This is a genomic window from Aeromicrobium sp. CnD17-E (assembly GCF_024124745.1).
Lineage (GTDB): Bacteria > Actinomycetota > Actinomycetes > Propionibacteriales > Nocardioidaceae > Aeromicrobium.
The window spans coordinates 56,992-112,037 of sequence record NZ_JAMXRU010000001.1; the positions used below are offsets into that span (position 1 = coordinate 56,992).

At 73.0% G+C, this 55,046-nt stretch carries 58 protein-coding genes (1 of these 58 running past the window's edge); 24 read left to right on the top strand and 34 right to left on the bottom strand.

Annotation, left to right across the window (positions count from 1 at the left end; all coding sequences use genetic code 11):
* The 4 genes from treY to NH339_RS00285 form a co-directional block, all read left to right on the top strand.
* Positions 1–1,715 carry the 3' portion of a malto-oligosyltrehalose synthase gene (gene treY, locus NH339_RS00270; RefSeq protein ID WP_253021384.1) on the top strand. It extends 577 nt beyond the left edge of the window, so only the last 1,715 of its 2,292 coding nucleotides appear in the window; the start codon falls outside the window, past its left edge; it ends in the stop codon at positions 1,713–1,715.
* 145 nt (positions 1,716–1,860) lie between these two features.
* Positions 1,861–2,865 carry an aldo/keto reductase family protein gene (locus NH339_RS00275; RefSeq protein ID WP_253021385.1) on the top strand — a complete coding sequence of 335 codons (1,005 nt, stop codon included), beginning with the start codon at positions 1,861–1,863 and terminating at the stop codon, positions 2,863–2,865.
* Positions 2,866–2,867: 2 nt separating this feature from the next.
* The gene (gene treZ, locus NH339_RS00280; protein ID WP_253021386.1) at positions 2,868–4,541 is read left to right on the top strand and encodes a malto-oligosyltrehalose trehalohydrolase; all 1,674 of its coding nucleotides are present in this window, start codon (positions 2,868–2,870) and stop codon (positions 4,539–4,541) included.
* Positions 4,542–4,566: 25 nt separating this feature from the next.
* The gene (locus NH339_RS00285; protein ID WP_158509223.1) at positions 4,567–4,707 is read left to right on the top strand and encodes a hypothetical protein; all 141 of its coding nucleotides are present in this window, start codon (positions 4,567–4,569) and stop codon (positions 4,705–4,707) included.
* Between the two features lie 165 nt (positions 4,708–4,872).
* Here NH339_RS00285 and NH339_RS00290 read toward each other — a convergent pair whose 3' ends face one another.
* Complete coding sequence (locus NH339_RS00290; RefSeq protein ID WP_253021387.1) at positions 4,873–5,301, bottom strand: Lrp/AsnC family transcriptional regulator; 429 nt, start codon at positions 5,299–5,301, stop codon at positions 4,873–4,875.
* A gap of 136 nt (positions 5,302–5,437) precedes the next feature.
* Between NH339_RS00290 and NH339_RS00295 the strand changes: the two genes are divergently transcribed.
* From NH339_RS00295 to NH339_RS00325, 7 genes are all read left to right on the top strand, one after another.
* Complete coding sequence (locus tag NH339_RS00295) at positions 5,438–6,292, top strand: arginase family protein (RefSeq protein ID WP_253021388.1); 855 nt, start codon at positions 5,438–5,440, stop codon at positions 6,290–6,292.
* 119 nt (positions 6,293–6,411) lie between these two features.
* A complete protein-coding gene (gene glgX, locus NH339_RS00300; RefSeq protein WP_253021389.1) occupies positions 6,412–8,538 on the top strand; it encodes a glycogen debranching protein GlgX in 2,127 nt (708 codons plus the stop codon).
* A 91-nt stretch (positions 8,539–8,629) separates the two neighbouring features.
* Positions 8,630–10,600: a maltotransferase domain-containing protein gene (locus NH339_RS00305; RefSeq protein WP_253021390.1), complete on the top strand. Its 1,971-nt coding sequence runs from the start codon at positions 8,630–8,632 to the stop codon at positions 10,598–10,600.
* Positions 10,601–10,629: 29 nt separating this feature from the next.
* Positions 10,630–12,462, top strand: coding sequence for a maltose alpha-D-glucosyltransferase (treS, locus tag NH339_RS00310; protein ID WP_253021391.1), 1,833 nt, complete (start codon positions 10,630–10,632; stop codon positions 12,460–12,462).
* Positions 12,459–13,844, top strand: coding sequence for an aminoglycoside phosphotransferase (locus tag NH339_RS00315; protein ID WP_253021392.1), 1,386 nt, complete (start codon positions 12,459–12,461; stop codon positions 13,842–13,844). Before treS ends, NH339_RS00315 begins: the two co-directional genes overlap by 4 nt.
* Position 13,845: 1 nt before the next feature.
* The gene (gene glgB / locus NH339_RS00320; RefSeq protein WP_253021393.1) at positions 13,846–15,789 is read left to right on the top strand and encodes a 1,4-alpha-glucan branching protein GlgB; all 1,944 of its coding nucleotides are present in this window, start codon (positions 13,846–13,848) and stop codon (positions 15,787–15,789) included.
* A 10-nt stretch (positions 15,790–15,799) separates the two neighbouring features.
* Complete coding sequence (locus NH339_RS00325) at positions 15,800–16,984, top strand: arginine deiminase (RefSeq protein WP_253021394.1); 1,185 nt, start codon at positions 15,800–15,802, stop codon at positions 16,982–16,984.
* A 126-nt stretch (positions 16,985–17,110) separates the two neighbouring features.
* Here NH339_RS00325 and NH339_RS00330 read toward each other — a convergent pair whose 3' ends face one another.
* From NH339_RS00330 to NH339_RS00345, 4 genes are all read right to left on the bottom strand, one after another.
* Complete coding sequence (locus NH339_RS00330; RefSeq protein ID WP_253021395.1) at positions 17,111–17,632, bottom strand: cysteine hydrolase family protein; 522 nt, start codon at positions 17,630–17,632, stop codon at positions 17,111–17,113.
* Positions 17,633–17,642: 10 nt separating this feature from the next.
* Positions 17,643–19,121, bottom strand: coding sequence for a cytosine permease (locus NH339_RS00335; protein ID WP_253021396.1), 1,479 nt, complete (start codon positions 19,119–19,121; stop codon positions 17,643–17,645).
* Between the two features lie 133 nt (positions 19,122–19,254).
* Complete coding sequence (locus NH339_RS00340) at positions 19,255–20,100, bottom strand: DUF5926 family protein (RefSeq protein ID WP_253021397.1); 846 nt, start codon at positions 20,098–20,100, stop codon at positions 19,255–19,257.
* 119 nt (positions 20,101–20,219) lie between these two features.
* Positions 20,220–20,663 (bottom strand): ATP-binding protein, encoded by a 444-nt coding sequence (locus tag NH339_RS00345; protein ID WP_253021398.1) that lies wholly within the window; start codon positions 20,661–20,663, stop codon positions 20,220–20,222.
* A gap of 115 nt (positions 20,664–20,778) precedes the next feature.
* On the opposite strand from NH339_RS00345, the gene NH339_RS00350 reads away from it, so the two are divergent.
* Complete coding sequence (locus NH339_RS00350) at positions 20,779–21,087, top strand: rhodanese-like domain-containing protein (protein WP_253021399.1); 309 nt, start codon at positions 20,779–20,781, stop codon at positions 21,085–21,087.
* A gap of 72 nt (positions 21,088–21,159) precedes the next feature.
* Here the strand turns inward: NH339_RS00350 and NH339_RS00355 are convergent, their stop codons facing one another.
* The 3 genes from NH339_RS00355 to NH339_RS00365 form a co-directional block, all read right to left on the bottom strand.
* Positions 21,160–21,432 (bottom strand): HU family DNA-binding protein, encoded by a 273-nt coding sequence (locus NH339_RS00355; RefSeq protein ID WP_202967795.1) that lies wholly within the window; start codon positions 21,430–21,432, stop codon positions 21,160–21,162.
* An 85-nt stretch (positions 21,433–21,517) separates the two neighbouring features.
* Positions 21,518–22,159, bottom strand: coding sequence for a leucyl/phenylalanyl-tRNA--protein transferase (gene aat, locus NH339_RS00360; RefSeq protein WP_256474774.1), 642 nt, complete (start codon positions 22,157–22,159; stop codon positions 21,518–21,520).
* Positions 22,160–22,208: 49 nt separating this feature from the next.
* Positions 22,209–23,168 carry a phosphotransferase gene (locus tag NH339_RS00365; protein WP_253021401.1) on the bottom strand — a complete coding sequence of 320 codons (960 nt, stop codon included), beginning with the start codon at positions 23,166–23,168 and terminating at the stop codon, positions 22,209–22,211.
* A 66-nt stretch (positions 23,169–23,234) separates the two neighbouring features.
* Here NH339_RS00365 and NH339_RS00370 point away from each other — a divergent pair, with 66 nt between their 5' ends.
* Entirely contained in the window at positions 23,235–23,930 is a 696-nt protein-coding gene (locus NH339_RS00370) for an EcsC family protein (RefSeq protein ID WP_253021402.1), read from the top strand.
* On the opposite strand, the gene NH339_RS00375 is transcribed toward NH339_RS00370, so the two are convergent.
* From NH339_RS00375 to NH339_RS00385, 3 genes are read right to left on the bottom strand one after another with little or no spacing between them, the layout of a single operon-like run.
* Positions 23,927–24,196 carry a hypothetical protein gene (locus NH339_RS00375; protein WP_253021403.1) on the bottom strand — a complete coding sequence of 90 codons (270 nt, stop codon included), beginning with the start codon at positions 24,194–24,196 and terminating at the stop codon, positions 23,927–23,929. The two genes, NH339_RS00370 and NH339_RS00375, sit on opposite strands and share 4 nt — an antisense overlap.
* Positions 24,197–24,242: 46 nt before the next feature.
* Positions 24,243–24,866 carry a GyrI-like domain-containing protein gene (locus NH339_RS00380; RefSeq protein WP_253021404.1) on the bottom strand — a complete coding sequence of 208 codons (624 nt, stop codon included), beginning with the start codon at positions 24,864–24,866 and terminating at the stop codon, positions 24,243–24,245.
* Entirely contained in the window at positions 24,863–25,408 is a 546-nt protein-coding gene (locus NH339_RS00385; protein ID WP_253021405.1) for a CGNR zinc finger domain-containing protein, read from the bottom strand. The genes NH339_RS00380 and NH339_RS00385 overlap by 4 nt, the downstream gene beginning before the upstream one ends.
* A 69-nt stretch (positions 25,409–25,477) precedes the next feature.
* Here NH339_RS00385 and NH339_RS00390 point away from each other — a divergent pair, with 69 nt between their 5' ends.
* On the top strand, positions 25,478–26,479 hold the full coding sequence (locus NH339_RS00390; protein ID WP_256474776.1) for a DMT family transporter: 1,002 nt from the start codon (positions 25,478–25,480) through the stop codon (positions 26,477–26,479).
* 133 nt (positions 26,480–26,612) lie between these two features.
* Here NH339_RS00390 and NH339_RS00395 read toward each other — a convergent pair whose 3' ends face one another.
* From NH339_RS00395 to NH339_RS00415, 5 genes are read right to left on the bottom strand one after another with little or no spacing between them, the layout of a single operon-like run.
* Entirely contained in the window at positions 26,613–27,185 is a 573-nt protein-coding gene (locus NH339_RS00395) for a helix-turn-helix domain-containing protein (RefSeq protein ID WP_253021407.1), read from the bottom strand.
* A complete protein-coding gene (locus NH339_RS00400; protein WP_253021408.1) occupies positions 27,182–27,931 on the bottom strand; it encodes a hypothetical protein in 750 nt (249 codons plus the stop codon). The genes NH339_RS00395 and NH339_RS00400 overlap by 4 nt, the downstream gene beginning before the upstream one ends.
* Positions 27,932–27,987: 56 nt before the next feature.
* Positions 27,988–29,151 (bottom strand): WXG100 family type VII secretion target, encoded by a 1,164-nt coding sequence (locus NH339_RS00405; RefSeq protein ID WP_253021409.1) that lies wholly within the window; start codon positions 29,149–29,151, stop codon positions 27,988–27,990.
* Complete coding sequence (locus NH339_RS00410; RefSeq protein ID WP_067860794.1) at positions 29,148–29,456, bottom strand: hypothetical protein; 309 nt, start codon at positions 29,454–29,456, stop codon at positions 29,148–29,150. Before NH339_RS00410 ends, NH339_RS00405 begins: the two co-directional genes overlap by 4 nt.
* A complete protein-coding gene (locus NH339_RS00415; RefSeq protein ID WP_067860796.1) occupies positions 29,453–29,749 on the bottom strand; it encodes an SAV_915 family protein in 297 nt (98 codons plus the stop codon). Before NH339_RS00415 ends, NH339_RS00410 begins: the two co-directional genes overlap by 4 nt.
* A gap of 136 nt (positions 29,750–29,885) precedes the next feature.
* Between NH339_RS00415 and NH339_RS18655 the strand changes: the two genes are divergently transcribed.
* Complete coding sequence (locus tag NH339_RS18655; RefSeq protein WP_305883259.1) at positions 29,886–31,466, top strand: bifunctional NAD(P)/FAD-dependent oxidoreductase/class I SAM-dependent methyltransferase; 1,581 nt, start codon at positions 29,886–29,888, stop codon at positions 31,464–31,466.
* Positions 31,467–31,582: 116 nt separating this feature from the next.
* Here the strand turns inward: NH339_RS18655 and NH339_RS00430 are convergent, their stop codons facing one another.
* The 4 genes from NH339_RS00430 to NH339_RS00445 are packed head-to-tail and all read right to left on the bottom strand — an operon-like array spanning position 31,583 to position 37,478.
* Positions 31,583–33,007 (bottom strand): NAD(P)/FAD-dependent oxidoreductase, encoded by a 1,425-nt coding sequence (locus NH339_RS00430; protein WP_253021410.1) that lies wholly within the window; start codon positions 33,005–33,007, stop codon positions 31,583–31,585.
* Between the two features lie 40 nt (positions 33,008–33,047).
* Positions 33,048–34,010 carry a hydroxymethylglutaryl-CoA lyase gene (locus NH339_RS00435; RefSeq protein ID WP_253021411.1) on the bottom strand — a complete coding sequence of 321 codons (963 nt, stop codon included), beginning with the start codon at positions 34,008–34,010 and terminating at the stop codon, positions 33,048–33,050.
* Complete coding sequence (locus NH339_RS00440; RefSeq protein WP_253021412.1) at positions 34,007–35,863, bottom strand: biotin carboxylase N-terminal domain-containing protein; 1,857 nt, start codon at positions 35,861–35,863, stop codon at positions 34,007–34,009. Before NH339_RS00440 ends, NH339_RS00435 begins: the two co-directional genes overlap by 4 nt.
* Before the next feature lie 7 nt (positions 35,864–35,870).
* Complete coding sequence (locus NH339_RS00445; RefSeq protein WP_253021413.1) at positions 35,871–37,478, bottom strand: carboxyl transferase domain-containing protein; 1,608 nt, start codon at positions 37,476–37,478, stop codon at positions 35,871–35,873.
* 45 nt (positions 37,479–37,523) lie between these two features.
* Here NH339_RS00445 and NH339_RS00450 point away from each other — a divergent pair, with 45 nt between their 5' ends.
* Positions 37,524–38,072 (top strand): TetR/AcrR family transcriptional regulator, encoded by a 549-nt coding sequence (locus NH339_RS00450; RefSeq protein ID WP_253021414.1) that lies wholly within the window; start codon positions 37,524–37,526, stop codon positions 38,070–38,072.
* Positions 38,073–38,094: 22 nt separating this feature from the next.
* Here NH339_RS00450 and NH339_RS00455 read toward each other — a convergent pair whose 3' ends face one another.
* Positions 38,095–38,985, bottom strand: coding sequence for an EamA family transporter (locus tag NH339_RS00455; RefSeq protein ID WP_253021415.1), 891 nt, complete (start codon positions 38,983–38,985; stop codon positions 38,095–38,097).
* Between the two features lie 72 nt (positions 38,986–39,057).
* Between NH339_RS00455 and NH339_RS00460 the strand changes: the two genes are divergently transcribed.
* The 4 genes from NH339_RS00460 to NH339_RS00475 all read left to right on the top strand — a co-directional run bounded on the left by NH339_RS00460 (position 39,058) and on the right by NH339_RS00475 (position 40,779).
* On the top strand, positions 39,058–39,951 hold the full coding sequence (locus NH339_RS00460) for a LysR family transcriptional regulator (RefSeq protein ID WP_253021416.1): 894 nt from the start codon (positions 39,058–39,060) through the stop codon (positions 39,949–39,951).
* Positions 39,952–40,091: 140 nt separating this feature from the next.
* Positions 40,092–40,325 (top strand): hypothetical protein, encoded by a 234-nt coding sequence (locus tag NH339_RS00465; RefSeq protein WP_253021417.1) that lies wholly within the window; start codon positions 40,092–40,094, stop codon positions 40,323–40,325.
* 10 nt (positions 40,326–40,335) lie between these two features.
* Entirely contained in the window at positions 40,336–40,554 is a 219-nt protein-coding gene (locus tag NH339_RS00470) for a hypothetical protein (RefSeq protein WP_253021418.1), read from the top strand.
* Positions 40,555–40,569: 15 nt separating this feature from the next.
* Entirely contained in the window at positions 40,570–40,779 is a 210-nt protein-coding gene (locus NH339_RS00475) for a hypothetical protein (protein ID WP_253021419.1), read from the top strand.
* An 18-nt stretch (positions 40,780–40,797) separates the two neighbouring features.
* Here NH339_RS00475 and NH339_RS00480 read toward each other — a convergent pair whose 3' ends face one another.
* Entirely contained in the window at positions 40,798–42,381 is a 1,584-nt protein-coding gene (locus tag NH339_RS00480) for an MFS transporter (RefSeq protein WP_253021420.1), read from the bottom strand.
* A gap of 148 nt (positions 42,382–42,529) precedes the next feature.
* Here NH339_RS00480 and NH339_RS00485 point away from each other — a divergent pair, with 148 nt between their 5' ends.
* Both NH339_RS00485 and NH339_RS00490 read left to right on the top strand, forming a co-directional pair.
* Positions 42,530–43,057, top strand: a complete 528-nt coding sequence (locus NH339_RS00485; RefSeq protein ID WP_253021421.1) for a TetR/AcrR family transcriptional regulator — start codon at positions 42,530–42,532, stop codon at positions 43,055–43,057.
* Positions 43,058–43,119: 62 nt separating this feature from the next.
* Entirely contained in the window at positions 43,120–44,247 is a 1,128-nt protein-coding gene (locus NH339_RS00490; RefSeq protein WP_253021422.1) for a glycerophosphodiester phosphodiesterase, read from the top strand.
* A 7-nt stretch (positions 44,248–44,254) separates the two neighbouring features.
* Here the strand turns inward: NH339_RS00490 and NH339_RS00495 are convergent, their stop codons facing one another.
* From NH339_RS00495 to NH339_RS00520, 6 genes are all read right to left on the bottom strand, one after another.
* Positions 44,255–44,806, bottom strand: a complete 552-nt coding sequence (locus NH339_RS00495; RefSeq protein ID WP_253021423.1) for a dihydrofolate reductase family protein — start codon at positions 44,804–44,806, stop codon at positions 44,255–44,257.
* A complete protein-coding gene (locus NH339_RS00500; protein ID WP_253021424.1) occupies positions 44,803–45,753 on the bottom strand; it encodes a helix-turn-helix transcriptional regulator in 951 nt (316 codons plus the stop codon). The genes NH339_RS00495 and NH339_RS00500 overlap by 4 nt, the downstream gene beginning before the upstream one ends.
* 52 nt (positions 45,754–45,805) lie before the next feature.
* Positions 45,806–46,405 (bottom strand): YigZ family protein, encoded by a 600-nt coding sequence (locus NH339_RS00505; protein WP_253021425.1) that lies wholly within the window; start codon positions 46,403–46,405, stop codon positions 45,806–45,808.
* 17 nt (positions 46,406–46,422) lie between these two features.
* On the bottom strand, positions 46,423–47,184 hold the full coding sequence (locus tag NH339_RS00510) for a class I SAM-dependent methyltransferase (protein WP_067860826.1): 762 nt from the start codon (positions 47,182–47,184) through the stop codon (positions 46,423–46,425).
* A gap of 711 nt (positions 47,185–47,895) precedes the next feature.
* Entirely contained in the window at positions 47,896–48,699 is an 804-nt protein-coding gene (locus NH339_RS00515) for a crotonase/enoyl-CoA hydratase family protein (RefSeq protein ID WP_253021426.1), read from the bottom strand.
* Positions 48,700–48,735: 36 nt separating this feature from the next.
* On the bottom strand, positions 48,736–49,716 hold the full coding sequence (locus NH339_RS00520) for a MerR family transcriptional regulator (protein WP_253021427.1): 981 nt from the start codon (positions 49,714–49,716) through the stop codon (positions 48,736–48,738).
* A gap of 178 nt (positions 49,717–49,894) precedes the next feature.
* Here NH339_RS00520 and NH339_RS00525 point away from each other — a divergent pair, with 178 nt between their 5' ends.
* Positions 49,895–50,191 (top strand): WhiB family transcriptional regulator, encoded by a 297-nt coding sequence (locus NH339_RS00525; protein ID WP_067860831.1) that lies wholly within the window; start codon positions 49,895–49,897, stop codon positions 50,189–50,191.
* Positions 50,192–50,212: 21 nt separating this feature from the next.
* Positions 50,213–50,773, top strand: coding sequence for a type 1 glutamine amidotransferase domain-containing protein (locus NH339_RS00530; RefSeq protein ID WP_253021428.1), 561 nt, complete (start codon positions 50,213–50,215; stop codon positions 50,771–50,773).
* 96 nt (positions 50,774–50,869) lie between these two features.
* On the opposite strand, the gene NH339_RS00535 is transcribed toward NH339_RS00530, so the two are convergent.
* The 6 genes from NH339_RS00535 to NH339_RS00560 all read right to left on the bottom strand — a co-directional run bounded on the left by NH339_RS00535 (position 50,870) and on the right by NH339_RS00560 (position 55,005).
* Positions 50,870–51,181: a DUF4235 domain-containing protein gene (locus NH339_RS00535; RefSeq protein ID WP_253021429.1), complete on the bottom strand. Its 312-nt coding sequence runs from the start codon at positions 51,179–51,181 to the stop codon at positions 50,870–50,872.
* Positions 51,182–51,228: 47 nt separating this feature from the next.
* A complete protein-coding gene (locus NH339_RS00540) occupies positions 51,229–51,369 on the bottom strand; it encodes a hypothetical protein (protein WP_253021430.1) in 141 nt (46 codons plus the stop codon).
* Between the two features lie 3 nt (positions 51,370–51,372).
* Entirely contained in the window at positions 51,373–52,731 is a 1,359-nt protein-coding gene (locus tag NH339_RS00545) for an FtsX-like permease family protein (protein WP_253021431.1), read from the bottom strand.
* Positions 52,728–53,420 carry an ABC transporter ATP-binding protein gene (locus NH339_RS00550; protein WP_253021432.1) on the bottom strand — a complete coding sequence of 231 codons (693 nt, stop codon included), beginning with the start codon at positions 53,418–53,420 and terminating at the stop codon, positions 52,728–52,730. The genes NH339_RS00545 and NH339_RS00550 overlap by 4 nt, the downstream gene beginning before the upstream one ends.
* Positions 53,417–53,971 carry a PadR family transcriptional regulator gene (locus NH339_RS00555; RefSeq protein ID WP_253021433.1) on the bottom strand — a complete coding sequence of 185 codons (555 nt, stop codon included), beginning with the start codon at positions 53,969–53,971 and terminating at the stop codon, positions 53,417–53,419. Before NH339_RS00555 ends, NH339_RS00550 begins: the two co-directional genes overlap by 4 nt.
* 113 nt (positions 53,972–54,084) lie before the next feature.
* Positions 54,085–55,005: an NADP-dependent oxidoreductase gene (locus NH339_RS00560; RefSeq protein WP_253021434.1), complete on the bottom strand. Its 921-nt coding sequence runs from the start codon at positions 55,003–55,005 to the stop codon at positions 54,085–54,087.
* Positions 55,006–55,046 lie beyond the last annotated feature (41 nt).

Here is a 55,046-nt window from a genome sequence, read left to right on the forward strand (position 1 = left end):
CGGAGCTGAACTACCGACGCTTCTTCGACATCACGACGCTCGCCGCCGTGCGGGTCGAGGACCCCGACGTCTTCGACGACACGCACCGCGAGGTGCTGCGCTGGGTCGAGGAAGGGCGGGTCACGGGTCTGCGCATCGACCACCCCGACGGGCTCTCCGACCCGGGCGGCTACCTGCGGCTGCTGCACGAGGCCGCCCCCGACGCGTGGCTGGTGGTCGAGAAGATCCTGCACCCCGGCGAGGAGCTGCCGACGACCTGGCCCGTCGACGGCACCACCGGCTACGACGCGATGCGCGAGGTCGCCGGCGTGCTGCTCGACCCGGCCGGCGAGGCACCCTGGCAGGCGCTCACCGAGCGGCTCGGCGCGCCCGCCGACTACGCGGCGGTCGAGGAGGACGCCCGACGCATGGTCACCCAGAAGGTGCTCGTGGCCGAGGTGCGTCGGATCGCGGCGCTGCTGCGCGACGTGCCCGAGGAGGCCGCGCGGACCGCCGTGGCCGAGACGATGGTCGCGTTCGGCGTGTACCGGTCCTACCTGCCCGAGGCGGGACGCGAGGCGTGGGACGCGGCGATCGAGCGGGCCCGCACGCGTCGACCCGACGTCGACCCGGCCATCCGCGCCCTCGACGTGCAGGTGACCGAGGAGCCCACCGGCGAGCTCGCGACACGCATCCAGCAGACGTCGGGGATGGTCGTCGCCAAGGGGACCGAGGACACGACCTTCTACCGCTTCACGCGGTTCGCGGCGCTCAACGAGGTCGGTGGGTCCCCGGACGTCTGGGGCGTAGACGTCGAGGGCTTCCACGCGCTGGCCGCGGCGCGCGAGGCCGACCACCCGACGGCCATGACCGCCCTGACGACGCACGACACGAAGCGGTCGGAGGACACCCGTGCGCGGATGCTGGTGCTCGCCGAGCTGGGCGAGGAGGTCACGTCGACGGTCGCGGACTGGTCAGCGCGCTGCGGCATCGACGAGCCCGCGCTCGACCTGCTCGCGTGGCAGACGCTGCTCGGCGCCTGGCCGATCAGCGACGAGCGGCTGTCGGACTACCTGCTGAAGGCCGCACGCGAGTCGAAGGTCCGGACCACGTGGACCGAGACCGACGAGGCGTTCGAGGAGTCCGTCGCGGCGTGGCCAGCGCGCGTGCGGGCCGAGCTCGGTCCGCAGGTGCAGGCGCTGGTGGGGCGGGTCCAGGCGTTCGGCTGGACGGTGTCGCTGTCGCAGAAGCTGCTGCAGCTGGCCGGCCCGGGCGTCCCCGACGTCTACCAGGGCACGGAGGGCTGGGACTTCTCTCTCGTCGACCCCGACAACCGTCGACCCGTCGACCACGAGGCGTTCCGCACCCTGCTGCGTCGCCTCGACGACGGCTGGCTGCCGCAGGTCGACGCGTCGGGCGCTGCGAAGACGTCGCTCGTGCGTCGGGTGCTGACCCTGCGTCGCGACGAGCCGGCGCTGTTCCGCGGGTACACCCCGCTGGCGGCCTCGGGCGAGGCCGCCGACCACGCCGTCGCGTTCGCTCGCAGCGCCGACCTCGTGGCCGTCGCGACCCGCCTCCCGGTCGGGCTCGAGCGCCGTGGCGGCTGGGGCGGGACCACCCTGTCCCTCGCCCCAGGGGCGTGGACCGACACCCTCACCGGCGAGGCGTTCGACGGCGGCGACGTCCGGCTCGCCGACCTCCTCGCCACGTACCCCGTCGCCCTCCTCACCCGCTGACGTCTCTCCGCCCCCGCGTTTTGTGGACTTCGCGACGGTTCCCGCGCGAGAAACCGTCGCGAAGTCCACAAAACGCGGGAAGACGGCGGGGAAGGGAGGGTGGCGGCCGGGTCGCGCGACGGCGCAGCGCGCCTAGGCTCAAGGCATGGAGTTCAGGTACCTCGGGAACAGCGGCCTCAAGGTCAGCGAGATCATCTACGGCAACTGGCTGACCCACGGGTCGCAGGTGGAGAACGACGCGGCCACCGCGTGCGTGCGGGCCGCGCTCGACGCCGGCATCACGACGTTCGACACCGCCGACGTGTACGCCAACGGCAAGGCCGAGAGCGTCCTCGGCGAGGCGCTGAAGGGCGAGCGGCGCGCGTCGCTGGAGATCCTCACCAAGGTCTACTGGCCCACCGGCCCCGGCGGACCCAACGACACCGGACTCTCCCGCAAGCACATCATGGAGTCGATCGACGGCTCGCTGCAGCGGCTGCAGACCGACTACGTCGACCTCTACCAGGCGCACCGCTACGACCACGAGACGCCGCTGGAGGAGACGATGCAGGCGTTCGCCGACGTCGTCCGTGCCGGCAAGGCGCACTACATCGGCGTCAGCGAGTGGACCGCCGACCAGATCCGCGCCGGGCAGGAGCTGGCCCGCGACCTCGGCTTCCGGCTCGTCTCGAACCAGCCGCAGTACTCGATGCTCTGGCGGGTCATCGAGGGCGAGGTCGTGCCCGCGAGCCGCGAGCTGGGGCTGTCGCAGATCGTGTGGTCGCCGATCGCGCAGGGCGTGCTCACCGGCAAGTACGAGCCCGGCGCCGCGCCTCCCGAGGGCAGCCGCGCGACCGACGAGAAGGGTGGCGCCGACATGATCAAGCGCTTCCTCGACGACGAGGTGCTCACCGCCGTGCAGGGGCTGCGTCCGGTCGCCGACGACCTCGGCATCACGATGGCCCAGCTCGCCATCGCCTGGGTGCTCGCGAACGACAACGTCGCCGGCGCGATCGTCGGCGCCTCGCGTCCGGAGCAGGTCGAGTCGAACGCCGCCGCGAGCGGGATCACCCTCGACGACGACGTGCTCGCGACGATCGACGAGGTGCTGGGCAGCATCCCGACGACCGACCCGAGCAAGACGGCGTCGCCGCCGACGCGGGTGGTCTGAGCGTGGCCGTCACCCTCTGGGCCCCCGACCACGACCGCGTCCGCGTGCGGATCGACGGCGTCGAGCACCGGATGCAGGCGTGGGAGCCGGGCGAGGCGCGCTCCGGGTGGTGGTGGCACGACGTCGACGTCGCGCCGGGCACCGACTACGCGTTCCTGCTGGGCGACGACGACACCCCGCTGCCCGACCCCCGTTCGGTCTGGCAGCCGCAGGGCGTGCACGCGGCGTCGCGCACCTACGACCACGACGCGTTCGCGTGGACCGACGACGCCTGGGAGGGCCGCGCCCTGCGCGGTGCCGTGGTCTACGAGCTGCACGTCGGCACGTTCACGCCCGGCCGGACCTTCGACGCCGCCGTCGAGCGGCTCGACCATCTCGTCGACCTCGGCGTCGACCTCGTGGAGGTGCTGCCGGTCAACAGCTTCGACGGCCCGTACGGCTGGGGCTACGACGGCGTCCTGTGGGGCGCGGTGCACGAGCCGTACGGCGGACCCGACGGGTTCAAGCGGTTCGTCGACGCCTGCCACGCGCGAGGCCTCGGCGTCGTGCTCGACGTCGTCTACAACCACCTCGGGCCCTCGGGCGCCTACCTCGACCGCTTCGGCCCGTACTTCGCCGGCGAGAACGACTGGGGCCCCGGCCTCAACCTCGACGGCGAGGGCTCCGACGAGGTGCGTCGCTACGTGCTCGACAACGCGATCTCGTGGTTCGAGGACTTCCACGTCGACGCCCTGCGCCTCGACGCGGTGCACGCGCTGTCCGACGCGCGGGCGCTGACCATCCTCGAGGAGCTGTCGCTCGAGACCGAGCGCGCGTCGCAGCGGCTCGGCCGTCGGTTGTCGCTCGTCGCGGAGTCCGACCGCAACGACCCCCGCACGGTCGTCCCGCGCGACGAGCACGGTCTCGGCATGGACGCGCAGTGGGCCGACGACGTGCACCACGCGCTGCACGTGGCGCTCACCGGCGAGACCGACGGCTACTACGCCGACTTCGCCGAGCCCGGCGCGCTCGCCAAGGTGCTGCGCGGCGCGTTCTTCCACGACGGCACGTGGTCGTCGTTCCGCGGCCGCACCCACGGTCGCCCGGTCGACGTCCACGCCGTGCCGGGCCACGCGTTCGTCACGTACCTGCAGGACCACGACCAGGTCGGCAACCGGGCCACCGGCGACCGCATCTCCGACACCGTCTCGCCGGACCTGCTGGCGTGCGGCGCCGCGCTGGTGCTCCTCGGACCGTTCACGCCGATGCTCTTCATGGGCGAGGAGTGGGCCGCGAGCACGCCGTGGCAGTTCTTCGCCTCCTTCCCCGACCCCGAGCTGGCCGAGGCCGTGCGCACCGGACGTCGGCGCGAGTTCGGCCGCCACGGCTGGGGCGAGTCCGAGGTGCCCGACCCGATGGACCCGGCGACGCTCGAGCGCTCGACGCTGCGGTGGGACGAGCTCGACGAGCCCCGGCACCGTGGTGTGCTGGAGGTCTACCGCTCGCTGGTCGCGCTGCGCCGGGCCCACCCCGAGCTGCGCGACCCGTCCCTCGTCGACACGAGGGTGGAGGTCGCCGACGACGACCGTCGCGTGGTCCTGCACCGCGGGCCGTTCGTCGTCGACGTCGACCTGCGCGCCGAGCGGGTGGAGGTCCGGCGCGGCGACGAGGTGGTCTGGTCCTCCGACGAGCGCTGACGTCGCGCCCGCCGCACACTGAGGCATGAGCGACATGCCGAGCGAGGACCCGCGCAAGCGCGAGGACTGGGACGACGACCAGAAGCACAAGAAGCAGGACCCGGGCGTCGAGGGCGACGTCGACGACCCGGACGCGCCCGCCCCGTTCTCGGGCCCCTACACCTGAGCTCCCCCTCCCCGCTGTTCGAGCAGACCCTCCTGCGACGAGCTCAGGGCGCGTCAGCGGGATCGTGCTCCGCGTCGACCGACGTGGTCCCCAGGCTGTGGCTCCGCCACAGGCCGCTCGCGGCCGGCGCATCGCTCGTGCCGACCTGGATCTGCGAGGCCTGGGTCAGTGGTTGGTGAGGGAGTTGAACAGCAGGCTCGTGCGGGTGTCGGTCACCCCCGCGACAGCGCGGATGCGCTCAAGCACGGTGTCGAACTCGGACAGGCTGGTCGAGCGTAGGTGCACCACCAGGTCCCACTCCCCGATGGTGGAGTGGAGCTGCTCGACCTCGGGGAACCCGCGGACCGCACGCACCACGTCCTTGCCCCGGTTCGGGGCGATCGAGACCATCGAGACGCCCCGGATCGCATCGCGGTCCACGTCGTTGCCCACCGTGACGGTGAACCCCTCGATCACGCCGTCGGTGACCATCCGTTCGATGCGGGCCGCCACCGTCGAGCGGTTCACCGCGACCTGGCGAGCCAGCTCGGCCACCGGCGTCCGGGCATCAGCTCGCAACAGGGACAGCAGCCTGTGATCCACGTCATCCAGCACGACACATAGCCTAGTCGACCTGCTCAGACTGTCCGAGAAGCCACCAGAATGTCCGCTTCTTGAGGATTGAGCAACCACAACGCCGTTCCCTAGCGTTGGTCACGACCGACGACCGACCGAGCACGAGGACCGTGACGTGACCACGCAGACCACCCCCCAGACCCCGCTGCAGAGCGATGGCACGCAGGCTCCCATCGCCGTGACCCACTTCGCCGGACGCGCCGGGGACCACAACGACCACGCCATGGCCGCCTCCCCGCGGCTCGCGGCCGCGTTCGCCGACCGCTACCAGGTCACCCCGACCGTCGTCGGCACTCCGCGGCCGGCCCTGTGCACCACCTGGGACGTCGAGCTCGAAGCCGCACGCGAGGAGCTCGCCGAGATGTCACAGCACTACCAGACCCTCTTCGCCGCTGGCGCCACCCCCGTGACCGCGCTGAGCCGGTGCGCCGTCGCGCTGTCCACTCTTCCCGTCGTCGCCCAGCACCGCCCCGATGCCGTCGTGGTGTGGTTCGACGCCCATGCCGACATCAACCTCCCCGAGAGCACCACGACGGGCTACCTCGGCGGCCTCGCACTGTCGGGCCCTCTGGGGCTGTGGGACTCGGGGCTCGGCGCCGGCCTCGGCCTGGGCAACGCCATCCTTGCGGGCGTCCGCGACATCGACCCGCCGGAGAACGGGCTCATCGAGACCACCGACCTCACCCTGGTCTCCCCGGGCCCGGGCTTCGGGGACCGGCTCGGCGAAGCCGTGGCCGGACGCCCCGTCTACGTCCACGTCGACTGCGACGTGATGGACCCCGGCATCGTCCCCACCGACTACCTCGTCGCCGACGGCCTGAGCCTGACCGAGCTTCACGACGCAGCCGCCGCCCTGGCCCGCAGCGAGATCGTCGGCATCGAGGTGGGGGAGCTCGAGACGGTCACCGGCGAGGAGGACCTGACAGCGATCCTGACCGCCCTCGCCCCGGTGCTCGACGCCCTGCGCTGAAGGGATGAGGACGCGTTCTCGCCTCGTTTCCGTGCGGGCAACCATCGGTCACACGGCGAACCTCGATACCTCGAGCGAACCAGCCTGCGCCGGACCCGGCGCCTGAGAGACTGGGGCGCATGACGTCGAGCCCCCAGGACCTGCCCGTGCTCGCCGGCCGCCCGTTCCCGCTGGGGGCCCACCCGGAGGCGGGCGGTGTCCGCTTCGCCGTCGCCAGCAGCGTGGCCGAGCGGGTCGAGCTGTGCCTGGTCGACGACGACGGCAGCGAGCGACGGATCGAGCTGACCGAGCGCACCTTCGGGGTGTGGCACGGCCTCGTGCAGGGCGTGCTGCCCGGGCAGACGTACGGGTACCGCGTGCACGGGCCGTACGAGCCGAAGACCGGCCTGCGGTGCAACCCGCACAAGATCCTCCTCGACCCGTACGCCCGCCGCGTCACCGGCGCGCTCACCGACATGGAGGCCGCCCGCGGGTGGGCCGACGACCCCGAGGGGGTCGAGATGTCGACCGTCGACTCCCTGGGCCACGTGCCGCTCGCCGTCGTCACCAGCCCCGGCGGACCCGACACCGGCACGAAGCCCGAGGTGCCGTTCGAGGAGACCGTCGTCCTCGAGCTGCACGTCAAGGGCTTCACGCAGCAGCACCCCGACGTCCCGGAGCAGCTGCGCGGCACCTACCTCGGCCTCGCCCACCCCGCCGTGGTCGAGCACCTGCTGCGGCTCGGCGTCACCACCGTCGAGCTGCTGCCCGTGCAGGCCTTCACCGACGAGCCGTCGCTCGTGGCCGCCGGTCGGCACAACTACTGGGGCTACTCCCCGCTCGGCTACTTCGCGCCGCACCCCGGGTACGCGAGCGAGCCCGGACGCGAGGTCGAGGAGTTCCGGACGATGGTCGCCGCGCTGCACGCCGCGGGCATCGAGGTGCTGGTCGACGTCGTCTACAACCACACCTGCGAGGGCGGCCCGGACGGCCCGACGCTCAGCCTCCGCGGGCTCGAGGCCCCGGCGTACTACCTGCACGACGACGACGGGCACATGGCCGACATCACGGGCTGCGGCAACACGCTGGAGGCCGGGTCGCCCGCGGTGGTCCGGCTCGTGACCGACTCGCTGCGCTACTGGACCACCGAGCTCGGCGTCGACGGGTTCCGCTTCGACCTCGCCTCGACGATGGGCCGCCCGCGCGGCGGCGCGTTCGACCGTGACAGCACCCTGCTGACCGCCATCACGACCGACCCGGTGCTCGCCCGCTGCAAGCTCGTCGCCGAGCCGTGGGACGCGACCGGCGAGGGCTACCGTGTCGGCGCGTTCGGGGCCCAGTGGGCCGAGTGGAACGGCATGTACCGCGACACGGTGCGCGACTTCTGGCGCGGCGCGTCGGGCGGGGTCGACCAGCTCGCGTACCGGCTGTCGGGCTCCTCCGACCTGTACGACCACACGCTGCGTCGACCCTGGCAGTCGATCAACTTCGTCACCGCCCACGACGGGTTCACCCTGCGCGACCTCGTCTCCTACGACCACAAGCACAACGAGGCCAACGGCGAGGACAACCGCGACGGGACCGACGACAACCGCTCCTGGAACCACGGTGTGGAGGGCGAGACCGACGACGCCGAGGTCGTGGCGCTACGGGCGCGTCAGGCGCGCAACCTGCTGGCCACGCTGCTGCTGTCGACCGGCACGCCGATGTTCGTCGCCGGCGACGAGCGCTGGCGCACCCAGGGCGGCAACAACAACGCCTACTGCCTCGACGACGCGACCTCGTGGGTCGACTGGACCTCGACGCCCGAGAGCGACGCGATGCTCGCCTTCGCGCGGCGCGTCGTGCACCTGCGCGCCAACAGCCCGGCCCTGCGCCAGGCGGAGTTCTTCGACGGCCGCACCACGCCCACCGGACGCCCCGACCTGATCTGGCTGCGGCCGGACGGCCAGGAGATGACCGAGCCCGACTGGCTCGACCCGGAGCGGCGCACCCTCGGCATGTGGATCGACGGCTCCCACAGCCAGTCCCGCACCCGTGAGGGCGAGCTGCTCACCGACCACTCCTGGCTGCTCCTCCTGCACGCCGGGGCGGACCCGCTCGACGTCGTCCTGCCCGGCCCGGAGTTCGGGGAGACGTTCGAGCCGACCCTCGACACGACGTCGCCGGACGGGTCGCCTGCCACGACCGACCCGCTCCCGGCCGGCGGGCGCGTGACGGTGCAGGGCCGATCGCTCCTGCTGCTGAAGGCACCGCGCCAGGATTGACGCCTCGGCGGATCGCGCAACCCCTCGATCCTGGGTACGTTCGAGACGACGGCGGACCAGTCGTCGGACCCGAGCGACGGGAGTGCACCGCATGACGGACCGGATCGGCATCGACGACGTCCGACCCTTGTCCGGCGACGGGACCTACCCGTCGAAGGCGGTCGTGGGCGAGCACGTCCCCGTGCGGGCCACGGTCTGGCGCGAGGGCCACGACGCCGTGGCGGCCACGGTCGCCTGGCGCGGTCCCGGGGAGCGGCGCGACCGCACCGTCCGGATGCACGAGCAGGGCACCGGCCTCGACCTCTTCGCCGCCACGATCGTCCCCGACGCCCCCGGGCTGTGGACCTTCCGCGTCGACGCGTGGAGCGACCCGTGGGCCACCGCGGTGCACGCCCTCGAGGCGAAGCTGGCGGCGGGCCAGACCCCCGCCGAGCTGGCCAACGACCTCGAGATCGCCGCCAGCCTGATCGACGAGGTCGCCGCCCGACGCGACCGGCGCGCCGAGGCCGGCACGCTCACCGGTGCCGCCGCTGCGCTGCGCGACGACACCCTGCCCCTCGGTGCCCGCGTCGGCCCCGCGCTCGACGCAGCAGTCCGCACGGTGATGCACGACCACCCCGTGCGCCAGCTCCTCACCCGCGGCCCCGTCCGTCGTGTGTGGGTCGACCGGCGGCGCGCCGCGTTCGGCTCCTGGTACGAGCTCTTCCCCCGGTCCACGGGCGGTGTCGACGCCGACGGACGCCCGGTGCACGGCACGCTGCGCACGGCCGCCGACGCGCTCGACCGGGTGGCGGCCATGCAGTTCGACGTCGTCTACCTGCCCCCCATCCACCCGATCGGGCGCGAGAACCGCAAGGGACCGAACAACACCCTCACCCCCGGCCCCCACGACGTCGGCTCGCCCTGGGCCATCGGCGCCGCCGAGGGCGGTCACGACGCGATCCACCCCGAGCTCGGCGACGAGGCCGACTTCGCCGCCTTCGTAGCACGGGCCGAGGAGCTCGGGCTCGAGGTCGCCCTCGACCTCGCCCTCCAGGCCGCGCCCGACCACCCCTGGGTGCGCGAGCACCCCGACTTCTTCACGACGCTGCCCGACGGCACCATCGCCTACGCCGAGAACCCGCCGAAGAAGTACCAGGACATCTACCCCCTGAACTTCGACCTCGACCCCGACGGCATCTACGCCGAGGTGCTGCGCGTGACGCTGCACTGGGTCGAGCGCGGCGTGCGCATCTTCCGCGTCGACAACCCGCACACGAAGCCGCCGAGCTTCTGGGCGTGGCTCATCGCCGAGGTCAAGGAGCGCCACCCCGACGTGCTGTTCCTGTCCGAGGCGTTCACGCGTCCCGCGCGGCTCTGGGGGCTCGCCCGCCTGGGCTTCACGCAGAGCTACACCTACTTCACGTGGCGCACCACGAAGGAGGAGATCGTCGAGTTCGGCGAGGACCTGCGCGACCACTGGGACGAGGGTCGCGGCAACCTCTTCGTCAACACGCCCGACATCCTCCCCGAGCACCTGCAGGTGGGTGGCCCCGGCATGTTCGCGCTGCGCGCGGCGCTCGCGGCCACGCTCGCCCCCACGTGGGGCGTCTACTCCGGGTACGAGCTGTTCGAGGCCGAGGCCCTCCGCCCGGGCGCCGAGGAGTACCTGCACTCGGAGAAGTTCGAGCTGCGTCCGCGCGACTACGCAGCAGCTCTGGCCGAGGGGCGCTCGCTGGAGCCGTGGATCACCCGTCTGAACGAGATCCGCCGCGCCCACCCCGCGCTGCAGCAGATGCGCACCCTGCACTTCCACCACGTCGACCACGACGCGCTGCTCGCCTGGTCGAAGCGGGACCCCGAGACCGGCGACCTCGTCGTCGTGGTCCTCTCGCTCGACCCGCACGAGGCCCGCGAGGGCACGGTCTTCCTCGACCTCGACGTGCTCGGCCTGTCGCCCGACACCGAGCTCGTCGCGCACGACGAGGTGACCGGCGAGACCTTCCCCTGGGGTCCGGCCACGTACGTGCGTCTCGACCCCGCCCGCGCGCCCGCGCACATCCTGCACGTGACCCCCCGATGACCCCGCGCCCCCTCCCAGGAGGAGACCAGATGGCCGACGCACCACCCGAGGCGACAGCACCCGACGCTGCGCTCGACGGGCTCGAGCAGACCCCGCACACCGGCGACGAGGTCGCCGCCGACGGGACGCTCTCCGAGCCGAGCGCCGACGACTTCGACCACGCCGAGCAGGCGCCCTCGGACCCGGAGTGGTTCAAGCGCGCCGTCTTCTACGAGGTGCTGGTCCGCGCGTTCAACGACTCCAACGGCGACGGCACGGGCGACCTGCGCGGCCTCGCCGACAAGCTCGACTACATCCAGTGGCTCGGTGTCGACTGCCTGTGGCTGCCCCCGTTCTACGCGTCGCCGCTGCGCGACGGCGGCTACGACATCAGCGACTTCCGCGCCGTCCTGCCCGAGTTCGGCACCGTCGAGGACTTCGTCCACCTGCTGGAGGAGGCGCACCGACGCGGCATCCGCGTGATCACCGACCTCGTGCTCAACCACACGTCCGACGCCCACCCCTGGTTCCAGGCGTCGCGCCAGGACCCCGACGGGCCGTACGGCGACTTCTACGTGTGGAGCGAGACCGGCACCGAGTACAGCGACGCGCGCATCATCTTCGTCGACACCGAGACGTCGAACTGGACGTACGACCCGGTGCGCGGGCAGTTCTTCTGGCACCGCTTCTTCAGCCACCAGCCCGACCTGAACTTCGAGAACCCGGCCGTGCGCGAGGCGATGCTCGACGTGCTGCGCTTCTGGCTCGACCTCGGCATCGACGGCTTCCGGCTCGACGCCGTGCCCTACCTGTTCGAGGAGGAGGGCACGAGCAGCGAGAACCTGCCGCGCACCCACGAGTACCTCAAGGAGGTGCGCGCGACGATCGACCGCGAGTACCCCGGCCGGGTGCTGCTCGCCGAGGCGAACCAGTGGCCGTCGGACGTGGTGGAGTACTTCGGCGACCCCGAGGTCGGCGGCGACGAGTGCCACATGGCCTTCCACTTCCCGCTCATGCCGCGCATCTTCATGGCGGTGCGCCGCGAGTCGCGCTTCCCGATCTCGGAGATCCTGGCGCAGACGCCGCCCATCCCGGCGGGCACGCAGTGGGGCATCTTCCTGCGCAACCACGACGAGCTGACCCTCGAGATGGTCACTGACGACGAGCGCGACTACATGTACCGCGAGTACGCCCGCGACCCGCGGATGAAGGCCAACATCGGCATCCGCCGCCGGCTCGCGCCCCTGCTCGAGAACGACCGCAACCAGCTCGAGCTGTTCACCGCGCTCCTGCTGAGCCTGCCGGGCTCCCCGGTGCTCTACTACGGCGACGAGATCGGCATGGGCGACAACATCTGGCTGGGCGACCGCGACGCGGTGCGCACGCCGATGCAGTGGTCGCCGGACCGCAACGCCGGCTTCTCGCGCTCCGACCCCGGTCGTGTCTACCTGCCGCCGATCATGGACCCGACGTACGGCTACGAGGCGGTCAACGTCGAGGCGCAGATGGGGAACTCGGCGTCGCTGCTGTCGTGGACGCGGCGCATGATCGAGGTCCGCAAGCAGCACCTGGCCTTCGCCGAGGGCGACTTCGTCGACCTGGGCGGCTCGAACCCGAGCGTCCTGGCCTACCAGCGCGTCTGGACCCGTCCGGACGGCGAGCGCGACGTCGTGCTGTGCGTCAACAACCTGTCCCGCTTCCCCCAGCCCGTCGAGCTCGAGCTCGGCGAGCACGAGGGGTGCACCCCCGTCGAGCTGACCGGCAGCGTGCGCTTCCCGCGCGTCGGGGAGCTGCCCTACCTGCTGACCCTCCCGGGTCACGGCTTCTACTGGTTCCAGCTGGTCGAGCTCGGCGACGAGGGCGAACGAAGGAGCATGCTGTGAGCCAGCCCGTGACCCAGCACGACGTCGACCAGGTCGCGGCCGCCCTGCCCGGGTGGCTGCCCTCCCAGCGGTGGTTCGGCGGCAAGGACCGTGCGGTGACCTCCGTGCGCCCCCTGGACTGGACGGTCGTCGAGGACGGCGACCCCGCCCTCGTGCACCTCGTCGTCGAGGTCGGGCAGGACGACCGCACCGAGCCCTACCAGCTCCTGCTGGGCCGGCGCAGCGACGGCCTGCCGGACGTCCCGGCGACGGCCGCGATCGGCGTCGAGGACGGTCCCGTCTGGTACGAGGCCAGCGGCGACGCCGACCTCACCGGGGTGCTGCTCGACCACGTGGCCGCGGGCGACGTCGTCGGCGACCTGCGGTTCGAGCCGGAGCCGGGTGCCGAGCTGGTGACCGGCCTGCGCGCCCACCCGATCACGTCGGAGCAGAGCAACACGTCGCTGGTGTACGGCGGGCAGTACATCCTCAAGCTCTTCCGCCGGCTCACGCCCGGCACCAACAAGGACCTCGTGCTGCACCGCGCGCTGCGCGAGGTCGGGTCGTCGCACGTCGCCGAGCCGCTCGGCGCGATCAGCGGCACGCTCGGCGACGACGAGGTCACCTTCGCGATGCTGCAGCGCTTCCTGCCCGACGCCGCCGACGGTTGGGTCATGGCCACCACGAGCGTCCGCGACTACATGGCCGACGACGCGGGGCTGCCGCCCGGCGACCTCGGGGGCGACTTCGCCGGCGAGGCGTACCGGCTCGGTCGCGCCGTGGCCGACGTCCACACCGACCTCGCCCGCGCGCTCGGCACCGAGAGGGCGGGCGGCGACGACCTCGCCCGCACCGTCGAGGCGATGGAGCGCCGGCTCGACCGCGTGGCCGCGGCCGTGCCCGCCCTGCGCGAGCACACCGACGGGATCCGCGACGCCTTCCACGCCGTGGTCGACGTCGAGCTGACGCTCCCGCTGCAGCCCGTCCACGGCGACCTGCACCTGGGCCAGGTGCTGCGCACCGTCTCCGGCTGGCTCGTCCTCGACTTCGAGGGGGAGCCCGCGGCCAGCCTCGCGGAGCGCTCCGCACTGCGGTCGCCGCTGCGCGACGTCGCCGGCATGCTGCGCTCCTTCGACTACGCCGCCCACCAGCTGCTCGTGGGCCAGCCCCACGACGAGGTCCGCCGCGAGCGCGCCGACGCGTGGGCCGTCCACAACCGGACGGCGTTCTGCGACGGCTACGCCAAGGCCGCCGGGCACGACCCGCGCGACGAGGCCGTGCTGCTGCGCGGGCTCGAGCTCGACAAGGCGGTCTACGAGGTGGGCTACGAGCACGCGAACCGGCCCGACTGGACCGACGTGCCGCTCGGCTCCATCGCCCGCATCCTCACCGAGGAGGCCTGACATGACGTCCGAGGACACCCCCACCCCCAGCGAATCGACCAGCGGCGAGCCGGCGGACGGCTGGCCCGTCGCGGTCGGCGAGCTCGACCTGCACCTCATCGGCGAGGGTCGCCACGAGCGGCTCTGGGACGTGCTGGGCGCCCACGTCCGCACCCACGACGGCACCGACGGGCCCGTCGAGGGCACGTCGTTCGCGCTCTGGGCCCCGAACGCCCGCAGCGTGCAGGTCGTCGGCGACTTCAACGGCTGGGACGGCGGTGCGCACGCGATGCGACCGCTCGGCGGACCGGGCGTCTGGGACCTCTTCGTCCCCGGCGTCGGCGCGGGCGCGCGGTACAAGTTCCGGGTCGAGGGCGCCGACGGCGCCTGGCACGAGAAGATCGACCCGCTCGCCTTCGGCACCGAGGTGCCGCCCGCCACGGCGTCGGTCGTCGTCGAGCCGACGCACCGCTGGCGCGACGACGCCTGGGTCGAGCAGCGTGACGCCACCCGGTGGACCGAGGCGCCGGTGAGCATCTACGAGGTGCACCTCGGGTCGTGGCGTCCCGGGCTGACGTACCGCGAGCTCGCCGAGGAGCTGGGCGACTACCTCCTCGAGATGGGCTTCACCCACGTCGAGCTGCTGCCCGTCGCCGAGCACCCCTTCGGCGGCTCGTGGGGCTACCAGGTCACGTCGTACTACGCGCCGACGTCGCGGTTCGGCTCCCCCGACGACTTCCGCTGGTTCGTCGACGAGCTGCACCAGCGCGGCCTCGGCGTCATCGTCGACTGGGTGCCCGCGCACTTCCCGAAGGACGAGTGGGCACTCGCCCGCTTCGACGGCACCGCGCTCTACGAGCACCCCGACCCGCGCCGCGGCGAGCAGCCCGACTGGGGCACCTACGTGTTCGACTTCGGCCGTCCGGAGGTGCGCAACTTCCTCGTCGCCAACGCGCTGTTCTGGCTCGAGGAGTTCCACCTCGACGGTCTGCGCGTCGACGCCGTCGCCTCGATGCTCTACCTCGACTACTCGCGCAACGACGGCGAGTGGGTGCCCAACAAGCACGGCGGCCGCGAGAACCTCGAGGCCGTCCAGCTGCTGCAGGAGCTGAACGCCACGGTCTACAAGCACCACCCCGGCGTGATGATGGTGGCCGAGGAGTCGACGGCCTGGCCCGGGGTCAGCGCCCCCACCGACGCGGGCGGCCTCGGCTTCGGCTTCAAGTGGAACATGGGCTGGATGCACGACACGCTCTCCTACCTGGGCCACGACCCCGTGCACCGCTCGTACCACCACGGGGAGATGACTTTCGCGATCGACTACGCCTGGACCGAGAACTTCGTGCTGCCGCTGTCGCACGACGAGGTCGTGCACGGCAAGGGCTCGCTGTGGGGCCGGATGCCGGGCGACGCCTGGAACAAGGCGGCGGGCGTGCGCGCGCTGCTGGCGTTCATGTGGGCCCATCCCGGCAAGCAGATGCTGTTCATGGGTGGCGAGTTCGGGCAGGAGGGCGAGTGGGCGGAGTCCCGCGGGCTCGACTGGGACGAGCTGCGCGACCCGTTGCACGCGGGCGTCCTCGAGCTGGTCGCCGACCTGAACCAGACGTACCGCTCGACCCCGGCGCTCCACACCGCTGACACCACCCCCGACGGGTTCCGCTGGATCGACGCGTCCGACGTCGCGGGCAACGTCGTGTGCTTCCTGCGGATCGGCACCGACGGGTCGCAGCTGGCGTGCCTGGCGAACTTCTCCGGCGCACCGCACCACGACTACCGGGTCGGACTGCCGGCCCTGGGCCGGTGGCGCGAGGTGCTGAACACCGACGCGCAGGCGTACGGCGGCTCGGGCGTCGGCAACCTGGGATTGGTCGAGGCCGAGGGGATCCCGCACCACGGGTTCGCGGCGTCGGCCCTCGTCCAGCTGCCCCCGGCCGGGGTGCTCTGGCTGGAGCCCGACGCCATCTAGGGTGAGCCCCATGACGACGTGGGGTGCCTCGAGCGAGGTCGGCCGCCTGCGGACGGTGCTGCTGCACCGGCCGGGCCAGGAGCTCGCGCGGCTGACGCCGCGCAACAACGACTCGCTGCTCTTCGACGGCATCCCCTGGCTGGGGCGCGCCCAGGACGAGCACGACGCGTTCGCGCAGGCGCTGCGCGACCACGACGTCGAGGTGCTGTACCTCGTCGAGCTGCTCACCGAGACGCTGGAGCAGGCCGACGCCCGGGCCGAGATCGTCGAGAGCACGACGTCGACGCTGCACCTCGGCGACAGCCTGCGTCGCTACCTGGTGGCCGCGCTGTCCGACCTCGCACCCGCGGACCTCGCCGCGGTCGTGACGGCGGGCCTGCGCAACGACGAGGTCGCGCACCGCAGCATCGTCACGAGCCTCCTGCGTCCCGACGACTTCCTCGTCGACCCGCTGCCCAACCTGCTCTTCACGCGTGACTCCTCCGTCTGGCTGCCCGACCGGGTGGCCGTCACGAGCCTGGCGATGCCGGCGCGCGTCCGCGAGACGCAGCTGACCGGCCTCGTGTACGCCCACCACCCGCGCTTCGCGGGCGTCGAGCGCGTCCACGGTCCGCACCTGGAGCACCTCGAGGGCGGCGACGTGCTGCTGCTCGCGCCCGGTGTCGTCGCGGTGGGCGTCGGGGAGCGGACGACTCCCGCCGGCTTCGAGCGGTTCGCGGCCACCGCGCTGCGTGCCGGTCTTGCCGAGTCGGTGCTGGCGGTGCCCATCGCCCAGGAACGCGCCACGATGCACCTCGACACGATCGTCACGATGGTCGACGTCGACACCGTCGTCATCTACCCGAACATGGCCGACGAGCTGCGGGCGCTGGCGGTCACGCTCGACGCGGACGGCTCGCTGTCGGTGGCGCCGGAGCGGTCGTTCTTCGACGCCGCGGCCGACGCGATGGGCATCGAGCGCCTGCACCGCATCGACACCGGTCTCGACCCGGTGACCGCCGAGCGCGAGCAGTGGGACGACGGCAACAACACCCTCGCCATCGACGCCCGCCTCGCCGTCGCCTACGAGCGCAACGAGCAGACCAACGCCCGCCTGGAGGAGCACGGCATCGAGGTCGTGGCCATCAGCGGCTCCGAGCTCGGCTCCGGCCGCGGCGGCCCCCGCTGCATGTCCTGCCCCGTCCTCCGCGACTGACCCGCCCTCCCCCTCCCCCTCGCCGCCCGTGCGCGTTTACGTGGGGCCCCACCCAAACGCGCACTTCCGGCGCATGTTTGCGTGGGGCGGAGCCGGTTTACGTGGGGCCCCACGTCAACCGGCGGGTCAGGCGAGGGTGACCTGGGGCGCGTAGAGGGCCATGGCGTCGAGGGCGCGACGGTGGTTCGCAGGCGTCGAGCCGGCGCACGCGTCGACGGCCACGCGCACGGTCGCTGCCGCGTCGGCGGCGGCGAGCACGGTCGACAGGACGCAGCAGTCGGTCGAGACGCCAGCGACGACGAGGTCGGGCGCCTCGCCCGTCACCGTCCGCACGACGTCCCACTTGCCGAACGTCGGCGCGTCGACCACCGTCGACGCCGCCGCGACGTCGGCCAGCTCGGGGACGACGTCGAACATCGGGTCGTCGGCCGGTCGGTCGGCGAACGGCCACGCGTCGAAGTACGCGCGCCACGACCCGACCCGCTCGGCGTCGGGCGCGGGCACCCAGCGCGTGACGATCGTCGGCAGCGTCGCCGCCAGCGCGCGCACCGGCTCGAGGGTCGCCGCGAACATCGGCGATCCCCAGGGAGAGCCGGCGTCGGCGAAGACCCGCTGCGGGTCGACGACGACCAGCCAGGTCCGGGTCATGCCCCGACCCTCACGCGGCACCGGCCTCCTGGCGACGCACGGCCGACCGTCGCGCGACGAGCGTGACGACCAGCCCGATCGCGAAGGCGGCCAGCACGCCGAGGTTCGCGTACGGCCAGGCTCCGTCCCAGCCGGCGCCGTCGGGCAGCCGGGTGCCGAGCCCGAACGGCTCGATCAGGTAGCCCTGCCAGTCGTTCCACGCGGTCCCGGAGATCTGGTTGACGACGAGGCCCCAGCCCACGACGGACGCGACGACCATCGTCACCACCGACGTCCACGCGACGGCGCCGTAGCGTCCCGAGGCGTCGAACAGCGCCGCCTCGTCGTAGTCGCGACGTCGCAGGGCGATGTCGCCGATCATGATGCCGGTCCACGCGGCCACCGGGACGCCCAGCGTGATGAGGAAGCTCTGGAACGGCCCGAGGAACGTCTGCGCGACGAACACGACGTACACCGTCCCGGCCGTCAGGATGACGCCGTCGACGAGCGCGGCCGCCGGGCGCGGGATGCGCACGCCCAGGCTGAGGAGCGTGAGCCCGGAGGAGTAGATGCCGAGCACGGCGCCCGACACGAGCGCCAGCACGGACGCGACGAGGAACGGCACGAGGAACCAGGTGGGCAGGACCGACGCGAGCGTGCCGACGGGGTCGTTCACGATCCCCGCGCTGAGCGTGTCCGACGAGCCCGCGAGCAGGATGCCGTAGACCACGAGCACGACGGGTGCGAGCGCGCCGGCCAGGGTGTTCCACGCGACGATCTGCGCGCCCGACGTGTCGCGCCGCTGGTACCGCGACCAGTCCGCGGCGATGTTGATCCAGCCGAACCCGAACCCGGTCATGACCATGACGAACGCCCCGACCATGGCCTGCCCGGAGCCGCCAGGCAGCGACGTCACGCGGTCGAGGTCGATCTGGTCGAACGTGAGCAGGATGTAGCCGACGGTGGCAGCGCCGGTGAGCCACGTCAGCACCGACTGCATCCGCATGATCACGTGGTAGCCCGCGACCGACGCAGCGACGATCAGGGCCGCGATCACGGCACAGGCGACGACCTTCGTGGCCGTGCCGCCGCCCCAGCCGAGCTCGCGCAGGACGGTCGCGGTGGCCAGGGTCGCGGTGATGGCCAGGAACGTCTCCCAGCCGATGGAGATCAGCCAGCTGAAGACGCCGGGCAGCTTCTGGCCGACGACGCCGAACGGCGCGCGGCTGAGGATCATCGTCGGTGCCGATCCGCGCTTGCCGGCGATCGCGACGAGTCCGCAGGCCGCGAACGACACCACGACGCCGAGGACGGTCACCAGCACCGCCTGCGTCAGCGAGAGCCCGAAGCCGAGCACGAAGCTGCCGTAGGAGATGCCGAAGACCGACACGTTCGCGGCGAACCACGGCCAGAACAGGTCGGACGGCTTCGCGGTGCGCTCCGCCTCGTCGACGATCTCGATGCCCGTGACCTCGATGCCGGCCCGTCGGACCGCGTCCAGCTCGCTCATGACGTCAGGGTCCCACGATGCGGCGTCACGCGTCTCCCCACCTCAGGGGATGCGTCCCACCCCAGCGCTGCGGTGGGGAGTCACCCTTGGGGCGGGGCCCCACCCCAAGGGTGAGCGGGTCGTCGGGCTGGGGTCAGCGGATGGTGAGCTGACGGCTCGTGAGGTTGGCGCGGGCGTTGCGCTGCTCCTGGGTGAGGGGCGCGTCGTCGGCGATCGCACCCTCCAGCCGCTGCGCGAGGGCCGCGACGGGCTCCTCCAGGGCGGCCGCGCCGTCGTCGACGACGGCCGGGTCCATCTCCCACACCGGCACGAGCAGGCCGTGCGCGCGGAACATGCCGATGAGCTTCGTGCCGTCACCGAGGGTCTCCTCGCCGGCCGCCGCGAGGCGGGCGAAGCCGTCGAGCACCGTGGACTCGCTCTGCGTGACCACCCAGCGCAGGTAGCGCTTCTCGCCCATGCGCACCCAGTAGGCCGCCTCGACCGACGTCAGGCGCTCGGTGGGGGCGATCGACTCGTTGGCGGCGGCCAGCGCGTCGGAGCCCTCGGCGTCGGTGCCCTCGACCCAGAAGTCGAAGCCGTCGTGCACCTCGACGTCGAACGACGACGCGGGGTCCACGATCTGCTGCAGCCGGTCGCCCACGCCCGGGTCGGTCAGCCGCACCGGGTTGCCGGGCTCGGTCTCGCGGGCGGCCTCGATGGCGCCGGCGAGGTCGCGACTCACGTCGCCGTAGTTGTGCAGCACCTGCAGGCCGAGCCAGATCTCCCCGTCGGGGCGACGGATGCCGGCACCGCCACCGGGCAGCAGCGAGCACACGCGCACCTGCTCGCCGTCGGTGAGCGTGACCGTGGCGGTCGCGGACGGCACGAACTCGCGCAGCGCGATCCAGTCACCCTCGTGCGGCAGACCCTCGAACGTGCGGGCGACGAAGGGCATGCGGGCCGGCTTCGGCGCCTTGGTGCGGCGTGACTTCTTTCCCATGGGTCGCACCCTAGCCAGAGGCGCGGACGGCGGCAGGCCGCAGGGTCGCTCAGGACCGAGAGGGGGCGGCGGGCCCAGGGTCACCAGCTGGCCCAGGGTCATCAGCTGGCGCAGGGTGGTCAGCGGGCGAGCGGCAGCTCGGCACCGACGCGGGTGCCGGCCGACATGTCGACCCACCAGCGGTCGGCGACGCGGTTGATGATCGACAGCCCGCGGCCGCTGAGCGAGTCCTCGTCGAAGTCGATCGGCTTGAGCGAGCCGCCCTGGCCGTCGTCGTGGACGCTGATCTCGAGCAGCTGCCGGTCGGGGTCGATCGTCCACGCCAGCTCCATCGTGCCGTCGTCGGACGGCTGGCCGTGCGCGACGGCGTTGGCGACCATCTCGCTCAGCACGATGAGGGCGTCGTCGATGACGGTCGAGGACGCACGGTGCACGGTGAGGAACCCGGCGAGCTTGGTGCGGGCGATGCTCGGCGTCGAGGGCTCGAACGGCAGACGCACGGTCGCGGACGGACGGGTGGTCGCTGCGGCGTTGCCGTCGACCTGTTCTCCGCCCGGGTGCATATAGTCCAAAGTAACCAGTCAGCAGCCGATAATCCAGCCCGTGTGGCCCACCTCCCGCCGCGGACGCCGCGCGCGACCTGGTCTCCACGGGCGTCAGACCTTCCAGGAGCCCCCCGTGGACGTGCCCACGACGACCGTCGCCGACCTGCCCGACCCGCTGCCCGACGACCTCGTCGTGCTCGACGTCCGCGAGCCCCACGAGTGGGACGCGGGGCACGTCCCGGGCGCCGTGCACGTGCCGCTCGGCGACCTCCCGACGCGCGTCGGCGAGCTCGACCCGCAGGCGCGCACGCTCGTCGTCTGCCACCTCGGGGGTCGCTCGGCGCGGGCCACGGCGTGGCTCGGGCAGCAGGGGCACGACGTCGTCAACCTCGCAGGTGGCATGGACGCGTGGGAGGCCGCCGGCCGTCCCACCGTGAGCTGACCGTCCCCGGACGCGGAAAGGCCCCCTGGACCGTGTGGTCCGGGGGGCCTCTCCGTGGCTGAGGGGCCTAGCTTACTTGGCGGCAGCCTTGAGCTTCGAGCCGGCGCTCACCTTGACGCCGTAGCCGGCGGGGATGTCGATGGTCTCACCGGTCGCGGGGTTGCGACCCGTGCGAGCGGCGCGCGAGACGCGCTCGACCGAGAGGATGCCGGGGATGGCGACCTTCTCGCCCTTGCTGACGGCGTCGATGAGGACGTCGGCCAGCGCGCTGAGGACGTCGTCGGCGGTGGACTTGGTGGTGTCGGCCTTCTCGGCGAGGGCCGAGACGAGGTCGCTGCGGGAGATAGCCACGGGGACTCCTAGAGAGTTCGGATGTTGTGCGCTCAGCAGTCTAGGCAGGAAACCCCGACATTCCGGTGCACCCCGGCCCCTACGGCGTGCCTTCTGCCCGTGATATCGGGCCTCGGAGGGCGTCCCAGTCGGGGCCGGGAGCGTCGATGAGTCCGTGCAGGGCCGCCAGGTACCTCTCCCGGGGCCACCGCACGACCCCCAGCGACTCCAGGTGCGGGGTCGCCCACTGCACGTCGACGAGCCCCTCGGGCCCGACGGCGTCGACCAGCGCCACCAGGGCCACCTTCGACGCGTCGCGTGCGTGGTGGAACATCGACTCCCCCGCGAACAGGCGTCCGACCGAGAGCCCGTACAGGCCGCCGACGAGGGTCCCGTCGGCGTCGCGGGTCTCGACGGAGTGCGCCCAGCCCAGCTCGTGCAGGCGCACGTACGCGTCGCGGATGCCGCGGTCGATCCAGGCGCCGGGCCGGCTGGGGTCGGCGCACGCGTCGACCACCTCGGCGAACGCGGTGTCGATGGTGACCGTCAGCCGGCGCACGGCCTGGCGCAACGACCGCGAGACCCGCAGCGCCGACGGCTCCAGCACACCGCGCTCGACCGGCGACCACCACAGCAGGTCGCCCTCGTCCGGCATCGGGAAGGCACCGTGCCGGTAGGCCTCGACCACCGTCGACGGCTCGAGGTCGGCGCCGGCCGCGACGCAGTCGGACCGTGGCCACATGTCGGGGCGGAACTCCCACGGGGACGGGGGCAGCGGGACGGCGGGCACGTCAGGCCTCCAGCACGCGGCCCAGGTGGTGCGCGGGCATGTCGCCCCACTCGCGCCACTCCTCGTCGGTGGCACCCTCGAGGGAGTCCCACCAGGTCAGGGCACGGTTGACGGGCTGGGTGAAGGCCGTGGCGGCGCGCAGCTCGGCCAGGTCGCGCGGGTCGGCGACGTCGGACCACATCTCGGAGTAGGTGGCGAGCACGTCGTCCCAGGCCAGCTCGCTCCGCGTCGTGATCCAGCCGTAGGGCACGCTCAGGACCTCGAGCGCGTGCGCCCACTGCATGTCGCCGAAGTCGAACACGCGCAGGTCGGCGAAGGCGTTCCACGGGTGCACGTCACCATGCTGCACCGTGACCGGGACGCTCGACGACGCGAGGCGCGCGACCGCCTCGAGGAGCTGGTCCCGACGTCCGGCCAGCGCGGTGGCGCCGGCGTGGTCGAGCGCCGAGGGGTGCTCGGTCGGCAGCGACGCGAGGCGGTCGAGCAGGGCGTCGAAACGGGCTGGGACGGTCTCGGGCGAGCAGTCGGGGACGCCGGTGGCGAGCACGGCGTCGCGACGGTCGACGAGACGCCGTTGCAGGCGGGCGGTCGCGATCATGACGCCGCGCCAGTCGGCGAGGGTCGGCTCGCGGGAGTCGCCCAGTGTCACGCCGCGGTCGGCGGTGAGCATCCACCCCCGGGTGGGGTCGACCGCGAGCGGCGCGGCCACCTGGTCGGGCGCGACGTCGGCCAGCAGGGCGTGCAACGCCGGCTCGAACGCCATCGACCGGCAGTTCGCCTTGAACCAGAGGCGCCCGCGGTCGGTGGGCACCACCAGCTGGGTCGACCACGGCCGCACCCGACGTTGCTCGATCGGGCCGGCGAGCGCGTGCCCGGCCTCCTCGGCGCGGACATGGATCCAGGCGTGCGCCTCCTCGAGCCAGCCCGGCGACGTGACGTGCCGGCTGAACGCCTGGTCCATGCGCCGAGCGTAGGGCCCGCGGCTGTTCGGGGGGCGGACCTCGACCGCGTCCCTAGGATTGTGGGCATGGCTGGACTTCGAGGCAGGGCCGCAGTGGCGGCGACGAACAAGTTCGCTCCGCAGGTGGCCGGCGGGTTCGTCCGCCAGGTGCTGGACCGCGCGATCGACGGCGTCGGACCGCTCCCGTCGGCGCGCAAGGCCGCCGACGCCCACCTGGTCGACACCGACGGCGACGTCGAGGCGGCGATCACGCGTCTCGTGCGTCGCCACACCGCGCTGGCGGGGGCGCAGGGGTTCGTGACGAACCTGGGCGGCATCGCGGCGGTGGCCGTGTCGGTGCCGGCGAACGTCGTCGGCGTCACGCTGGTGCAGGCGCACATGGTCGCGGGCGTGGCCGCGCTGCGCGGCTACGACCTCACCGACCCACGGGTGCGCAACGCGATCCTCGTCTGCATGCTCGGCGAGGACGCGGTGAAGGACCTGCTGAAGTCGGGCAAGCTGCCGTCGCCGCCGATGACGCTCGCCACGTCGCCGGTGCACTCCCCCGAGCTCGACCGGATCATCTCCCACGAGGTCACCGCCGAGCTGGTCACCCGCACGGTGGGCCGCCGCGCCGTCACCCTGGTCGCGCGGCGCGTGCCGCTCATCGGCGGTGCCGTCGCGGGCGGGTCCGACGGCTGGTCGACCCGCCAGATCGGCCAGTACGCCGCGCGGGAGCTGAAGGACCGCAACATCCCCGGCCGACGCGCCTCGTCGACCTAGGGGCTGGACCGGCGCCGGGCGCGCCGGGTCCGGACCGTGTGGACGACCCACCACACGATCGCGACGACGACGGCAGCCTGGAGGGCAAGCCGCGCCCACGCGAGTGCACTGGTGTCGTCGCCGACGGACCAGATCGTCAGGTCGACCTGGTCGCCCGTGGCCCGGGCGATCCAGCGCAGGACGGTCTCGAGCCCGAGGAGCACCCAGAAGGTGCTCGCTGGGGTGGAGAGCGGGGGCGCCGGCGCGGGCTTGGGGCGGCGGGTCACGATCCTCATCGTCGCAGCGCGGACCGCGCCGCGCCTGTTGGTCGGGCTACCCGTCGTCGGACCGCTCCACCGGCTGCCGCAGGATCGTGCGCAGGCGCTCGGGTGCGGTCCGCCGGGGGTCTCCGAGGTAGACCTCGTGGTGGCGGCCGGTCAGGCGCAGCCCGGCCGACGGGATCTCGACGTCGTGCATCCGCGCCAGCACCGGGCCCTCGTCGTCGTAGGGGCCGACGTGCAGCGTCTGGATGCACAGACCCTCGTGCAGCACCCGCAGGTCGACGCGGGCGAGGCCGGTGAGCCCCGGCTTCCTGCGCGCGACGGTCGCGACGGCGTCGGCGAACGCGGCGTCGTCGACCCAGGTGGGCGCGAGGACCAGGGCGGTCCAGCTCCAGCGGCTCTTGTCGCGCGCGCTCGTGAAGGCGGCCATGTCGTCGGACCACCAGAGCGCCTCGAGCGGCATGACCGTCTCGTCGTGCCCGCGCTCCTTGCCGGCGAAGCGCAGGGCGTAGGCGACCGGGTAGAGCACGGCGAGCGCCTCGGCGTAGGAGGCCGACGTGTTGGGGTCGCCCTGGCCGTCGACCGCCAGGTACGTCATCAGGGGCACCTCGAGCACGTCGAAGACCCCTCGCCGCGCGCGGTACTGGGGAAGGGTGCGCTTGCGGTCGAGCGTCACGCCTGCTCCTGCTCGCGCTGGCGTGCGCGGTACTCCGCCGCGGCGTGGCGGTTGCCACAGGTGGTGCTGCAGAAGCGGCGGGAGCGGTTGCGGGAGAGGTCGAGGACGATGCCGTCGCAGCCGTCGTCGGCGCAGGTCGCGAAGCGGGACAGCTCGCCCGCGGTGACCACCTCGCTGAACGCGACGGCGGTCTCGAGGGCGATCCGCTCGTGCAGCGGCCGGTCGTCGTCGACCACGTGCAGGTGCCAGCCCAACGGACCGTGGTTCACGAGCCGCGGCTGCGCGGGGAACGCGGCGAGCAGGTCGTTGACGACGGCGACGGCCTCGTCGAGCTCGGCCGTCATCAGTCGACGCAGGGTGGCGCGCAGCGCGCGGACCTCCTCGAGCTCCGCGCGGTCGCGGTCGTGCCGGCCGGTGTAGCCGTGCCGTTCGTAGTAGCCGTCGAGCTCCGCCACGGAGGTGAGCGTGTCGGGCTGCTCGGCCGAGTTCGCCAGCTCGACGGCGGCCAGCAGGTTGGCCTCGGTGTCATGAGCGAAGACCATGTTGACACCTTATGACACCGAGCCCTATCGTCATGACCCATGACTGGGAACGCTCCTGACGCAACGTCGCTGACGAGTGCCTCGGCGACGCCGCGACGTTCCCCGAACGCCGGGAGCGGGCGCACCGCGTCGGGCCTCGCGTTCGCCCTGGTGTCGGCCTCCGCCTTCGGGCTCTCCGGGTCCCTGGCGCGCGGGCTGCTGGAGTCGGGCTGGAGCGCCGGTGCGGCCGCAGGGGTCCGCATGGGCGTGGCCGCGGCCGTCGTGGCCCTCCCGGCCGCCCTCGCGATGCGCGGCCGCTGGGGCCTGGTGCGCCGCGCCACGCCGATGGTGCTGCTCTACGGCCTGCTCGCCGTCGCCGGCGCGCAGCTCTGCTACTTCTACGCCGTGCAGACGTTGCAGGTCGGCGTGGCGCTGCTCATCGAGTACATGGCGCCCGTCGCCGTCGTGGTGTTCCTGTGGGTGGCCCGCGGGGAGCGCCCCGGACGGCTCACCGTCGCCGGCGCCGTCGTCGCGATGGCGGGTCTCGCGCTCGTGCTCGGCCTGCTGTCGGGTGTCTCGCTCGACGGGGTCGGGGTGCTGTGGGCCCTCGGCGCCACCATCGGTGCCGCGACCTACTTCCTGCTGTCGGCCGACGACCGGGTCGGGCTGCCGCCCGTCGCGCTCGCCGGCGGCGGGCTGCTCATCGGCAGCGCCGCCCTCGGTCTCGGTGGGCTGGTCGGCGTGCTGCCGATGACCGCGTCGACCGCCGACGCGACGCTGGGCGACGTCGCGCTCCCCTGGTGGCTGCTCGTCGGCCTGCTCGGCGTCGTGACCGCGGCGCTGGCCTACGTCACGGGCATCGCGGCGGGACGTCGGCTCGGGTCGCGCGTGGCGTCGTTCGTCGCCCTCTCGGAGGTGCTCATGGCCGTGCTGTTCGCGTGGCTGCTGCTCGACGAGCTGCCGACCACGGCCCAGCTCCTCGGCGGCCTCCTCGTCCTGGCGGGCGTCGTGCTGGTGAAGGTCGGCGAGCCCCGGCACGTCGAGGAGCACGGAGCGACGTCACCCACGGTCGAGCCGCTGCCGCCGACCTGAGCCGCCCGCCCCACCCTCGCCGACCGTGCAGGTTTGCGTGGGGCCCCACGCAAACCGGCTCGCCCCCACGCAAAGATGCGCTGCATCTGCGCGTTCGGGTGGGGCCCCACGCAAACGTTCACACGAGGCGGGGTCAGGTGCGGACGTGCATCCGCTCGCCCTGGGGGCCGAAGATGGCGAGCACCTCGGTGGGGTGGGGGCCGGGGTTGCTCACCCAGTGCGGGGTGCGGGTGTCGAACTCGACCACCTCGCCGGGCCCGATCGTCAGGTCGCGCGAGCCCAGGACCAGGCGCACCTGCCCCGAGAGGACGTACATCCACTCGTAGCCGTCGTGGGTGCGCAGGCTCGGCTCGGCGTCCGCCTCCACCGGCATGACGATCTTGTACGACTGCAGCCCGCCCGGACGTCGCGTCAGCGGCACGAACGTGCGACCGTGCCGCACCACCGGACGGGCCCGCACGCGGGGGTCGCCGGTCTCGGGCGCGTCGACGAGCTCGTCGAGTGCGACACCGTGCGCGGCAGCGAGCGGCAGCAGCAGCTCGAGGGTCGGCTTGCGCTGACCCGACTCCAGCCGCGACAGCGTGCTCACCGAGATGCCGGTCTGCTCCGCGACGTCGGCGAGGGTCGCGTCGCGCTCCAGGCGCAGCTGCCGCAGCCGGGGCCCGACGCCCGCCAGCACCTCGCCGAGGTCGGAGGGGGCGGTCATGCGCCGGGCTCCAGTCGACGCAGCGACGCCTCGGTGCCGAGCTCGGCGCGGTCCTTGCGCACCCGACGCCAGTGGTCGAGCGCGGCGATGAGGACGGCCGGGTCGCCGCTCAGGTGCGGGAACGAGATCGCCAGCGCCCTCTCGGCCTCCGGGATCGGTCGTGCCTGCTGCTCGCCGAACCCGGTCGGGGCGCGCAGCACCCGCACCTGGTCCGCCGTGCGTGCGTAGACGACGAGCGTACGACGCGGCTGCCGCAGCGCAACCACCTCGACGACGTCGTCCCACGCGATCTCGCGCTCGGAGCTCCAGGTGCGCAACCGGACGGTGTCGGGGGTGAGCACCAGGGCGCCCCGAGGGCGGCGACCTGCAAGCACGGCGACCACGGTCGGCACGGCGAGGACCAGCACGACCGCCGCACCGACGAGCCCGACCGACGGCCCCGTCGAGCCCGACCCCGCGACCGCCGAGAGGACCAGGAGGGCGCTGAAGAGCACGGCGGCCCCGGTGGTGCCCCACGCGAGGAACCGCGCCAGGCGCGACTCCGGGAGCACGGTGGCGGCGTCGACGAGCGTCGACGCGTGGGCGCCTCGCGGCGTGGCGAGGAAGCGCAGCAGGTATCCGACCGCGAGGACGGCGGTCGCCGCCATGGCGGCACCGGCCAGGGCGAGGAGCAGGTCGCCACGGGTGAGCAGCAGCACCGACGCCGCGAGGAGGGCCGGCCCGAGCAGCACAGCGGCCGCACCCATGCCGAGCACCTGGCCCACCGGCGGTCTCGGCGACGACGGCCGCGCCTCCGCGCCGCTCACCACGGGGTCACCGCGTCCCACACGTCGCTCGCCGTGTCCTTCACGCCCTCGCCGAAGTCGCGCAGACCCTCGTCGATCGCCTCGGTGACGTCCTCGGGGACCCAGTGGTCCCAGGCGTACTCCGCCAGCATGCCGACGCCGACGGCCGCGACGGTGCCGACCGCGGCGACGGCCAGGACGGGAGCACCTGCCGTGACCGCGATGGCCCCGGCGGCGATGCCGGCCCCCGTCGCGAGCACCTCGCTGGAGATGACCTGACCGGGCGAGTCGCCGTTGGCGATGTCGTTGCCCGCGAGGCCGACGGTGAGCAGCCCCCCGACGATGGGGAGTCGCCGGGCGATCCGCTCCGACCCCTCGGCGAGCGCGTCCAGGCCCCGCGCGGCCTGACGGTTGCCGCGGACGTCCACGGCGTCGCCCGCCGCGCGTCGGGCGGGGTTGCCGGAGCGCTGCGCACGGCGCGCCTCGGCCGCCTCGCGACGCAGGCGTGCCGCCTCGCTGCCGTGATGGTTCGCCAGCTCCTCGAGCCGACCCTTGCGCAGGTCGATCGTGAAGAGCATGGCCGTGGCGGGCAGCTTCTGCAGCTGCTTGACGAGGTAGGACAGCAGAGTCGGGTCGTCGGCCGTCGCGATGTGGGTGAGGTTCGCGTCGATCCACTCATCGAGGGTGGTGCGCTCCTGCTCGACCTCCCCCAGCAGCCGGTTGTAGAGCTCGACCTTGTCGTTCGCCTGCTCGAACCGGTCGTTCTCCGCGTCCCACGCGGTGCGCTCCGCCTCCGTCGACCCGGCGGGCAGGTCGGCGGGACGTTGCGGCTCCGGCGGGGTCTGGATGACGGTGCCGGCCACGGTGAGCCCGCCCTCCGTGGCCTCGGCACGGCGATCGGCCATGTGCTCTTGGGCGTGCGTCAGCTTGACGGCGTAGGTGCGGAACTTCTCCGCCACGCGACCGAGGTGCTCCTCCTGCTCGTCACCGGCGTCGATCACCTGGCTCGCGACGTCACGGTAGGCCTCGGCGGCGGCTCCTTCCCAGTCGCGACCGGCGCGCTGCCGGGCCGAGGTGCCCCGCTCGCCCGCCTCGCCGACCTTCGCGCGCAGGGTGTCCGAGACCCACGTGGCGGCGGCACGGACCGCCGCCGGGTCCCCCTCCAGCTTCGTCTCGATCATCGTCCGCCCTCGTCGGCAGGGAGCCCGCGCGTGACCTGGTCGAAGGCGTCGCGGATGGATTCGTCGGTGGCGTCGTACTGGTCGACGACCTGGCCCATCACGGTCGCGACGGCCCGGTGGACGGCCGCGAGGTCGCTCGCCTCGGACATGACGTTCGACAGGATCGCCGAGATCGCCGAGGACCCGGGACCGGCGTCGACGGTGCCGGGCGCCGACTCCCCCGTACCCTCGATCAGCTCGGCTCCCTCGAGGTGGAGGTCGCGGATCGCCTCGCCGGCACCGGGCTCGATCCGCAGGTCGCTCACAAGGAACCTCCGGTGTGCCGGACCTCGGCGGGCAGCTCCTGATCGAGCAGCACGACGTCGTAACGCGCTTGCTCACGCAGGGTGGAGAGGTGGCCGGTCTCCATCAGCGTCCAGGGCTGGTGGTCCCCGCAGCAGCGCGCCAAGCGGTCGAGCGCGGTGTATGCGAGGAGGGCGAGCCGACCGTCCTCGAGGGTGCGGAGCTCGACCTGCGGGGACTCGCCCGGGATGGTCGGACGGCAAGGCAGGTACAGCACCGGCGGAATCTGCCGGCGTCCATCTGGCTGGTCGGTCATGTCTTCCCCCCAGGGTGTGGCCGCTCACGCAGCACCGAAGTCGTGAACCCATCGTGCCAGACGCTGCAGCGCCCCGAGGTTGCCAGAACAGCAAAGTTCTTTGTCGTCTGAACGCCACGGAGCGCATGCTCGACCCATGAGCACGAACATCGAGGTTCCCCGTTCCTCCGGCACCCCCGTCGACGTCGTCGTGGTAGGAGGAGGCGCCGCCGGGCTGAGCACCGCGCTGGTGCTCGCCCGCTCCCGCCGGTCCGTCGTGGTGGTCGACGCCGGCGAGCAGCGCAACGCGCCCGCGGACCACATGCACAACTACCTCGGGCGCGAGGGCACGCCGCCGCTCGAGCTCGCGCGGCTCGGTCGCGAGGAGGTCGAGTCGTACGGCGCGACGGTCGTCGCCGGTCGGGTCGTCGCCGCGGAGGCGCTGCCCGGCGACGTGCCGACCTTCGCCGTGGCGCTCGACGACGGCAGCCGCTTCACCGCGCGTCGTGTCGTGCTCGCGACCGGCGTCGTCGACGAGCTGCCCGACGTGCCGGGTCTCGCCGCACGCTGGGGCAAGGACGTCCTGCACTGTCCCTACTGCCACGGGTGGGAGGTGCGCGACCAGCGGGTAGGCGTGCTGCTGACCAGCCCCATGGGCCTGCACCAGGCCGGCCTGTTCGGGCAGCTGACCGAACATCCCACGGTGCTCGCGCACGACATTGAGCTCGGGCACGGCGAGCGCGAGCCGCTGCGCGCACGCGGTCAGGCGATCGTGGACGGACGCGTCGCCGAGGTGCTGGTCGACGACGACCGGCTCGTGGGCGTGCGCCTGGCCGACGGCACCACCGTCGAGCTCGACGCCCTCGCCGTGCAGTCGTTCCCCCGCGCCCGCACCGAGGTCGCCGACCTGCTCGGCGTGCCGACCCGGCCGATGGAGATGCACGGCACCACCCTCGCCGTCGGGCTCGTGGCCGACGCGAACGGCGTGACGCCGGTGCCCGGCGTGCTGGCGGTCGGCAACGCGTCGGCGCCCATGGCCACGGTGGCGGCGGCGGCCGCCTCGGGGGTGCAGGCCGGGGCGCTCCTCAACGCGGGCCTGGTGGAGGAGGACACGCAGGCCGCGGTCGAGCGGGCGCGCGAGGCGATGCGCGAGCCGGAGGCCTGGGAGGAGCGCTACGGCTCCCCGTCGGCCGTCTGGAGCGGTCGGGTCAACCCGCAGGTGCCGGCGAAGGCGGAGGGGCTGGAGCCGGGTCGCGCGATCGACGTCGGCTGCGGCGAGGGCGGCGACGTCATCTGGCTCGCGCAGCACGGCTGGGAGGTCACCGGCATGGACTTCTCGCCCGCCGGACTGGAGCGCGCGCGGCAGCACGCGCACGACGCCGGGGTGGGCGAGCAGACGTCGTTCCGCGTCGGCGACGTCCGCACCTGGGAGCCGGGCGACGAGCGGTGGGACCTCGTCACGGCGCACTACCTGCACCTGCCGCCGGAGCCGATGCTCGACGTCGTGCGCCGGCTCGCGTCGGCCGTGGCACCCGGCGGCACGCTGCTCGTCGTCGGGCACCACCCGGGCGACGTCCCGGCGGGCGTCAGGGCACGCGACGACCTCTTCGAGCCCGAGGCGCTGCTGCCGGCGCTCGACGAGACGTGGGACGCACGCGCCGAGGTCGTCGAGCGCACCCACACCGGCATGGGCGCCCACGTCGTGCGCGACAGCATCCTCGTCGCCACCCGCCGCTGAGTCCTTCCCCTCCCGCTCCCCCACCTCCCCTGAGCGTGACGTTCGCGGGCCGGAAACCTCGTTCTCGGCCCGCAAACGTCACACTCAGCGGAAGGGTGCAGGCGGGGGGGGTGGGGTCAGAGGCGGCGGAGGGCGGTCTCGGCGGCGTTGAAGCCGCCCATGCCGTGCACGCCGCCGCCGGGCGGGGTGGCGGCGGAGCAGAGGTACACGCCCTCGACGCCGAGCGAGTAGGGATCGAGCGTCGGACGGGGGCGCAGCGGGATCTGACGCCACGTGTTCGCGCCGGTGCCGATGTCGCCGCCGACGTAGTTCGGGTTGTACGCCTCCAGCTGCGCCGTGCCCTTCGAGACCACCTGCACGATCCGGTCCTGGAAGCCGGGCGCGAAGCGCTCGACCTGGCCGATGATCTGCTCGGTCGCGTCCCCGGGCCACGCGTGCGGGACGTGAGCGTAGGCCCAGACCGGGTGCACGTCGCCCTGCGAACGGCTCGGGTCCGCGACGTACTGCTGGCCCAGCAGCACGAACGGACGCTCGGGCATCGTGCCGCGCGCCGTGCGACCCTCGGCCTCGACGACCTCCGACGCGTCGCCCGCGACGTGGACGGTGCCGGCACGACGCACGTCGTCGTTCGTCCACGGGATGCCGCCCTCGACCGCGAGGTCGATCTTGAACGCCGCCGGCCCGTACCGGTACGCACGCAGCGCACGCGCGACGATCGACGGCATCGCGTCGCCCACGATGCCGAGGGCACCGCGCGGCGAGGTGTCGAGCATGACGACGTCGGGACGCGCACCGGTGCGGTCGGCCAGCTGGTCGAGGCTCGTCACCTGCACGCCGGTGCGCACGGTGCCGCCGAGCTCCTCCAGCAGCGACACGAGGGCGTCCGCGATGGCCTGCGACCCGCCCTCGGCGACCGGCCAGCCGTACCGGTGGCCCGCGGCGGTCAGCATGAGACCGACGGAGGCGCTCAGCGGGGTGTCGAGGCGGCCGAACACGTGCGCGGCGACCCCCATGAACAGCGCCCGCGCCGGCTCGTCGTCGAAACGGCGGGCGAGCAACGTGGCGGGGAGGGCCGCGTTGAGCCCGAACCGACCGAGCGCCAGAGGGTGGGACGGCACGTGGACGACGGGGCGCAGGACGTCGGCGAGCAGGTCGTCGAACCCGTCGCTGAGCGGCTCGAACAGCCGACGCCACCTGCGCGCGTCGACGCCGAGCGACGCGGCCGTGCGGTCCATGTCGCGGCTGACGACCCCGGCACGGCCGTCGTCGAGCGGGTGGGCGAGGTCGATCTCGGGCCAGAGCCAGCGCAGCCCGTGCCGCTCGAGGTCGAGCGAGCCGAGGAACGGCGAGGCGACGCCCATCGGGTGGAAGGCGGAGCACTCGTCGTGCAGGAGGCCGGGCACCGTCAGCTCCGACGTGCGCGTGCCGCCTCCGACCCGGTCCGAGCGCTCCAGCACGGTGACGTCGAGACCCTCCTGCGCGAGTCGTACCGCCGCCGCCAGACCGTTCGGACCGCTGCCCACCACCACTGCCGACGTCATGGCCTCATCCTCGCACCGGGCGGACGATGCAGCGCGTCGCTCAGGTGCCCAGCGCCCGCACCACGGCGCTCGCGGGCGCCTTGCCGAGCTGCTCGGCCATCCACGTGCTGGTGGCGACGAGCGCGTCGAGGTCGACCCCGTGCTCGATCCCGAGCCCGGTGAGGAACCACACGAGGTCCTCCGTGGCCAGGTTGCCGGTCGCGCTCCTCGCGTACGGGCAGCCGCCGAGCCCGCCCGCCGACGCGTCGAACGTCGTGACCCCCGCCTGCAGCCCCGCGTGGACGTTGGCGAGGGCCTGTCCGTAGGTGTCGTGGAAGTGCAGCGCCAACCGCTCCGGACCGACGCCGGCCGCACCGAAGCGGCGCACGAGGTCGCCGACCTGGCCGGCGGTCCCGACGCCGATGGTGTCGCCGAGCGACAGCTGGGTCGCGCCGAGCTCGAGCAGCGCGCACCCGACCCGCACCACGGCGCCGGGGTCGACGGGACCCTCCCACGGGTCGCCGAAGCACATCGACACGTAGGCGCGGACGTCGGCGCCGGCGTCGAGCGCGCGTCGCACGACGGGCGCGAACATCGTCATCTGGTCGGCGACGGTGCTGTTGAGGTTCTTCTCGGCGAAGGTCTCGGTGGCGCTGGCGAAGACGGCCACGTGGGCGCAGCCGGCCTCGAGCGCACGGTCGAGGCCGCGCTCGTTGGGCACGAGGACGGGGTGCGGGAACGTGGGACCCTCGCGCAGCTCCTCGACGAGGTCGGCGGCGTCGGCCAGCTGCGGCACCCACCGCGGGTGCACGAAGCTCGTGGCCTCGACGACGGGCAGGCCTGCGGAGACCAGCCGGCGGACGAACGCGGCCTTCACCTCGAGCGGGACGACCGACGTCTCGTTCTGCAGGCCGTCGCGGGGGCCGACCTCGTAGATGGTCACGCGGGCCGGCAGCCCGGGCTCGGCCACACGCACGGGCAGGGCTCCGGGGCCCGCGGCGGTCGACGTCCCCGGGGCCGTCACGCGTCCTCCTCCACGTGCACCACGACGTGGCCCATGGCGACCTGGTCGCCGACCGCGGCGCCGACGTGGGTGACGGTGCCAGCGTGGGGGGCGACGAGCGCGAGCTCCATCTTCATCGCCTCGACGGCACCGAGCCGCTGGCCCTCGATCACGACGTCCCCGACCTCGACGTCGAGCGCGACGACCGACCCGGGCATGGGTGCCACGACGTCGGCGTCACCGACCGCCGCCGAGGAGGTGCGTCGCATGGCGTCGGCCTGCTCGAGGACCCGGGTCTGGCCCTGCCAGGTGGCCCAGACGCGACGCCCGCGCGCGGTGGCGTCGGCGTGCTCCTCCTGGGGGTCCACCGTGACGGCGTGGGTCGTGCCGTCGGGCTCGGCGACGTGCACGACGAGCGGCGTCGCGGGTCCGGCCGAGCGCCAGCCGTCCCCCCGGCCGAACGGCGAGGTGTCCTCGGGCTCGCCGAGCAGCAGCGCGGCCGCACGCAGTGCCTCGGGTGCGACGTCGGGCCGCTCGAGGAGCGGTCCGTCGTAGGCGTCGAGCCATCCCGTGTGCACCTCACCGGAGCGGAAGGGCCCGGAGTCGACGAGCCGCCGCACCCACCCGAGGTTGGTGGCGATGCCCTCGACGGCGGACCCGTCGACGACGTCCAGGAGCGCGTCGACCGCCGCGTCGCGGTCGGGGCCGTGGGCGACGAGCTTGGCGAGCATCGGGTCGTACGCCGACGACACGTGCGCCTCGCCCTCGATCGCGGCGTGGACCTCGTGCCCCTGCTGCCCGCCCCACCGTGCGTCGAGCACGTGGCCGGCCTGCGGCAGGAACCCCGTGTAGGGGTCCTCGGCGTACACGCGCACCTCGACGGCGTGCCCGGTGCAGGTGATGTCGTCCTGGGCGAGCGGCAGCGGCCGGCCGGCGGCGACGTCGAGCTGCCACTGGACGAGGTCGAGGCCGGTGACCTGCTCCGTGACGGGGTGCTCGACCTGCAGACGCGTGTTCATCTCCAGGAAGTAGGCGGTCTGCCCCTGCCCACCGTCGCCGACGGCACCGGCCACGAGGAACTCGACCGTCCCGGCGCCGACGTACCCGACCTCCTCGCACAGCGCCACCGACGAGCGGTGCAGCAGGTCGCGCAGCGCGGGGTCGAGGTCTGGCGCGGGCGCTTCCTCGACGACCTTCTGGTGGCGGCGCTGGGCGGAGCAGTCGCGCTCGAAGAGGTGCACGACGGTGCCGTGGGTGTCGCCGAAGACCTGCACCTCCACGTGCCGACCGCCCTCGACGTACGCCTCGACCAGGAGCGTGTCGTCGCCGAACGACGACGCCGCCTCGCGTCGGGCGGTAGCGACCGCGCCGGCGAGGTCCTCGGCGCGGCGGACGACGTGCATGCCCTTGCCGCCGCCACCGGCGGCCGCCTTCACGAGCACGGGGTACGCGTCGGGCGGCACGTCGTCGACCTCGTACCGCGGGGTCACGGGCACGCCGGCACGCTCGGCCACGTCGCGGGCACGGTCCTTGCGGCCCATCAGCTCGATCACCTCGGGCGACGGCCCGACGAACACGAGGCCGGCGTCCTGCACGGCCCGCGCGAAGCCGGCGTTCTCCGACAGGAAGCCGTACCCGGGGTGCACGGCGTCGGCGCCCGACGCGACGGCCGCGGCCACGACCTCCCCGACGTCGAGGTAGGAGCCGACGCGCACGGCGTCGTCGGCCTCCGCCACGTGCAACGACGAGGCGTCGAGGTCGGTGTGGACGGCGACGCTGCGCAGGCCCGCGGACCGGCAGGCGCGGACCACGCGACGCGCGATCTCGCCGCGGTTGGCGACCAGGACGGTACGGATCAGGCGGGTCTCGGTCATGGTCGGCTCACATCCGGAAGACGCCGAAGCCGGGCGCACCGGCGTCGGCAGCGGGTCGGTCGGCGAAGGACGGGACGGGCGCGTTCGCGCAGGCCTGCAGGGCGAGGCCGAGCACGCGCCGCGTCTCCCGCGGGTCGATGATGCCGTCGTCCCAGAGTCGGGCGGTGGCGTAGTACGGATTGCCCTGCTCCTCGTACTGGGCGCGGATCGGCGCCTTGAACGCCTCCTCCTCATCGGCCGACCACGCCTCGCCGCGCCCCTCGATGCCGTCCCGGCGGACGGTGGCGAGCACCGAGGCCGCCTGCTCGCCGCCCATCACGGAGATGCGCGCGTTGGGCCACGTCCAGAGGAACCGCGGGTCGAAGGCACGGCCGCACATGCCGTAGTTGCCGGCGCCGAACGAGCCGCCGATCACCACGGTCAGCTTCGGCACGACGCTCGACGCGACCGCGGTGACGAGCTTGGCGCCGTCCTTCGCGATCCCCCCGTTCTCGTACTCGCGCCCGACCATGAAGCCGGTGATGTTCTGCAGGAAGAGCAGCGGGATGCCGCGCTGGTTGGCCAGCTCGACGAAGTGCGCGCCCTTGAGCGCCGACTCGCTGAACAGGATGCCGTTGTTGGCGACGATCGCGACGGGGTAGCCCTCGACGTGCGCGAACCCGCAGACGAGGGTGTCGCCGTAGAGCGGCTTGAACTCGTGCAGACGGGAGTCGTCGACGACGCGCCGGACCACCTCGCGCACGTCGTAGGGGGTGCGGCCGTCGACGGGCACGACGTCGAGCAGCGTCTCGGGGTCCTCGCGCGGCGGCAGGGCGGGCTGCGGCTCGAGATGGGTACGCGCGGGGGCCAACGTGCCGACGATCGAGCGGACGATGTCGAGCGCGTGCGCGTCGTCGTCGGCCAGGTGGTCGACCACACCCGACGTGCGCGCGTGCACGTCGCCGCCGCCGAGGTCCTCGGCCGTGACGACCTCGCCGGTGGCGGCCTTCACGAGCGGCGGCCCGCCGAGGAAGATCGTGCCCTGCTCGCGGACGATGACCGTCTCGTCGCTCATCGCCGGCACGTACGCACCGCCGGCCGTGCACGAGCCCATCACCGCCGCGACCTGCGCGATGCCGCGCGCCGACAGCTGCGCCTGGTGGAAGAAGATGCGGCCGAAGTGCTCGCGGTCGGGGAACACCTCGTCCTGCATCGGCAGGAACGCGCCGCCGGAGTCGACGAGGTACACGCAGGGCAGGCGGTTCTGCAGCGCCACCGTCTGCGCGCGCAGGTGCTTCTTGACCGTGAGCGGGTAGTAGGTCCCGCCCTTCACGGTCGCGTCGTTGGCCACGACCATCACCTCGCGGCCCGCCACGCGCCCGATGCCGGTGACGATCGACGCGGACGGGACGGCGTGCTCCTGGTCGTCCTGCCCGTACATGCCGTACGCCGCCAGCGGCGCGATCTCCAGGAACGGCGAGCCGGGGTCGAGCAGGCGGTCCACGCGGTCACGGGGCAGCAGCTTCCCGCGGGCCACGTGCCGCTCCCGCGACGCCTCGCTGCCACCGCGACGCACCACCGCGAGCCGCTCGTGCAGCTGGTCGACCAGGTCGCGCATCGTCGAGGAGGACGTCATGCGGCGAGGTTAACACCCATTAACCTACTGCGGTATCGTGCTCCCATGACCACCCGACGACGCGAGATCGCCCGCAGCGCCGTGGAGCTCTTCGCCGACCGCGGGTTCCACGGCGTCAGCGTGGGCGACGTCGGCGCGGCGTCGGGCATCTCCGGCCCCGCGATCTACAAGCACTTCCGCGGCAAGGAGGAGGTGCTGGCACAGGCGCTGGTCGACATCAGCACCGAGCTGCTCGACACCGGACGCGCCAGGGTCGCGGCGCACGACGACGCGTCGGACCGGCTGGACGCGCTGGTGGACTGGCACATCGACTTCGCCGTCAGCCACCCCGCCTACATCGTCGTGCAGGAGCGGGAGTGGTCGCGGCTCGACGCCGACGCGCGTGCGGAGGTGCGGGCCCTGCAGCTGGCCTACGTCGACCTCTGGGTCGACGTCGTCCGCTCGTTGCGCGACGACCTGCAGCGCGCCGAGGCCCGGGCCGTCGTGCAGGCGGTCTTCGGGCTGCTGAACTCCACCCCGCACAGCGCGCGCATCGGCGAGGACGCCCTGCGCACCCTGCTCGCCCGCATGGCCCGCGCCGCCCTCCTCGCCTGACGACGGATCGGCACGGCGCCCCTCAGCCGGACGTCGGGGCGGCGACGAGGCGTACCGGCCGTCGCGCCGACGTCACCGCCACGGCGACCCCCACCAGCATGACCACCGCGCCGACCGCCTCGAGCAGGTTGGGCACCTCGTCGAGGACGAGCCACGCGGAGAGCATGCCGACCGGCGGCACGAGCAGGATGTACGGGACGACCGACGACGCCGGGTGGCGCGCGACGAGGCCGTTGAAGATCGTGTAGCCGACCAGCGAGGCGGCCACGACGGTGTAGAGCGTGCTGAGCAGAGCGGTCCAGCCGAACCCCGCAAGGGCCTCCCCGATGACGGCAGGACCGTCGACGACGAGCGAGACGGCCAGGCAGGGCAGGGGCACGACCAGCGCCGACCAGACGACGAGCGAGAGCCCCGACTCGACCTTCGCGGCACGGGCCACGACGTTGCCGACCGCCCAAGAGAGCGCTGCACCGACGGTGACGAGCAGCGGCACGATCGACGCGCCGGCACCGAAGCCGACGGCCACGGTGGCGAGACCGATCGTGCCGACGAGCGCCCCGCCGACCTGGCGACGCGTGGCCCGCTCGCCCAGCGCGAGCGACGCGATGACCATCGTCAGCACGACCTGCGCCTGGAGCACGAGCGACGCCAGCCCGGCCGGCATGCCGATCGCCAGCGCCAGGTAGAGCAGCCCGAACTGGCCCAGGCTCATGAAGACGCCGACCGCGACCACCGCCTGCCACGACGCCCTCGGCCGCGGCACCAGCAGCACGAGCGGGAACGCGACGAGCACGAACCGGATCGCGAGGAACAGGAACGGCGGCACGTCGCGCAGACCCAGGTGGATGGCGACGAAGTTGCACCCCCACAGCACGGCCACGAGCACGGCAAGGAGGCTGTCACGGCGGGTCACGGGCTCAGTCTCGTCGGGTCGACGATGTAGGTCCAGCGATGCTTTCTTCACGATTCGATGTACGTTTCGTGCATGATCGACCTGAGTGCGCTGCGTTCGCTGCTCGCCGTGCACCAGCACGGCAGCGTGGTCGCCGCGGCGCACGCGCTCGGCTACACGCCGTCGGCCGTGTCGCAGCAGGTGAAGCGGCTCGAGCGTCAGCAGGGCCGTCCTCTCCTCGAGCGTGTCGGCCGCGGCGTGGTGCTCACCGACGTCGGCCGGCTGCTTGCCGAGCGCGGCGCGGGGGTGCTCGACGAGCTCGAGACGCTCAGCCACCTCGGGCACGACGTCGACCAGCCCCAGGGCTCCTTCCACGTCGCGACGTTCACCACGGCGCACCGCGGTCTGCTGGCCCCCGCGCTCGCGGCGCTGGAGGTGTCGGCTCCGCAGCTGCGCGTGACCGTGACGGAGGCCGACCCGCGCGACGTCGTGCTGCAGGTGGCGCGCGGCGCTGCCGACGCCGGGATCGTCCACGACTGGGAGAGCGTGCACCTGGACGTCCCGCCCGGTGTCGAGCAGGAGCACCTCCTGCTCGACCGGGCCGACCTCGTCGTCCACCGCGAGCACGCCCTCGCCGACCGCGAGACCGTCACGCCGCGCGACCTCGTCCGGGAGCGCTGGGTGTGCACCCCCGCCGGGACCCTCTGCCACGACTGGTTGCTCGTCATGTTCGCCCGGCACGGCCTGCGACCCGACCTGCGCTTCACCGACAACGAGTACGCGTCGCACGTGGCGCTGGCCGCCGCGGGCGTGGCGGTCGCGCTCGTGCCGCGCCTGGGTCGCGGTCCGCTCCCCGACGAGGTGGTGTGCGTGCCGGTCGTCGACCCCGTCCCGGAGCGTCGCATCGGTCTCGTGTGGCGGCGGGCCACCACCGGCAACCCGGCGCGCCGGGCCCTCCGCGACGCCCTCGCCGCGGCTGTCTCCTGACCGGTCCCCCAGCGCCCCGGGACGTTGCCCACAGCCCGGACCTGCCGTTGTCAACCCCATCCACAGACATCGTGAAGAGGTCTGGTCGTCGACCTCGGAGGTCGAGAGGGTCGAGGCATCGACGATCCAGGGGGACCACGATGAGACACATCGCCACCGCGCTGGCCGGCGCGCTCGCCCTGAGTCTGCTGGCCTCACCCGCCCAGTCCGCACCCGCCCAATCCGCACCCGCCCAGTCCGCACCCGCCCAGTCCGCACCGCACCCCGACACCGGTCTCGACGGCGCGAGCGCCGTCCGGACGGTCGGCCTCGAGCTGCACACGGACGACGCGACGCTCGCGTACTACGCCGCCCGGAGCGGGTTCTTCGGATAGGGACGTCCTGATGCCATCCACCTCGCCAGTGCCGCGCGTCGTCCTGGGCTTCGTCGTCCAGGCGCTCACACTGGCCGTGCTCGCCCTCGTCTTCGTCGCCGCGCGCCGCGCACTCGACGTCGACGCCACCATGAACTGGGGCCTCTACGCCCAGCTCGTGCTGTTCACGACCTTCGCGTCCGTCCTCGGAGCGATCTACCGACGCCCCCACCGCGATCACCGCGACTGACCACCGGAGGTAGCCATGCACCACCCCAGCCGCAGCTGGACCACGATCCCCGGCATCCTCGTCCGCTGGACGGAGATGACCCTGCTCGCGCTCGCCTACGCGTACGCGCGGCACCTCGTCGGCGTCGACCCGACGCCGGACTGGGACCGTGCCGGGTCGATCGTGCTCCTGGGCACGCTCGTCCTCTTCCTGGTCTGGAACTACGGGCGGCCGCGTCCCCGATGAACGGGGACGCAGCCGTCCTCAGTGCGAGACGTTCTCCACCGACGGAGCGTGCTTGAGGGTGCGCCAGGAGACGAGGGCGGCCAGGAGGGCCACGCCGATCGCCAGGCCCGACGTCCGCTGCACGCCGAGGTCGAAGGCGGCGCGCGCCGACTCCGCGAGCGCGGCACCCATCTCGTTCGGGTACCGGTCGGCCATCCTCAGCGTGCTGCCGAGCGTCTCGAACGCGTGGTCGCGCTCGCCGTGCTGCAGCATGGCCGGCACGGTCAGCTCGGCCCGGTAGGTGGCCGTGAGGATGCTGCCCAGCACCGCCGTGCCCAGCACGGCACCGATCTCGTAGGCGGTCTCGGAGATGGCCGACGCCGACCCTGCCTTGTGCGGCGGGACGGCCGCGAGCACGAGGTCGTTCGTCAGGGTCTCCGCCAGACCGATGCCCACGCCCATCACCGCGAAGGCGACGGGGACGCTCACGACCGTCGGGTGCCCCGTGAACGCCGCCACGGCGTAGCCGAGCGACGACGCGACGAAGCTCAGGCTCACCAGCACGCGCACCGGGAAGCGGCGCACCAGCCGCACCGCGACGAAGCCGCACGCCATCGTGACCAGCAGACCGGGCAGCAGCACCATCGCCGACGTCATCGGTGACAGCCCCAGCACCAGCTGCAGCAGCTGGGCTGCGAAGAACAGGAAGCCGGTGAGGCCCATGAGGCTCAACAGGTTGGCGGCCAGCGCGCCGCTGAACACCGGGTTCCGGAACAGCGTGAGGTCGAGCATCGGCGACACGCTGCGCCGCTGACGGCGGACGAACAGCACACCGGCGGCGACCCCGAGACCGAACGACGCGAGCGTCACGTCGTCGAGGCCGGCCTTCGCGAGGTGCTTGATGCCGTAGACCACCGGCAGCATCGCCACCACCGCGAGCAGGATCGACGTCGGGTCGAGCGGGCCCGGGCTCGGGTCCTTCGACTCCGGCACGAGCCACAGCGCCAGCGGCACGAGCACGACGATGAGCGGCACGTTGATGAGGAACACCGAGCCCCACCAGAAGTGCTCGAGGAGGTAGCCGCCGAGCACCGGGCCGAGTGCTGCACCACCGGAGAACATGGCCGCCCACGCGGCGATCGCGAGCCGGCGGTCGTGGGCGTGGTGGAAGACGTTGCGCAGCAGCGAGAGCGTCGACGGCATGAGCGTGGCGCCGAAGAAGCCGAGCAACGCACGAGCCGCGAGCAGCATCTCGGCGCTGCTCGCGTAGGCGGCGACGAGCGACGCCGCGCCGAAGCCGATCGAGCCGATCACCAGCAGCCGGCGCCGACCGACGCGGTCGCCGATGCTGCCCATGGCGATGAGCAGACCCGCGAGCATGAGCGCGTAGACGTCGACGATCCACAGCAGCTGGGAGCCCGTGGGACGCAGCTCGGTGCTGATCGACGGCAGCGCGAAGCTGAGCACGGTGTTGTCGACCGAGACGAGCAGCACGGGGATCATCAGGACGGCGAGGGCGCACCACTCGCGCAGGCCCGCGCGCACGGGGGGCACCTCGGGCAGTGCCGATGCGTGGGGGCTCGACGGACGGGTGTCGTCGAAGCGGGGGTCGATGGTGGTCATGGCGGGGCCTCCTCTCGGCGGACGTGGAAGGGTCCGGGCGGCGCCCGGACCATGACCTCCACTATACCGTCCAGTCGGTACAGTTCCCAACTCGGGCGGACGCTCGCGTCGGTGATCCGTGTCGCAGCCGGCCGGGTAGGCTCGCGCCATGCCGCCGGCCGAGCGCTCCACCCGCGACCGTGTGCTCGACGCGTTCGAGACGCTTCTCGTCACCCAGGGCAGCCGCGCGGCCACTCTCGACGCCGTCGCCGCGCAGGCCGAGGTCTCCAAGGGTGGTCTGCTGTACCACTTCCACAGCAAGGACGAGCTGGTCGACGGCATGCTCGCCCGGCTGCGGGAGCAGGGCGCGCGCGACGCCGCCGCCATGCGCGAGGCGCCCCAGGGCCCGGTCGACTACTACCTCGAGACGTCCGTCGACTCCGGCTCCGACTTCGACCGCGCCCTCATCGCCGCCGCCCGCGTCTCCCAGGAGAACGACACGCGCGCCTCCGACGCGCTCGCCGACCTGCGCGAGGCCTGGTTCGTCGTGCTCCGCGAGCACCTCGGCGACGAGCCCCTGGCCCGCACCATCCAGCTCATCGGCGACGGCCTCTACTTCGACGACACCACCGGGCTGGCGGAGAAGAACGCCCTCCAGCACGTGCGCGACGTGCTGCAGCGCCTCGGCGCCCTCTGACCGTCATGTGATCGGCGACGCGATGTCGCCCGATGTTCACCCGCGGCGGCTGCCCTGGTGTCATGAAGCTGCTCGCTGTCAGTCTCGCTGCCGCCGGCGCGATCGCCACCCCCAGCGTCGCGGTCGCCACGCCGGTCGCACCCACGCACGACGAGCCGGTCGTCCAGCACGGCAAGAAGCCGACCCGCACCGTCACCGTCTTCGCGCACCGCGGCGCGTCGGGCCACCGGCCCGAGCACACGCTCGCCGCGTACGAGCTGGCCATCCGCCAGGGCGCCGACGTCATCGAGCCCGACCTCGTCAGCACGAAGGACGGCGTCCTCGTCGCGCGGCACGAGAACGAGATCAGCGGCACCACCGACGTCGCCTCGCACCCGGAGTTCGCGGACCGGCGCACCACCAAGGTGATCGACGGCGTCGACGTGACCGGCTGGTTCACCGAGGACTTCACGCTCGCCGAGCTGAAGACGCTGCGCGCGGTCGAGCGTCTCCCGCAGGTGCGGCCGGGCAACACCGTGTACGACGGGCGCTTCGAGATCCCGACCTTCGCGGAGGTCGTCGAGCTGGCGAAGCGCGAGAGCCGCGGCCGCCGCACCATCGCGGTCGCCCCCGAGACCAAGCACCCCACCTACTTCCGCTCGATCGGGCTCGACCTGAACCGTCCGCTCGTGCGCGCGATCCGCAAGGCCGGCTGGGACCGGCGCAACGCGCCGATCGTCGTCCAGTCCTTCGAGACCTCCAACCTCAAGGAGCTCGCCCGCTGGACCCGCGTGCCGCTCGTGCAGCTGACGTCGGCGTCGGGCGCACCGTACGACCTGGTCTCGCGCGGCGACGACACGACGTACGCCGACCTGACGACGCCGCAGGGTCTGCGCTCCGTCGCCCGCTACGCCCGCTGGATCGGGCCCGACAAGAGCCAGGTCATCCCCCGCGACGCGAAGGGCGCGCACACGACGCCCACGTCGCTCGTCGCCGACGCGCACCGCGCCGGGCTCAAGGTCGTGGTCTACACGATCCGCAACGAGAACCAGTTCCTGCCCACCGACCTGCGCATCGGGACCGACCCGAACGCGCAGGGCGACGTGCGCACCGAGCTGTTCCGCTACTTCGACGCCGGCGTCGACGGCGTCTTCGCCGACTACCCCGACTCCGCCGTCGCAGCCCGCGCCGCCTGGCAGAAGCGCCGCTGAGCCGCGCTCAGCCCGCGCGGCGGCCCAGCACGTCGTAGTGGGCGACGACGAAGGCCCGGTTGCGGTCGACGTCGCGCAGGCGCAGGTCAAGGCGCGCCGGCAGCAGCGGCCTGCCCGACCCGAGCGTGACGGGTGCGATCGAGACGACCAGCTCGTCGAGCAGTCCCTCCCCGGCGACGTCGGCGGCGAGCCCACCTCCCCCGACCACCCACACGTCCCGACCGTCGGCCGCCGCGACGACCTGCGGCCACCAGGCCGTCGGCGCGCCGTGGACGAGCCGCACGCTCGACGAGGCGAGGTCCGGCGTCCGATGGGTGACGACGAAGGTCGGCTGCGCGTAGGGCCAGTCCTCCCCCGAGCGCGCGACGTGGTCGACGATCCAGCGGTAGGTCGTCGCCCCCATCACGAGGGCACCGGCACCGTCCATGTGCTCGTGCCCGCCGGCGCCCTCAGGGTCGTGGTCCTGCTCCAGCAGCCAGTCCAACGAGTCGTTCTCGTCGGCGAGGAAGCCGTCGAGCGTGGTGGCGGTGACGTAGCGGACGCGGGGACGTTCGGTCATGGATGGAGGCCTCTCGGGTCGTCGTGCCCGGCACGGCGGTGCCAGAGGATCGGGTCGGGGTCGGGCAGGTCGGTGGCGCCGGCCTGCGCGAGCATCCACCGAGCCACGTGCCGACGCTGCATGGAGAACGTCAGCACATGCGACGCCACCTGACCGAGGCGGAAGGACTCCGGGGGTTCGCACAGCGCGTCGACCACGGCGTCGCCCCAGGCGGAGCGTCGCTGCACGTCGCGGACCCAGGCGAGCCAGGGCGGGGACAGCTCGTCGTGCCGTTCGACGAGGTCCGCAACGCTGACGACGCCGAGGTCGGACGGCGCCACGCCGCCCTCCACCACGGCCAGCCACGGCTCCACGCCGAGGGCGAGGTGGGTCAGCACGGCGCGCAGGGTCTCCTCGGGCCCGTGCCAGTCGGTGAGGCGGTGGCCCGGCATCCGCACGGCGTCCAGCACCTCCGCCTCGAGCGACCGCGCCGCCCGCAGCAGCGCCCCGACGTCGTCGACGTCGTGCCGAACGAGCATCTCCAGGACGTCGCCGGCGGGGTGCTCCCGCGCCTCCCCCGCATCGAGGTACAGGACCGACGGGCCGTGGAAGTGGATGCCGTTCGGCGCCGGGAGCCAGTGCCCTCGCTCCACGGCGGGCGGCAGCTGCGACGGCGGGTGTCCGAACGCGCGACCGAAGGCGCGAGCGAAGCCGTCGACCGAGTCGTAGCCCGCGGCGAGGGCCACGTCGGTGACGCGGGCGCCGCGCTGCAGCTGCCAGGCCGCCCGCTCCAGCAGCACCCGGCGGCGCAGGGCGACGGGCGGCTCGCCGGTGGCCGCGCTCAGCTGGCGCGAGAGGTGGAAGGCGGACAGGTGCGCGCCTGCGGCCATGTCCCCCAGTCGAGGACGCTCGTCAGCCAGCACCGCGTCGAGCAGGGCGACGAGACGGTCCGGCGGAGGAGCGGGCATGCGACCAGTCTGGACGCCACGACCCGGGCCACGCCCGACCGTTCTTGCTGACCTACCGCCAGGTCTCGCCGACCGTCGAGACGTCGCCGCGTCCCGACGTCAGCGAGGCGACGGTCGCGCCCAGCTCACCGTCGCGGCCTGGCTCGACGGCGAGCGTCAGCGCCACGCGCGTCCCGTAGACGACGTCGACGACGTCCCACCCGGAGCGCAGGCGGTTCTCGACCACGCCGACGAGGTCCACCGGCACGGTCACGTCGACGAGGAGTCGACGTCGACGCACCCGCGTGCCAGCGGCGTCGAGGGCGAGCGCGGTCGCGTCGCCGTAGGCCCGCACCAGGCCGCCGACGCCCAGCAGCGTCCCGCCGAACCACCGCGACACGACGGCGACCACGTCGCTCACGCCACGTCCCGTCAGCACCTCCAGCATCGGCCGACCCGCGGAGCCGGACGGCTCGCCGTCGTCGTTCGAGCGGCGCAGCCGGGCGTCCGGGCCGACGACGAAGGCCGTGCAGTGGTGCCCGGCCGTCGGGTGCCGTGCCCGCACGGCACCGACCACGGCGCGAGCCGCTTCCTCGTCGCCGACCGGGGCGACGTGCGCGACGAACCGCGAACGGCTGACCTCGAGCTCGGCGTCGGCCGAGCCCGCAGGCACCAGGTACTGGTCGGCGGTCAGCGGCGGCGCAGCTCGAGGAAGATGCTCGGGCCGAAGTCGCGCGACGCGAGCCGCTCCTGCAGGGCCTTCTCGACCGAGACGAGCAGACCGGTCGGGAGCGCCTTCTTCAGCTTCTCGCTGCGCAGGTTCGAGACCGACAGCTTGCGCTCCAGGTGCAGCCCGGCGGATGCGAGCTGCTCGACGACGGTGTCGACGTTGTGGTTGACGAACGCGATCGCGTCGGGCTCCTCGGCCGTGGCCGTGCGGATGCTGACGGGCTCCTTCGGCAGGGCCTTGCCCTCCTTCTTGAACCGGCGACGGTTCTTGAAGTGGCCGTAGTTCGCGACCTCGATGAGGGCGGTCGCGCCGGGCTTCAGCACCCGCGCGATCTCGGAGAACTCGGTGGTTGGCTCGGGGATGTGGTGCATGACGCGCACCATCGTCAGCAGGTCGAGCGAGGCGTCGTCGAACTGCAGGTCGTCGGCCTGCATCTGCACCTGCGCGATGTCGGTGCCGGCGAGCACGCGCTCGGCCGCCTCCAGCTGGGTGCGGCTCGGCTCGGCGAGCGTGACGTGGTCGGCGTACTCGCGCAGCAGCAGGCAGAGCCGGCCGAAGCCGCCGCCGACGTCGGCCGCCCGGCCGAAGTGACGGCCGTCCAGCAGACGGCGGATCGCCGCCTCCTCGGCAGCGTGCTCGTAGTCGCGGTTGTCCCAGTAGGCCGTGTAGTCGTAGCCGCGGTCGTACTGGTCGGCAACCTTCTTGCGCTTCTCGTCCGTCACGCGCGCCAGCCTAACAACGCACCCCGCCCCCAGCCCGTGCGGTGCGCCCCGCCCTCCGCCGGCCCGTGTCACGGAGTCGCGCCCACCGCTGGTCGAGTAGCAGGGACGAGCTTGCGAGGTCCCTGCGATGGAGCCGTCGCACGAGGGGCGTAGCCGCGACGGAGCGAGACCACCCGGCAACAGCTCAGCGCGAGCCAACCTCCAGCGACCGCTCGGAGTGGTCTCGATACGCCCGGACCACGCTCCTTCGTCGCAGCTCCGCGCTACTCGACCAACGGTTGTCTCGCTGGTCGAGTAGCGGCGACGGCGAGCGCCAGCGAGCTCGTCGCCGCGTATCGAGACCACCCGGCAGCAGCCCAGCGCGAACCAACCCCCAGCGAACGCTTGGAGTGGTCTCGATACACCCGGAGCACGCTCCTCCCTCACGGCTCCGCGCTACTGGACCAGCAACACTCACCGCTGGTCGAGTAGCGGCCACGCGCGACGAAGGAGCGCCGTGGCTGCGTATCGAGACCACCCGGCAGCGGCTCGGCGCGAACCGGCTCCCAGCGAAAACTTGGAATGGTCTCGATACGTCTCCGCCAGCTCCTCCGTCGCGGCGTCGACTACTCGACCAGCAACACTCACCGCTGGTCTCGATACGGCGGGACCGGCTTCGCCGGTGCACCACTCGACCTGGCTTCACCGTTCAGGCGCTGGGCGCCTTCAGGTTCAGCCAAACGTGCGGGGGCCGAACTCCGGCTGCTCGCGCTTCATCCCGGCCTTGCGGGCGATCACGGTGTTCGGGGAGCGGAACATGGCGAGCTGGTAGAGGCGCTCGCGGCGGAACGCGGAGCGCAGCCCGCCGAGGCGCACCTGGTTGAGCAGCTTCTTGCTGGCTGCGACGGAGTCGGGCGACCGGGCGACGATCGCGTCGACCAGCTCCAGCGCCGGCTTCAGCGGGTCGTCGGCGACGCCGGACGCCAGACCGATCTCCGCAGCCTCGGCGCCCGAGACGGTCTCACCGGTCATCGCGAGCCGCTTGGCGACGTCGGCGCCCACCAGCTCCACGAGGGGCACGGTGCCGCTCATGTCGGGCACGAGGCCCCACTTGGCCTCCAGGAGCGACCACTGCGCGTCGGGCGCGGTGAAGCGGAAGTCGGCGGCGAGCGCGAGCTGGATGCCCGCACCGAACACGTGGCCGTGCGTCACGGCGATCACGGGCACCGGCAACTCGCGCCAGGCCCAGAGCGCCTGCTGGAAGCCGTTCGTCGCCCGCCAGGGCAGGGTGAGGAAGAACCGGGCGACCTTTGCCCGCTGGGGTTGCACCGACGCGAAGTCGAGGCCGGCGCAGAAGGAGTCGCCCTCGCCCTGGAGCACGACGGCGCGAACGCCGCGGTCGCGGCGCACCTCGGCGGCGGCGTCGAGCAGACCCTGCAGGACGTCGAAGTCGACGCCGTTGAGCTTGTCGGGCCGGTTGAGGCTCACGTAGGCGACGGGCCCGTCGATGCGGGTGAGGACGGCAGACGTGGTCATGGACCCAGGCTAGACCTCGCCCCGACGCGGTCGCGGTCAGCGCACGCGGTCGAGGACCTTGCGCACGGCGGTGCCGACGTCGGCGGCGACCTCGGGGGCCTCGGTGCCGTAGCGGATCCGCAGCTCGTCGGGCCAGCCGGGAGTGGCCCGGATAAAGGCGGCGCGTCCACCGTTCTCGACGTGGTGACGCACGATCCCCGCCGAGTCGCCCGGAGCGTTCCAGAGCACGACGACCGACGGAGACAGCCTCCAGGCGAGGTCGAGCACCTCCCGCGGGCCGATGTCGGGACCGATGACGCGCAGCACGACGTCGGCCTGCGCGAGCGCGGCCGCCCAGGCGACGAACGGGAGCGCCTGCGACTCCTCCGTGAACGTCGCGAGCAGCACCTGCGGCTTGAGCCCACCCTGGGCGGGCGGGGCGCTGGGTCCGCGCACCTCGAGCAGCGCGTCGAGCACCGCCCGCAGCGCCAGGGTCAGCGCGTCGCGCTCGAGGTTCCCGCGGGTGGCCTCCTGCGTGAGGCGGCTCAGGGTGGGAGACAGCACGTCGCGCCACGCCTCGAGCACGGACGACGACTCCAGCACGCCGGTGACGAGCTGCTTCATACGTGTCTCGTCGCTGGCGGTCGCTGCGGCGAGCAGGGAGTCGAGGAGGTCGTCGGTCTCCACCTGAGCCGTGTGACCGGTCTCGCCCCGCAGGGCCGCAGCGAGGTCGTCGCGATCGAGGTGCCGGGCGACGCGGGCGGCGTCCTGCGCGGAGACCCCGCGCGAGACCATGCGGCGGACCAGCTCGACGCGGGTGATGTCGCGCTCGGTGTACCGGCGGTGGCCGCCGTGCGTGCGGTGGCTCGGACCGATGCCGTAGCGACGCTCCCAGGTGCGCAGGGTCGACGCAGCGACACCGAGTCGCGAGGAGACTGCTCCCACGCCCCACGTCAGGTCAGTGCCGGCGTCGGCGACGTCGCTCCACTGTCCCGCGGGCTGACGGGGTTCCTCGGGACGTCCTGGTGTTTCCTTCACCCACGCCACCTCCCAGCCTTCCTGGGTAGGTTGCTCATGTTACGGAGGATCCAGGATCTTGCCATTCTGCTTCAAGGTGCATAGATTGTGAGCAAGTTGTGTTTCTGGTCGGAGCCTCTCCGTCCCGGAGCCCATCAAGGTCGCCGGAGACTCCGACGCGACCGAGAGGGGGCACGAAATGGTCAACATCAGACGCCTGCCGATGCCGCTGCAGGAGACGTACGACTGGCAGTACGACGGTCTCTGCCGTGAGGTCGATCCGGAGAGCTTCTTCTCGCCGGAGGCCGAGCGCGGAGCGCCGAAGGCCCGCCGAGAACAGGCCGCGAAGGCGCTCTGCCTGCGCTGCCCGGTGATCGAGCAGTGCCGTGAACACGCGCTTTCGGTGCAGGAACCGTACGGTGTGTGGGGAGGGCTCAGCGAGGCCGAGCGGCGCGACATCCTCAGCCGCAGCCCGCACCCTCACCGCGCTGCCTGACCCCTACCGAGAGGACTCCCCGTGTCCGACGCATCCCTGTCCGGCAAGACGATCGCCTTCCTCACCGCCGAGATCGGCGTGGAGAAGCCCGAGCTCGAGGAGCCGTGGAAGGCGGTGGTCGAGGCCGGTGGCACACCCGTGCACATCGCACCCGAGGCCGGCACCGTCCAGTCGATGGTCAACGACACCGACAAGGACGCCACGTTCGAGGCGACCGTCGCCGTGGCTGACGCCTCGGCGTCCGACTACGACGCCCTGGTGCTGCCCGGCGGCACCGTGAACGCCGACAAGGTGCGCTCCGACGAGACGTCGGTCGCCCTGGTGAAGGCGTTCGTCGACGCCGGCAAGCCGGTGGCCGCGATCTGCCACGCACCGTGGACGCTGGTCGAGGCCGGCGTGCTCCCCGGCAAGACGCTCACCTCGTTCCCGTCGCTGGCGACCGACGTGAAGAACGCCGGCGGCACCTGGCAGGACGCCGAGGTGTTCCACTGCCCCGCCAACGGCTGGGACCTCATCACCTCCCGCAACCCCGACGACATCCCGGCGTTCAACGCCAAGCTCGTGGAGGTCTTCGCGGGCTGAACCCCGCGACCCCCGAACGACGACGAAGGCGCTGTCACCCGACCGGGGTGACAGCGCCTTCGTCGACCGAGGGGCCTTCGTCGTGCGCGAGGCGCGTCAGGAGCCGGGCCACTCCCCGGTGACCTTCTCGAACGTCCGGGCGCCCTGGCGGTTGATGACCGCCTTGACGACGGCGTAGATCGCGCCCTGCAGCGCCGCTGCGACGAGGATCTCCTTGATCGGGTACTCGCTCTCGAGCGGGCCGGGTGCGTCGGAGCGCTCGTCGCTGCTGGGGCTGACCCGCTTCCAGATCTGCTTGAAGATCAGGCTCGACAGCAGCCCGCCGAGGATCGAGCTCACGATCCCCACGGGACGGTAGAGGAGCTTGGCCGAGGTGCTGGGCTGCTTCGAGGGTGCGCGACTGGGCATGGGACCGACGGTAGCCATCCGCACGGGCGCGCGCACCCCGGCGACGATCAGGCGTCGTCCCGACGGCGGACCACGTCGGGACGGGTGAACGCCGACCCGAGCAGCGCCGTGGCCACGACCTGCTGCATGCGACGTCGGCGTCGACCGAGCGCAGCGCGACGTCGGGTCGCCGTGGTGAATCGGTCCACGGCCTACTCCGTCCGCAGGTGCACTGGGCGGGCCGCGTCGACCGCCACCGGCCTGACGAGTCGGGCGGCCGCCCAGGCTGCGAGGCTGACGCACGCCCAGGTGCCGAGGATCCCCACGACGGCCGCGACCAGCCGGGGTCCGGCGAGCGACTCCCCGACGAGCAGGAGACCGGAGTAGCCGAGGGCGCCGATGGTCGCGCCGGTCACGCCGAGCGGGACGGCGACGAGCCGCACCTGGCGCAGGAGCGCCTGGTCGAGGTCGGCCTGGGTCGTGCCCGTCGCCGCGAGGAACGCTGTCTCCCGCCGCGACTCCCAGATCGACTCGACGGCGTGCACGGCCAGGGAACCCGCGACCACGGCGAGCGCGACGAGGGCCGCCACGGCGGTCGCGACCGCACCGACGTCATAGGTGTCACCGCCGCCCCACTGGCCCATCGCCATGACGTCCCCCGAGAAGACGGCCGTGGTCCCGAGCGTGAGTCCGATCGCGCCGACACCAGCCGCCGCCCTGCCGGCGGCACCAGGAGCCACGAGCACGCGCTGCGCCGCCAGGAGCTCGGGGGCCGTGCTCGCACGTCGGAGAGCACGACGGGCGACGCCGTAGGCGACCCACGGCGCGGAGCCGACCAGGCCGAGGACGATGAGTCCCAGGGCGACGAAGGTGAGCAGGAGGTAGAGGTCGCTGCCGTAGCCGGCCCCCAGCTGCGTCACCAGGAGGACAGCGCCGGCGACGAGCGCGGCCGGGCCCCGCCACGACAAGCCCGACCGGAGGTCGACACGGCGGGCGGTGCCCAGCGGGTCGTCCTTGCCCGCTCGCGCGCCGACACCGGCGCCGACCAGGGCGACGCCGACGAGGACGAGCGGGACGACCCACAGGGGTGGGAAGGACGTCGGGGCGAGGAAGCCAGGACCCGCGAGCAGGGACCGGAGCACCAGGAATGTGGGGATGCCGAGCACTCCTCCGACGAGCGCAGGCAGCGCCACCTCGAGGGCCGCGAGGGCTCGCACGTCCCGCCGCGTGGCCCCGGCGAGCCGGAGGGCCGCGTCACGTCGCTGCCTGGAGGCGGCGCCCAGCCGCACCGCCTGGTCGAGCAGCAGCAGCGGGGGCAGCACGAGCACGATCGCGCCGAACAGCACGCCGCCGCGGGTACCTGGGTCGGCGACGATCCAGTTGACGGCCTCGAGGTCGGTGCCGTAGCCGACGGCGTCGACCACGAGGTCGGAGGGGACGCCGTCGAACCAGAGCATCGCGATCGACGCGGCCGCCATGAGCACGGCGGTCGCGACCGCGGTCGCGGCGACCACGACTAGCGCGCGCGACCCTGCCCCGGCGCGCAGGAGCGCGGGCACGACGGTCCTCATCGGGCCGTCTCCTCGCTGACGACACGACCGTCGCGCAGCACGACCTCGCGGTCGAGGGCTGCGGCGACGCGATTGTCGTGGGTGACGACGACGAGGGCCGCGCCGGACTCCGCGGTGGCGGAGCGCATCACGTCGATCACCTCCTCGGCGGTGACGGTGTCGAGCGCGCCGGTCGGCTCGTCCGCCAGCACGAGACGGGGCGAGGTGACGAGGGCGCGGGCGATCGCGACCCGCTGCTGCTCACCGCCCGACAAGGCGCCCGGCCGCTCGCCGGCGAGGTCCCCGACCCCGAGCCGATCCAGCCAGTGGTGGGCGGCTGCCTCGGCCGCATCTCGAGCCGACTTTTCGAGCAGCAGCGGGAAGGCCACGTTCTGCAGGGCCGTGAGCTCGGGGACGAGCTGCCCGAACTGGAGCACCAGACCGATCTCGCGCCGCCGTAGCCGCGTGCGCTGTGCGTCGTCGAGGGTGTCGAGGTCGTGCCCGACGACCTCGACCGTCCCCGACTGCGGCCTGAGGACACCCGCCAGGGCGAGCAGCAGCGTCGACTTGCCGGACCCGGACCGCCCGGTGACCGCCACCCGCTCACCTTCCGCCACCTGGACGGAGGCGCCTGCGAGGGCGAGCGAACGGCCGTAGGACTGGTGCACCTCGTGGGCGCGTGCGACGACGGCGGGCGGGGACGTGGTCATCGGGTGGCTCCTGCACTGGAGGGGCGTCGGGGTTCGAGGGAGGCTCGCGCAAAGCGGTCGGCGGCGGCCTGGAGCCACTGCAGGTCGGCATCGAGGTGCGCGACGGCGTGGTCGACGCTGACGCGCGCGGCGACGTCGGTGGCGCCGTCACGCTGACGCACGAGCCGGCGCATGGCCTCGAGGTGGGCCTCGCGCTGTCGGCGGAGGTAGCCGACGGCATCGCCCCCTGCGTGCAGCGCGGTGATCGTCTTGCGGACCACGTCGTCCGCGGCCGCCGGAGCGGGCGGCTCGACGTCGTCGAGCCAGGCCTCCAGACGGGCGCGCCCGTCATCGGTGAGGGCGTAGGTGGTGCGCTCGGGACCGCCGGACGGGTCAGCGGTCTCCACCACCTCGACCGCCCCGTCGTCCGACAGCTTGCTGAGCGTCGCGTACACCTGCCCGTACGCGAGCGACTTGGCTGCTGGGAAGCGGGCGTCGTGGGCGCGCTTCACGTCGTAGCCGTGCGCGGGTCCGTCGGCGAGGATGCCGAGCAGCACGTGAGCGAGAGCCATGGCGCGACTATACACATCGTGTATTCATGTGGTGAAGAGTTGCGTGAGATCCCGCGGACGCAGGACGCCCTCCCACCCGAGGGGTGGGAGGGCGTCGACGTCGCTGCGGCGGCTCAGCCGTTGCTGACGCGGATGGCGAGCTTGCCGTGGACGTGGCCCTCGCGGCTGCGCGCAAACGCGTCGGCGAGGTCCTCGAGGTCGTAGACGCCGTCGACCTCGACGCGGACGGTGCCGTCGTCGACCAGGCCGACGAGGCGGCCGAGGTCGTCGGCGTCGGGACGGACCCACAGCCAGAGGCCGCCGTGCTCGAGCACGTCGGGGTCGGCGATGGACGCGTGGCGCCCGTCGTCCTCCAGCACGGCGACGGTCTGCTCGACCACGCCGCCGACGAGGTCGAGCACCACCGAGACGCCGTCGGGCGCGAGCTCGCGGACCGCGTCGACGAGACCGTCGCCGTACTCGACGGGCTCGCCGCCGAGGTCGCGGATGCGGTCGTGCTGCGACGCGGACGCCGAGCCGATCACGCGGGCCCGGAAGGCGCGCGCGGCGAGCTGTACGGCGAAGGAGCCGACGCCACCGCCGGCGCCGTGCACGAGCACCGTGTCCTCAGGGCCGACCTCGAGCCGCTCGAGCGCCTGGAACGCCGTGAGTCCGGCGAGCGGCAGCGACGCCGCCTCCTCCCACGACAGGTCGCGCGGCTTCCGGGCGGCGGCGCGCACCGGGACGGTCGTGTACTCGGCGAAGGTGCCGCGGTGCACGTAGTCCTGGCGGTTGTAGGCGACGACCTCGTCACCGACCGCGAACTCGGGGGTGTCGATCCCGACGGCGGAGACGACGCCGGCGACGTCCCAGCCCGGGACCACCGGGAAGCGGACGTCCATCATCGCGTCGAGGCCGCCGCTCATCAGCTTCCAGTCGACCGGGTTGACCGAGGCGGCGCGCACCTCCACGAGGATCTCGCCCGGCCCGACCTTGGGGGTCGGCTGGTCGGTGAGCTCGAGGACGTCGTCGTCGCCGTACTGGGCATAGGTCATGGCACGCATGGAGATGTCAACGGACGCGACCGGTGGACCAT

What these genes read in the sequence shown, in the direction of transcription:
- NH339_RS00535 (WP_253021429.1), bottom strand. Translation starts at nt 51,181, where the DNA reads ATGCCCAGTCGCGCACCCTCGAAGCAGCCCAGCACCTCGGCCAAGCTC.
- NH339_RS00500 (WP_253021424.1), bottom strand. Translation starts at nt 45,753, where the DNA reads ATGCCCGCTCCTCCGCCGGACCGTCTCGTCGCCCTGCTCGACGCGGTG.
- NH339_RS00440 (WP_253021412.1), bottom strand. Translation starts at nt 35,863, where the DNA reads ATGACCGAGACCCGCCTGATCCGTACCGTCCTGGTCGCCAACCGCGGC.
- NH339_RS00465 (WP_253021417.1), top strand. Translation starts at nt 40,092, where the DNA reads ATGAGACACATCGCCACCGCGCTGGCCGGCGCGCTCGCCCTGAGTCTG.
- NH339_RS00340 (WP_253021397.1), bottom strand. Translation starts at nt 20,100, where the DNA reads ATGGGAAAGAAGTCACGCCGCACCAAGGCGCCGAAGCCGGCCCGCATG.
- glgB (WP_253021393.1), top strand. Translation starts at nt 13,846, where the DNA reads ATGACGTCCGAGGACACCCCCACCCCCAGCGAATCGACCAGCGGCGAG.
- NH339_RS00415 (WP_067860796.1), bottom strand. Translation starts at nt 29,749, where the DNA reads ATGACCGACCAGCCAGATGGACGCCGGCAGATTCCGCCGGTGCTGTAC.
- NH339_RS00470 (WP_253021418.1), top strand. Translation starts at nt 40,336, where the DNA reads ATGCCATCCACCTCGCCAGTGCCGCGCGTCGTCCTGGGCTTCGTCGTC.
- NH339_RS00335 (WP_253021396.1), bottom strand. Translation starts at nt 19,121, where the DNA reads ATGAGCGAGCTGGACGCGGTCCGACGGGCCGGCATCGAGGTCACGGGC.
- treS (WP_253021391.1), top strand. Translation starts at nt 10,630, where the DNA reads ATGGCCGACGCACCACCCGAGGCGACAGCACCCGACGCTGCGCTCGAC.
- NH339_RS00395 (WP_253021407.1), bottom strand. Translation starts at nt 27,185, where the DNA reads ATGACCGCCCCCTCCGACCTCGGCGAGGTGCTGGCGGGCGTCGGGCCC.
- NH339_RS00480 (WP_253021420.1), bottom strand. Translation starts at nt 42,381, where the DNA reads ATGACCACCATCGACCCCCGCTTCGACGACACCCGTCCGTCGAGCCCC.
- NH339_RS00550 (WP_253021432.1), bottom strand. Translation starts at nt 53,420, where the DNA reads ATGACCACGTCCCCGCCCGCCGTCGTCGCACGCGCCCACGAGGTGCAC.
- NH339_RS00515 (WP_253021426.1), bottom strand. Translation starts at nt 48,699, where the DNA reads ATGACCACGTCTGCCGTCCTCACCCGCATCGACGGGCCCGTCGCCTAC.
- NH339_RS00475 (WP_253021419.1), top strand. Translation starts at nt 40,570, where the DNA reads ATGCACCACCCCAGCCGCAGCTGGACCACGATCCCCGGCATCCTCGTC.
- NH339_RS00545 (WP_253021431.1), bottom strand. Translation starts at nt 52,731, where the DNA reads ATGAGGACCGTCGTGCCCGCGCTCCTGCGCGCCGGGGCAGGGTCGCGC.
- NH339_RS00525 (WP_067860831.1), top strand. Translation starts at nt 49,895, where the DNA reads ATGGTCAACATCAGACGCCTGCCGATGCCGCTGCAGGAGACGTACGAC.
- NH339_RS00460 (WP_253021416.1), top strand. Translation starts at nt 39,058, where the DNA reads ATGATCGACCTGAGTGCGCTGCGTTCGCTGCTCGCCGTGCACCAGCAC.
- aat (WP_256474774.1), bottom strand. Translation starts at nt 22,159, where the DNA reads ATGTGGCCACGGTCCGACTGCGTCGCGGCCGGCGCCGACCTCGAGCCG.
- NH339_RS00555 (WP_253021433.1), bottom strand. Translation starts at nt 53,971, where the DNA reads ATGGCTCTCGCTCACGTGCTGCTCGGCATCCTCGCCGACGGACCCGCG.
- NH339_RS00385 (WP_253021405.1), bottom strand. Translation starts at nt 25,408, where the DNA reads ATGGTCTTCGCTCATGACACCGAGGCCAACCTGCTGGCCGCCGTCGAG.
- NH339_RS00400 (WP_253021408.1), bottom strand. Translation starts at nt 27,931, where the DNA reads ATGGGTGCGGCCGCTGTGCTGCTCGGGCCGGCCCTCCTCGCGGCGTCG.
- NH339_RS00285 (WP_158509223.1), top strand. Translation starts at nt 4,567, where the DNA reads ATGAGCGACATGCCGAGCGAGGACCCGCGCAAGCGCGAGGACTGGGAC.
- NH339_RS00445 (WP_253021413.1), bottom strand. Translation starts at nt 37,478, where the DNA reads ATGACGTCCTCCTCGACGATGCGCGACCTGGTCGACCAGCTGCACGAG.
- NH339_RS00345 (WP_253021398.1), bottom strand. Translation starts at nt 20,663, where the DNA reads ATGCACCCGGGCGGAGAACAGGTCGACGGCAACGCCGCAGCGACCACC.
- NH339_RS00330 (WP_253021395.1), bottom strand. Translation starts at nt 17,632, where the DNA reads ATGACCCGGACCTGGCTGGTCGTCGTCGACCCGCAGCGGGTCTTCGCC.
- NH339_RS00495 (WP_253021423.1), bottom strand. Translation starts at nt 44,806, where the DNA reads ATGACCGAACGTCCCCGCGTCCGCTACGTCACCGCCACCACGCTCGAC.
- NH339_RS00490 (WP_253021422.1), top strand. Translation starts at nt 43,120, where the DNA reads ATGAAGCTGCTCGCTGTCAGTCTCGCTGCCGCCGGCGCGATCGCCACC.
- NH339_RS00405 (WP_253021409.1), bottom strand. Translation starts at nt 29,151, where the DNA reads ATGATCGAGACGAAGCTGGAGGGGGACCCGGCGGCGGTCCGTGCCGCC.
- NH339_RS00365 (WP_253021401.1), bottom strand. Translation starts at nt 23,168, where the DNA reads ATGGACCAGGCGTTCAGCCGGCACGTCACGTCGCCGGGCTGGCTCGAG.
- NH339_RS00370 (WP_253021402.1), top strand. Translation starts at nt 23,235, where the DNA reads ATGGCTGGACTTCGAGGCAGGGCCGCAGTGGCGGCGACGAACAAGTTC.
- glgX (WP_253021389.1), top strand. Translation starts at nt 6,412, where the DNA reads ATGACGTCGAGCCCCCAGGACCTGCCCGTGCTCGCCGGCCGCCCGTTC.
- NH339_RS00325 (WP_253021394.1), top strand. Translation starts at nt 15,800, where the DNA reads ATGACGACGTGGGGTGCCTCGAGCGAGGTCGGCCGCCTGCGGACGGTG.
- NH339_RS00275 (WP_253021385.1), top strand. Translation starts at nt 1,861, where the DNA reads ATGGAGTTCAGGTACCTCGGGAACAGCGGCCTCAAGGTCAGCGAGATC.
- NH339_RS00450 (WP_253021414.1), top strand. Translation starts at nt 37,524, where the DNA reads ATGACCACCCGACGACGCGAGATCGCCCGCAGCGCCGTGGAGCTCTTC.
- NH339_RS00485 (WP_253021421.1), top strand. Translation starts at nt 42,530, where the DNA reads ATGCCGCCGGCCGAGCGCTCCACCCGCGACCGTGTGCTCGACGCGTTC.
- NH339_RS00430 (WP_253021410.1), bottom strand. Translation starts at nt 33,007, where the DNA reads ATGACGTCGGCAGTGGTGGTGGGCAGCGGTCCGAACGGTCTGGCGGCG.
- NH339_RS00305 (WP_253021390.1), top strand. Translation starts at nt 8,630, where the DNA reads ATGACGGACCGGATCGGCATCGACGACGTCCGACCCTTGTCCGGCGAC.
- NH339_RS00560 (WP_253021434.1), bottom strand. Translation starts at nt 55,005, where the DNA reads ATGACCTATGCCCAGTACGGCGACGACGACGTCCTCGAGCTCACCGAC.
- NH339_RS18655 (WP_305883259.1), top strand. Translation starts at nt 29,886, where the DNA reads ATGAGCACGAACATCGAGGTTCCCCGTTCCTCCGGCACCCCCGTCGAC.